The 56,403-nt window shown below is 73.5% G+C and carries 52 protein-coding genes (1 of these 52 running past the window's edge); 16 read left to right on the top strand and 36 right to left on the bottom strand.

Features of this window, described 5'->3' with window-relative positions; genetic code table 11:
• The 6 genes from AB0K51_RS01705 to AB0K51_RS01680 form a co-directional block, all read left to right on the top strand.
• A protein-coding gene (locus AB0K51_RS01705) for an immune inhibitor A domain-containing protein (protein WP_363449299.1) crosses the window boundary here: on the top strand, positions 1–1,519 show its 3' portion. The gene continues 737 nt to the left of window position 1, outside the view; only the last 1,519 of its 2,256 coding nucleotides appear in the window; its start codon lies beyond the left edge, outside the window; its stop codon occupies positions 1,517–1,519.
• Positions 1,520–1,590: 71 nt separating this feature from the next.
• A complete protein-coding gene (locus AB0K51_RS01700; protein WP_363449297.1) occupies positions 1,591–2,496 on the top strand; it encodes a hypothetical protein in 906 nt (301 codons plus the stop codon).
• On the top strand, positions 2,436–2,819 hold the full coding sequence (locus tag AB0K51_RS01695; protein ID WP_363449295.1) for a hypothetical protein: 384 nt from the start codon (positions 2,436–2,438) through the stop codon (positions 2,817–2,819). The genes AB0K51_RS01700 and AB0K51_RS01695 overlap by 61 nt, the downstream gene beginning before the upstream one ends.
• On the top strand, positions 2,819–3,766 hold the full coding sequence (locus AB0K51_RS01690; protein ID WP_363449293.1) for a transcriptional regulator: 948 nt from the start codon (positions 2,819–2,821) through the stop codon (positions 3,764–3,766). The genes AB0K51_RS01695 and AB0K51_RS01690 overlap by 1 nt, the downstream gene beginning before the upstream one ends.
• A gap of 79 nt (positions 3,767–3,845) precedes the next feature.
• A complete protein-coding gene (locus AB0K51_RS01685; protein ID WP_363449291.1) occupies positions 3,846–4,232 on the top strand; it encodes a roadblock/LC7 domain-containing protein in 387 nt (128 codons plus the stop codon).
• A 90-nt stretch (positions 4,233–4,322) separates the two neighbouring features.
• Positions 4,323–4,697: a hypothetical protein gene (locus tag AB0K51_RS01680; protein WP_363449289.1), complete on the top strand. Its 375-nt coding sequence runs from the start codon at positions 4,323–4,325 to the stop codon at positions 4,695–4,697.
• An 11-nt stretch (positions 4,698–4,708) separates the two neighbouring features.
• Here the strand turns inward: AB0K51_RS01680 and AB0K51_RS01675 are convergent, their stop codons facing one another.
• The 7 genes from AB0K51_RS01675 to AB0K51_RS01645 all read right to left on the bottom strand — a co-directional run bounded on the left by AB0K51_RS01675 (position 4,709) and on the right by AB0K51_RS01645 (position 14,912).
• A complete protein-coding gene (locus tag AB0K51_RS01675) occupies positions 4,709–6,478 on the bottom strand; it encodes a glycoside hydrolase family 36 protein (protein ID WP_363449287.1) in 1,770 nt (589 codons plus the stop codon).
• Positions 6,479–6,592: 114 nt separating this feature from the next.
• A complete protein-coding gene (locus tag AB0K51_RS01670) occupies positions 6,593–8,923 on the bottom strand; it encodes a collagenase (protein WP_363449285.1) in 2,331 nt (776 codons plus the stop codon).
• A 287-nt stretch (positions 8,924–9,210) separates the two neighbouring features.
• Positions 9,211–10,227 (bottom strand): ABC transporter ATP-binding protein, encoded by a 1,017-nt coding sequence (locus tag AB0K51_RS01665; RefSeq protein ID WP_363449283.1) that lies wholly within the window; start codon positions 10,225–10,227, stop codon positions 9,211–9,213.
• The gene (locus tag AB0K51_RS01660; RefSeq protein WP_363449281.1) at positions 10,224–11,213 is read right to left on the bottom strand and encodes an ABC transporter ATP-binding protein; all 990 of its coding nucleotides are present in this window, start codon (positions 11,211–11,213) and stop codon (positions 10,224–10,226) included. Before AB0K51_RS01660 ends, AB0K51_RS01665 begins: the two co-directional genes overlap by 4 nt.
• Entirely contained in the window at positions 11,210–12,199 is a 990-nt protein-coding gene (locus AB0K51_RS01655) for an ABC transporter permease (protein ID WP_363449279.1), read from the bottom strand. Before AB0K51_RS01655 ends, AB0K51_RS01660 begins: the two co-directional genes overlap by 4 nt.
• Positions 12,196–13,161, bottom strand: coding sequence for an ABC transporter permease (locus AB0K51_RS01650; protein ID WP_363449277.1), 966 nt, complete (start codon positions 13,159–13,161; stop codon positions 12,196–12,198). Before AB0K51_RS01650 ends, AB0K51_RS01655 begins: the two co-directional genes overlap by 4 nt.
• 14 nt (positions 13,162–13,175) lie before the next feature.
• On the bottom strand, positions 13,176–14,912 hold the full coding sequence (locus AB0K51_RS01645) for an ABC transporter substrate-binding protein (protein WP_363449275.1): 1,737 nt from the start codon (positions 14,910–14,912) through the stop codon (positions 13,176–13,178).
• A gap of 199 nt (positions 14,913–15,111) precedes the next feature.
• Here AB0K51_RS01645 and AB0K51_RS01640 point away from each other — a divergent pair, with 199 nt between their 5' ends.
• Positions 15,112–16,578: an aminopeptidase P family protein gene (locus AB0K51_RS01640; RefSeq protein ID WP_363449273.1), complete on the top strand. Its 1,467-nt coding sequence runs from the start codon at positions 15,112–15,114 to the stop codon at positions 16,576–16,578.
• 7 nt (positions 16,579–16,585) lie between these two features.
• Here the strand turns inward: AB0K51_RS01640 and AB0K51_RS01635 are convergent, their stop codons facing one another.
• Entirely contained in the window at positions 16,586–17,605 is a 1,020-nt protein-coding gene (locus AB0K51_RS01635; protein WP_363449271.1) for a nitronate monooxygenase, read from the bottom strand.
• Between the two features lie 226 nt (positions 17,606–17,831).
• Here AB0K51_RS01635 and AB0K51_RS01630 point away from each other — a divergent pair, with 226 nt between their 5' ends.
• From AB0K51_RS01630 to AB0K51_RS01620, 3 genes are all read left to right on the top strand, one after another.
• On the top strand, positions 17,832–18,332 hold the full coding sequence (locus tag AB0K51_RS01630) for a hypothetical protein (RefSeq protein ID WP_363449269.1): 501 nt from the start codon (positions 17,832–17,834) through the stop codon (positions 18,330–18,332).
• Positions 18,333–18,433: 101 nt separating this feature from the next.
• Positions 18,434–18,910: a carboxymuconolactone decarboxylase family protein gene (locus AB0K51_RS01625; protein WP_363449267.1), complete on the top strand. Its 477-nt coding sequence runs from the start codon at positions 18,434–18,436 to the stop codon at positions 18,908–18,910.
• Between the two features lie 178 nt (positions 18,911–19,088).
• Positions 19,089–20,582, top strand: coding sequence for an amino acid permease (locus AB0K51_RS01620; RefSeq protein ID WP_363449265.1), 1,494 nt, complete (start codon positions 19,089–19,091; stop codon positions 20,580–20,582).
• Between the two features lie 219 nt (positions 20,583–20,801).
• Here AB0K51_RS01620 and AB0K51_RS01615 read toward each other — a convergent pair whose 3' ends face one another.
• Positions 20,802–21,479, bottom strand: a complete 678-nt coding sequence (locus AB0K51_RS01615; RefSeq protein ID WP_363449263.1) for a helix-turn-helix domain-containing protein — start codon at positions 21,477–21,479, stop codon at positions 20,802–20,804.
• A 144-nt stretch (positions 21,480–21,623) separates the two neighbouring features.
• On the opposite strand from AB0K51_RS01615, the gene AB0K51_RS01610 reads away from it, so the two are divergent.
• From AB0K51_RS01610 to atzF, 4 genes are read left to right on the top strand one after another with little or no spacing between them, the layout of a single operon-like run.
• Positions 21,624–22,460 (top strand): urea amidolyase associated protein UAAP1, encoded by an 837-nt coding sequence (locus AB0K51_RS01610; RefSeq protein ID WP_363449261.1) that lies wholly within the window; start codon positions 21,624–21,626, stop codon positions 22,458–22,460.
• Positions 22,457–23,086 carry an urea amidolyase associated protein UAAP2 gene (locus AB0K51_RS01605; protein ID WP_363449259.1) on the top strand — a complete coding sequence of 210 codons (630 nt, stop codon included), beginning with the start codon at positions 22,457–22,459 and terminating at the stop codon, positions 23,084–23,086. The genes AB0K51_RS01610 and AB0K51_RS01605 overlap by 4 nt, the downstream gene beginning before the upstream one ends.
• On the top strand, positions 23,083–26,670 hold the full coding sequence (gene uca, locus AB0K51_RS01600; protein WP_363449257.1) for an urea carboxylase: 3,588 nt from the start codon (positions 23,083–23,085) through the stop codon (positions 26,668–26,670). The genes AB0K51_RS01605 and uca overlap by 4 nt, the downstream gene beginning before the upstream one ends.
• 48 nt (positions 26,671–26,718) lie before the next feature.
• Positions 26,719–28,353, top strand: coding sequence for an allophanate hydrolase (gene atzF, locus AB0K51_RS01595; protein WP_363449255.1), 1,635 nt, complete (start codon positions 26,719–26,721; stop codon positions 28,351–28,353).
• A gap of 7 nt (positions 28,354–28,360) precedes the next feature.
• Here the strand turns inward: atzF and AB0K51_RS01590 are convergent, their stop codons facing one another.
• The 3 genes from AB0K51_RS01590 to AB0K51_RS01580 all read right to left on the bottom strand — a co-directional run bounded on the left by AB0K51_RS01590 (position 28,361) and on the right by AB0K51_RS01580 (position 30,936).
• On the bottom strand, positions 28,361–28,822 hold the full coding sequence (locus AB0K51_RS01590) for a hypothetical protein (protein ID WP_363449253.1): 462 nt from the start codon (positions 28,820–28,822) through the stop codon (positions 28,361–28,363).
• A gap of 135 nt (positions 28,823–28,957) precedes the next feature.
• Positions 28,958–29,602, bottom strand: a complete 645-nt coding sequence (locus AB0K51_RS01585; protein ID WP_363449251.1) for a response regulator transcription factor — start codon at positions 29,600–29,602, stop codon at positions 28,958–28,960.
• Positions 29,599–30,936, bottom strand: coding sequence for a sensor histidine kinase (locus AB0K51_RS01580; RefSeq protein WP_363449249.1), 1,338 nt, complete (start codon positions 30,934–30,936; stop codon positions 29,599–29,601). The genes AB0K51_RS01585 and AB0K51_RS01580 overlap by 4 nt, the downstream gene beginning before the upstream one ends.
• Before the next feature lie 202 nt (positions 30,937–31,138).
• Here AB0K51_RS01580 and AB0K51_RS01575 point away from each other — a divergent pair, with 202 nt between their 5' ends.
• Positions 31,139–32,194: an ABC transporter permease gene (locus tag AB0K51_RS01575; protein WP_363449247.1), complete on the top strand. Its 1,056-nt coding sequence runs from the start codon at positions 31,139–31,141 to the stop codon at positions 32,192–32,194.
• A gap of 44 nt (positions 32,195–32,238) precedes the next feature.
• Positions 32,239–32,952 (top strand): ABC transporter ATP-binding protein, encoded by a 714-nt coding sequence (locus AB0K51_RS01570; protein WP_363449245.1) that lies wholly within the window; start codon positions 32,239–32,241, stop codon positions 32,950–32,952.
• A 116-nt stretch (positions 32,953–33,068) separates the two neighbouring features.
• Here the strand turns inward: AB0K51_RS01570 and AB0K51_RS01565 are convergent, their stop codons facing one another.
• The 24 genes from AB0K51_RS01565 to arc all read right to left on the bottom strand — a co-directional run bounded on the left by AB0K51_RS01565 (position 33,069) and on the right by arc (position 56,269).
• The gene (locus AB0K51_RS01565; protein ID WP_363449243.1) at positions 33,069–33,770 is read right to left on the bottom strand and encodes a GntR family transcriptional regulator; all 702 of its coding nucleotides are present in this window, start codon (positions 33,768–33,770) and stop codon (positions 33,069–33,071) included.
• Positions 33,771–33,811: 41 nt separating this feature from the next.
• Positions 33,812–34,726 carry an ornithine cyclodeaminase family protein gene (locus AB0K51_RS01560; protein ID WP_363449241.1) on the bottom strand — a complete coding sequence of 305 codons (915 nt, stop codon included), beginning with the start codon at positions 34,724–34,726 and terminating at the stop codon, positions 33,812–33,814.
• Entirely contained in the window at positions 34,723–35,730 is a 1,008-nt protein-coding gene (locus AB0K51_RS01555; protein WP_363449239.1) for a proline racemase family protein, read from the bottom strand. Before AB0K51_RS01555 ends, AB0K51_RS01560 begins: the two co-directional genes overlap by 4 nt.
• The gene (locus AB0K51_RS01550; protein ID WP_363449237.1) at positions 35,731–37,110 is read right to left on the bottom strand and encodes an aldehyde dehydrogenase family protein; all 1,380 of its coding nucleotides are present in this window, start codon (positions 37,108–37,110) and stop codon (positions 35,731–35,733) included. It abuts the gene before it with no gap.
• Between the two features lie 249 nt (positions 37,111–37,359).
• Positions 37,360–38,364, bottom strand: a complete 1,005-nt coding sequence (locus AB0K51_RS01545; RefSeq protein ID WP_363449235.1) for a proline racemase family protein — start codon at positions 38,362–38,364, stop codon at positions 37,360–37,362.
• Between the two features lie 150 nt (positions 38,365–38,514).
• Positions 38,515–39,453, bottom strand: coding sequence for a dihydrodipicolinate synthase family protein (locus AB0K51_RS01540; protein ID WP_363449233.1), 939 nt, complete (start codon positions 39,451–39,453; stop codon positions 38,515–38,517).
• A 77-nt stretch (positions 39,454–39,530) separates the two neighbouring features.
• Positions 39,531–40,922: an FAD-dependent oxidoreductase gene (locus tag AB0K51_RS01535; protein ID WP_363449231.1), complete on the bottom strand. Its 1,392-nt coding sequence runs from the start codon at positions 40,920–40,922 to the stop codon at positions 39,531–39,533.
• Complete coding sequence (locus tag AB0K51_RS01530; RefSeq protein ID WP_363449228.1) at positions 40,903–41,217, bottom strand: (2Fe-2S)-binding protein; 315 nt, start codon at positions 41,215–41,217, stop codon at positions 40,903–40,905. Before AB0K51_RS01530 ends, AB0K51_RS01535 begins: the two co-directional genes overlap by 20 nt.
• Positions 41,218–41,314: 97 nt before the next feature.
• Positions 41,315–42,487 (bottom strand): FAD-dependent oxidoreductase, encoded by a 1,173-nt coding sequence (locus AB0K51_RS01525; RefSeq protein WP_363449226.1) that lies wholly within the window; start codon positions 42,485–42,487, stop codon positions 41,315–41,317.
• Positions 42,488–42,623: 136 nt separating this feature from the next.
• The gene (gene tatC / locus AB0K51_RS01520) at positions 42,624–43,562 is read right to left on the bottom strand and encodes a twin-arginine translocase subunit TatC (protein ID WP_363449224.1); all 939 of its coding nucleotides are present in this window, start codon (positions 43,560–43,562) and stop codon (positions 42,624–42,626) included.
• A 52-nt stretch (positions 43,563–43,614) separates the two neighbouring features.
• Positions 43,615–43,869, bottom strand: a complete 255-nt coding sequence (locus tag AB0K51_RS01515; RefSeq protein WP_363449222.1) for a twin-arginine translocase TatA/TatE family subunit — start codon at positions 43,867–43,869, stop codon at positions 43,615–43,617.
• 116 nt (positions 43,870–43,985) lie between these two features.
• On the bottom strand, positions 43,986–44,138 hold the full coding sequence (locus AB0K51_RS01510) for a hypothetical protein (RefSeq protein ID WP_363449220.1): 153 nt from the start codon (positions 44,136–44,138) through the stop codon (positions 43,986–43,988).
• Positions 44,139–44,147: 9 nt separating this feature from the next.
• Positions 44,148–44,378, bottom strand: coding sequence for a hypothetical protein (locus AB0K51_RS01505; protein ID WP_363449218.1), 231 nt, complete (start codon positions 44,376–44,378; stop codon positions 44,148–44,150).
• Complete coding sequence (locus AB0K51_RS01500) at positions 44,375–45,310, bottom strand: WYL domain-containing protein (protein WP_363449350.1); 936 nt, start codon at positions 45,308–45,310, stop codon at positions 44,375–44,377. The genes AB0K51_RS01505 and AB0K51_RS01500 overlap by 4 nt, the downstream gene beginning before the upstream one ends.
• Positions 45,311–45,336: 26 nt before the next feature.
• The gene (locus tag AB0K51_RS01495; RefSeq protein WP_363449216.1) at positions 45,337–46,311 is read right to left on the bottom strand and encodes a WYL domain-containing protein; all 975 of its coding nucleotides are present in this window, start codon (positions 46,309–46,311) and stop codon (positions 45,337–45,339) included.
• A 116-nt stretch (positions 46,312–46,427) separates the two neighbouring features.
• Positions 46,428–46,799, bottom strand: a complete 372-nt coding sequence (locus tag AB0K51_RS01490; RefSeq protein WP_035868835.1) for an FKBP-type peptidyl-prolyl cis-trans isomerase — start codon at positions 46,797–46,799, stop codon at positions 46,428–46,430.
• A gap of 58 nt (positions 46,800–46,857) precedes the next feature.
• Positions 46,858–48,129 (bottom strand): FKBP-type peptidyl-prolyl cis-trans isomerase, encoded by a 1,272-nt coding sequence (locus AB0K51_RS01485; RefSeq protein WP_363449214.1) that lies wholly within the window; start codon positions 48,127–48,129, stop codon positions 46,858–46,860.
• A gap of 113 nt (positions 48,130–48,242) precedes the next feature.
• Positions 48,243–49,229 (bottom strand): FKBP-type peptidyl-prolyl cis-trans isomerase, encoded by a 987-nt coding sequence (locus tag AB0K51_RS01480; RefSeq protein WP_363449212.1) that lies wholly within the window; start codon positions 49,227–49,229, stop codon positions 48,243–48,245.
• Positions 49,230–49,307: 78 nt separating this feature from the next.
• On the bottom strand, positions 49,308–50,669 hold the full coding sequence (pafA, locus tag AB0K51_RS01475; protein WP_363449210.1) for a Pup--protein ligase: 1,362 nt from the start codon (positions 50,667–50,669) through the stop codon (positions 49,308–49,310).
• A gap of 108 nt (positions 50,670–50,777) precedes the next feature.
• On the bottom strand, positions 50,778–51,521 hold the full coding sequence (prcA, locus tag AB0K51_RS01470; RefSeq protein WP_363449208.1) for a proteasome subunit alpha: 744 nt from the start codon (positions 51,519–51,521) through the stop codon (positions 50,778–50,780).
• Positions 51,522–51,553: 32 nt separating this feature from the next.
• A complete protein-coding gene (gene prcB, locus AB0K51_RS01465; protein ID WP_363449206.1) occupies positions 51,554–52,396 on the bottom strand; it encodes a proteasome subunit beta in 843 nt (280 codons plus the stop codon).
• A 185-nt stretch (positions 52,397–52,581) separates the two neighbouring features.
• Complete coding sequence (locus AB0K51_RS01460) at positions 52,582–52,800, bottom strand: ubiquitin-like protein Pup (protein WP_363449204.1); 219 nt, start codon at positions 52,798–52,800, stop codon at positions 52,582–52,584.
• A 96-nt stretch (positions 52,801–52,896) separates the two neighbouring features.
• The gene (gene dop / locus AB0K51_RS01455) at positions 52,897–54,408 is read right to left on the bottom strand and encodes a depupylase/deamidase Dop (RefSeq protein WP_363449202.1); all 1,512 of its coding nucleotides are present in this window, start codon (positions 54,406–54,408) and stop codon (positions 52,897–52,899) included.
• Positions 54,409–54,502: 94 nt separating this feature from the next.
• Positions 54,503–56,269, bottom strand: a complete 1,767-nt coding sequence (gene arc, locus AB0K51_RS01450; protein ID WP_363449200.1) for a proteasome ATPase — start codon at positions 56,267–56,269, stop codon at positions 54,503–54,505.
• Between the last annotated feature and the right edge of the window lie 134 nt (positions 56,270–56,403).

Here is a 56,403-nt window from a genome sequence, read left to right as displayed (position 1 = left end):
CGTCGACGAGACCTGGGGCGGCGGCGCCCAGGGCGCGGACGCCCTGTGGGCGCACCGCAGTTGGGACTTCCCCGACCCGACCGGCCAGACCGGCCCGGCGGGCGACCGGATCGGCGGGGCGCCGGTCGGCGACTCGGGCCTGTACGTCTACGACTACGTGCAGGCGGGCGAGAACAGCGGCGTCGGCCTGTTCTCACACGAGTACGGCCACAACCTGGGCCTGCCGGACCTGTACCCGACCAACGGCGGCGACAACTCCGTCAACTTCTGGTCGCTGATGTCCTCCGCCTCCTACCTCGGCAAGGGCAGGAACAGCACCGGCGAGTACCCGGGCGACCTGGACGCCTGGAGCAAGCTGCAGCTCGGCTGGCTGAACTACGACGAGGCGCAGGCCGCGACCCGCTCCAGCCACGCCCTGGGCGTCAGCGGCTACAACACCGACCAGGCGCAGGCGCTGCTGGTCCACCTGCCGCCGGGCAGCACCACCACCACGCTGGCCGACCCGTACCAGGGCGGCGCGCAGTGGTGGAGCGACACCGGCGACAACATGGACGCCTCGCTCGCCCGCACCGTCGACCTGACCGGCGCCACCGGCTCGGCCTCGATGGACGCGGCCACCTGGTACGACGTCGAACAGGACTACGACTTCCTGTCGGTGGAGGCCTCCGCCGACGGCGGCAAGTCCTGGACGCCGCTGCACGGCACCGTCGACGGGCAGCCGATCGGCGACACCACCGCGCTCACCCCGGGCCTGACCGGCACCTCCAACGCCTGGCGGCAGCTGCACATCCCGCTCGACGCCTACCTCGGCAAGAGCGTGCAGGTCCGCTTCCACGTCACCTCGGACTCCAACACCCACGGCAAGGGCGTGCTGGTCGACGCGGTCTCGCTGACCTCGGACGGCGCGCAGCTCCTCGCCGACGGCGCGGAGAACGGCGCGGCGGGCTGGGCGGAGGTCGGCTTCTCGGTCATCCACGGCAAGGACGCGGTCAAGCAGCACCCGCGGGCGTACCTGGTGGAGAACCGCCGGTACGTGGGCTACGGCGCCTTCCTGAAGACCGGCCCGTACAACTTCGGGTACTGGGGCGTGCCGAACAAGAACGACGTGGTCGACACCTACCCGTACCAGGAGGGCGTGCTGGTGTGGCTGTGGGACACCTCCTACGGCGACAACAACACCAAGGACCACCTCGGCGGCGGCCTGATCCTGCCGGTGGACGCGCACCCGCAGGCGCTGCGGTTCGCCGACGGGACGACCACCAACGGGCGCTCGCAGTCCTACGACGCGACCTTCTCGCTCAAGCCGACCACCTCCTTCACCCTGCACAAGGCGGGCGTGGCCACGGTGGTCCCCGCGGAGCCCGCGGTGCCGGCCTTCAACGACCACACCGGGGTGTACACCGACCCGGCGATCCCGCAGCTGGGTGTGACGGTGCCCGACACCAACACCAAGATCGAGATCGTCCGGGAGACCCAGGGCGGCAAGCTGACCACCGTGAAGGTCGGTCCGGCGTCCTGACACCGCGAGGTGCGCGGGGCACCCACCCACACGCCCCGCGCACCGACGCCCATCCCACCCGGACACCCCTGGTGGACCTGCTCCGCCGCGAGGGACCGCCGACCAGTTGGGACGCCGCCCCCGCCGACCCGGAGCAGGCCGTGGCCGTCGACGCCCTGCAACGCGCCGCCCTGGACGGCTACTTCGAGCGCGCCGGCCGCTGGGTGGCGCACCGCGCCGAGGACTCCCCCGAATGGCGCGAGGCGGCCGGCACGGGCGACACCCTGCTCCACCCGACCGCCACCGAGCTCACCGAACTCACCTCCCGCATCGACGAGTTGACCAGGCCCTACCTGGCCGCCGCGGGCCGGCTGCCCTACCTGCTGCTGTCGCTGCACGCCGGCGGCCGGGCGGACCGCTACGGGCACCGCCGCCGGATGGTGATCGCCACCGACCCGGGTCGCGCCGCGCTGCTGCTGACCGTCCCGCTCGCGTTCGTCTCCGGGGTCGGCGTGATGGTCCTGGACATCACCGCGGGCGCCATCTTCGCCGCGTGCGTCCCCGACGCACTGCGCTCCCGGGTGTCCGGCGCCTACCAGGCCGTCAACTACGGGGTGCGGCCGCTGGTTCGCTGCTCGGCGGGGCGCTCGGCTCCACCCTCGGGCTGCGCCCGGCGCCGTGGATCGCCGCGGTCGGGGCGCCGGCCTCCTGCCCGTGGGTGGTGGCCTCGCCGATTCCGCTGCTGCGACGCCTTCCTGACGGAGCGTCAGCCGCCGGGGCACCCTAGCGCACTCGGGCATATGCCCGACGGATATGCGGGAAAGTCTCGCTCTCCCGTGTCGCCGCCGGTAGCGTTGCGTCCTGGTCAGACTACCGCAGGTGAAGGCGGTGGCAGCGACGCGCCGTGTTCCGCACGGTGGGGAGGGACAGCGGTTCAGTGCCCGGGATCGAGGAGTGCCTTGCGGAAGCCATGGGGATCACCGGCGCCCTGGGGGTGAGCCTGGTCGACTGGACCAACGGTCTGGCGATAGGCACCGCCGGCATCGGGCCCGACGGCGACCACGAGGTCGGCGCGGCGGACGCCACCGAGCTGGCCCGCGCCGTCACCCAGACCCCGTCCTTCGCCGACCCGGAGACCGGAGCCCCGCCCGCCGAGGACGTCATCGTCACCTCGGCGGACAACTACCACCTGATCCGCTTCGTACCGGTCCCGTTCGACGCCAACGTCTTCCTCTACCTGCGGCTCGACCGGGACCACGCCAACCTGGCGATGGCCCGGATCCGGCTCGCCGGGATCGCCGACCGGCTGGTGCTCAACTGATGCCCGCCGCCGACACCCTGACGCCGCTCACGGCGGCGGCCCCGGACGGGTTCCCCCCGCCGGCCGTTCCCGTGCAGCCCGTTCCGGCCGCCGCCGGCCGCTCGCGCACGCCGCTGCCCCGCCGCCGGCGCTCCACCTGCGCACCGGCCACCACCTTCGAGGCCGCGCTCACCGACCTGGCCGCCGAGGGCGCCACCGGCGCCCTGCACGGCCCGGACGGCGCGGTGCACCTGGTGGCGGGCGCCGCGGTGCACGCCGAGGCGCCGGCCGCCGCCACCGTCGGCCACCTGCTCACCGGGGCCGGCCGGATCAGCGTCCGGGACTGGGAGGACAGCCTGCTGCTGGGCGCCGACCGGCTCGCGGACTACCTGGTCGGCAGCCACCTCCTCGGCCCCGGCGAGCTCGAACTCGCCCGGCTCACCGCCACCTTGGACGCCGGCCACTTCGCCCTCGCCCAGCACGGCGGCGAGCTGCGCTTCGACCCGGCGGCCCGCCCGGTCTTCCGGCTCGCCCGGCCGCTGACGGTCCTGGAGCTGCGCGGCGCGGTCGGCCGCCGCCGCTCCCTGCTGGACGCCTGCTGGCCCACCGCCGAACTCGACCTGGTCCCGCTGCTGGCCACCGGCACCCCGCCGCAGCGCCGCACCGCGGTCCCGCGCCGCCGCCGGCAGGCGCTGCTGGCCGCCGCCGACGGCACCCGGACCGCAACCGAGCTGGCCCGGCTGCTGGGCCGCTCCACCTTCGGCACACTGCTGGACGTCCGGCAGTTGGCCGCCGCCGGGCTGCTGGGGGCCCGGCGGCCGGCCGCCGTCCCCGACCCGCCACCACCGGCCGCCGCGCAACCCGTGCCGCCGGACGTGCTGTTGCCGCCCGGTCCGCGCACCTACGACCCCTCGGATCCGGAGGTGGGGCTACTGCTCCGACTACGCGCCGCTCTGGAGGCCTTGTGACCGCCCTACCCGCCTGCCCCGTCCCGCCGACCGAGTCATGAAGCGGACCTTTCGACAACTGACCGCGAGGAGGACGACCGTGTTGCCGGAAGCCGAGGTGCAGGCCGAGCTGCGCGGCCTGCGGGCCAGGATCCCGCACCTGACCGGCGGTCTGGTCGCCACCACCGACGGCCTGGTGGTCGCCCACGACACCAGCGGACTGGAGGCGGAGAGCGTGGCCGCGCTGACCGCCGCCGCGCTCGGCGTCGGCGCCCGGCTGTCGGAGGCGACCGGGCAGGGCGGCTTCCGCGAGCTGATCACCCGCGGCGAGCGCGGCTACACCGCCACCTACGCGGCGGGCTCGTACACGGTGCTGACCCTGCTGGCCGGGGCGCAGGCCAACGTCGGCCGGCTGCACCTGGAGGCCCGGCGGGCCGGGGCGCGGATCGCCGCCCTCGCCGACGCCGACCTCGATCGCGCCTTCTGACCCCTCCCCACCCGCTCACGATCTCCGGATCTCCCCGTCAAGCAACCTGACGAACCGTCAATTCCCTGATGAGAAAAGGTATTTGAGAACATGGCTGCTGTGGAAACCTCGCTCAAGGACATCATGAGCACGATTGAGGGCACCATCGGTGTGGCCCTGGTCGACTACAACAGCGGGATGGCGCTGGGCACCATCGGCGGCGGTCCGGACCTGGACCTGAACGTGGCCGCGGCCGGCAACACCGACGTGGTGCGGGCCAAGCTGCGGGCGATGGAGCTGCTCAACCTGAACGAGGCGATCGAGGACATCCTGATCAGCCTCTCCACCCAGTACCACCTGATCCGCCCGCTGACCGCGCGCTCCGGCAAGGGCCTGTTCCTCTACCTGGCGCTGGACCGCAACCGGGCCAACCTGGCGATGGCCCGCCACCAGCTGAAGAAGGTCGAGGCCGACCTCGAGGTCTGAGCCTCCCCGGGCTACCGGCGCACGGTGAGCAGGCCCCCGGTGGGGACGCGGACGGACAGCTCCGCGGCACCGACCGGGGTCCGGGCCCGGGCGACGGTACCGCCCAGGCAGTCCTGCACCAGCAGCTCGACCGGGCCCGGAGCGCGGTCGAACTCCAGCCGCACCAGGGTGTCCTGGTCGGCGTTGGCGACCAGCAGCAGCTCCCACTCGCCGTCGACGCGCAGCGGCAGCGGCGCGTACCGGCCGAAGGCCCGCCGGGCGCCGTGCCGGGCCTCGATCACCGGGTAGGCCAACTCGGGTCGGTGCGGGCGCAGTTCGCCGCGCTGCAGGAGGTCGCGGTGCTCGCGCATGACGCTCAGCCAGAAGGCCAGCGCGGTGAGCTGGTCGGCGCTCTGCGCGGCCAGGTCGACCGAGACCTGGGCGGTGGCGAACAGCACCGACTGCAGCAGCACCGCGATCCGCTCCGGGCGCTCCGCCGGGTGCCAGGTCAGCGGGTCGGCGTGCACGGCGAGCGGCCCGGCGGTCAGCCGCAGGTCCGCGATCCGGACCCGGTTCTCCACCGCGCCCAGCGGGCAGTCGACGGCCCGCACCATCGTCGCGTACGGCCACAGCCCGGGGCCGGTGTAGCCCTGCCGGTGCTCGACCAGCACCTCGGGCCGGGTGGCGCGCAGCCGCGCGTCGAGGGCGGCGAGCAGCTTCTGCACGCCTTCGGCGACGGTCGCGCAGTCGGCGTCGGGTGAACCGGTGTCGGCCGGGCGGGCGAAGGTGTCGATGAAGTCGATCTTCAGCCCGTCCGCGCCGTGCCGCTCCACCGCCGCGGCGAGGCGCTCGACCTGGTACGCGCGCACGGCGGCGCTGCGCGGGTCGAGCACGTGGGTCTCCAGTTGCGGCAGGTGGGCCAGCGTGTGGCCGGCCAGCGCCTCGGCCGCGCGGCTGCGGTCGCCCGCGAACGGCAGCGCGTGCCACAGCAGGTAGTTCAGGCCCAGGGCCTGGATGCGCCGGACGTGGCCGGCGAAGTCGGGGAAGGCGCGCGGGGCGGGCTCCCAGTCGCCGGTGGTGGCGTACGAGCGGGTGCGCTCGTCGGTCTGCCAGCCGTCGTCGACGATCAGCGAGCCGAAGCCGAGCGGCGCGGCGAGTTCGGCGAGGCTCTCCACGTCGGCGGCGGTCATCGCCAGGTGCAGCGCGTACCAGGTGCAGAAGACCGGTTCGAACGCGGCGTCCGGGACGGCGCGCACCGGCACCAGGGTGGCCCACCAGTCGGCGGACTCCCTTACGGTGTCGGCGAAGTGACGGTTACTCAGGTCGAGGCGCAGGCTGAGCTTCGGCCCGTCGTGCTCGACCCACCAGCTGTAGCGGCCGGTCTCCTCGACGGCGCCTTCGCCGATGCTGACCGGGCGGACCGGTTCGCCCACCGCGAAGGTGCACAGCGCGGCGTCGCCCGGCCCGACCAGGCTGCCCACCGGCGCGCCCTTGGGCAGCGAGGCCTCCCGGGGCGCCGCCCAACTCGGCGGCAGCCAGCGCGCATTGGTGTTGGGCGTCCAGTACCCGGTGGCACCGGTGCAGGGCACCTGCCACTCGGCCCGCAGCCGGACGTCCTCCTCGCCGCTCTCCACCTCGATCAACACCACACCAGGCGTGCCCGGTTGGACGACCCGGACGACGGGTTCGGTCGCGCTGCCGATAGCGGTGATCCGCACCGCCAGCCCGGCAGCGTCGACGGTACGGGCGGCCTCGGTACGACCGGACGGCGGGGCGGAGCCGTCCCAGGACAGCGCGGTCACGCGGGAGTTCCTTTCGGAGGTGGGTCATTCAGGTGGTGCCCGCACGGGCCGGCCGCGGAAGCGCGGGCCTGCCCGGGAACGGCCGGCCCGTGCGGGGGCTGGTGGGTGCCGGGGTCAGCGGCGGAGGGGGCCTTCGCAGGTGTAGTCGGCGGTGCCGGCCTGGCCGGTGGGCCAGATGTCGACCTTGCCGAAGTAGCAGTTCATGTCGTCGAGGTTGTTGGCGACGCCCTTGGTGCGCTGCAGGATGAAGTAGTCCACGGTGGAGGACATGTCCTTGAACACCTGGTCGGCGCTGCCGGAGTTCGACAGGTTGGCGGTGATCCGGCCGGTGCAGACGAAGCGCATCGGCTTGTTGTCCCAGTCGCCGTTGTCCTTGCAGTCCGGCGTCATGTAGGCGTTCTTGGTGAACGCGGCCCGCACCTCGGACGGGTAGGCGTACGCCAGGTATCCGTTGGCGGTGAACTGCGTGCTGGGGACGTCCAGTTGGTCGATCTTCGCGATCTGCTGGTCGAGGAAGGCGAAGTACTCGCGCTGCAGGTTCTGGTCGGCCCCGAGCCGGCTGCGCCAGGCGTCGAAGCCGGCCGGGTCGTCGGCGCGCTGGTAGCCGTACATCTCGCGGATCAGCGAGGGGTGCGCGGTCCACAGGAACTCGAAGAAGGTGCCGGCGTAGTTGTAGAAGTGGAACGCCGGGGTGTCGTCGTAGCTCGCGTGCAGGAGCTGGTCGACCGTCATCCGCGGGATGCCCGCCGCCTCGTCCTGGGCGAGCTTGTTGACCAGCGCCTTGCGCACCAGGATGCCCTGGTCGCGGGTGGCGCCGTCGAAGAACTCCGCGGTGCCCTCGTCCATCGCGGTGGTCCGGTCGCCGCTGTACCAGCGCGGGTCGCCGAAGTAACCGGGCACCGCCCAGCGGCCGTTGAGGTAGTGGGTGTACTCGTGCCGGAACAGTTCCTCCAGCGTCAGGTACGACTCGGCGCTGGTGCGCTGGTAGGTGTAGAAGGTGGCGCCGTTCTCGATGTAGATGCCGCCGTTGTTGGTGCTCATCCCGGTCAGCAGCGGGTGGTAGACCTCGTAGTCGGACCGGGTCGCGTACAGGTGGATGTGCAGCGTGGTGTTGGTGTCCCCGGCGAGCGGGGCGTCGGTGCCGAGCACCCGGAAGAACTGGGTCTTCACCTGCTTGCTGGCGTAGTACATCTGGTCGACGGTGGCCTTGTCGAGGCCGGTGTGCACCTCGATCGCGCCGTTGTCGTACTTGTAGGTGTACGGGAACAGCTTGGCCTCGATCTGGTCGGCGCACACGTTGAACTGGGCGCAGACGCCGTAGGTGTTGGCCCAGCCGACCACCTTGATCCACGGCGCGGAGTACTCGCCGAAGGTGGCCCGGGTGTCGGCGAGCAGCCCGCCGATCTCGCCGGTGATCTGCGCCTTCAGCGCGTCGATCTGCCCGAACCGGCCGTACTCGCCGGTCGCGTCGCGGGCCAGCCACTCGTTCTGGGTGCCCTTCAGGTAGCCGGCGGTGGCGAACCCGCGGAACGCGGCGCGGTAGTCGGCGTCCGCGGCGACGGCGGCGGTGAACGCGGCGTCGCGGTTGGCGATGCCGAGGAAGTTGACGTTCAGCGCGGAGAGCGCGGCGCCGCCCCACTGCCAGGAGCCGGCCAGCGCGGTGCCCGGTCCGAAGTGCGCCAGGACCTGCTTCACCAGCGGCAGGTTGTGCTCGCGCAGGCCGGTGGCTCCGGCGACGATGCCGAGCTCGCGCATCACCAGGCCCGCGGTGTCGGTGGCGTCGAAGGCGTGCCCGGAGGCCAGGTAGGCGTCGATGGCCCGCTGGACGGCGGCGGTCACCGGTGCGGTGGTCAGGTCGATCTCGGCGTGACTGAAGTCGTGGAACACCGCGGCGTGCAGGAAGTACCACAGCTGGTACAGGCGGGGGTCGGCGGTCGCGGCGAGGGACTGCGCCTTGGCGGCCACCGCCTGGACGTGCTGGGCGTCCATGGTGGTGGCGAACCGGGCGTCCCACGTCCACACGATGCCGCCGAGGCAGCTCTCGGTGACGGCCGGATCGGCGAGGAAGTCCGCGAGCGCGGCCGGGCTCAGGCCGGTCATCGCGTCGAGCGTGCACGGGACTCCGGCGGCGGTCGTCGCGCTCACCGTGCCTGCGGCGGCGGCGAGTTCACCTGCGGCCGGGGCAGGCGCACCCACCCGCGCGGGCAGCGCCCCCGGGATGTGGTTGTCGACGCCGAGCGACCCGCCGCCCGGCGCGGGCGCCACGCCACCCGCTTTCGCGGTCGCACTCCCGAGGTGGTCCACCTCGTCGTACGCGGTCCGGTCGGGGCTCGGCGAGAGGTGCGACGCGGCGGCCGTGGGGGTGACCGCCAGCGCCTGGGTGCTCTGCAGCACGGGCATCGTGAGGGACGCGGCGAGTACGGCCGCGACAAGGGTCTTTCGCATGGTGGGGGCTCCATGGTTCGTGGGGGGAGGGATATCAACGCGCCCCGCGAGGGGCGCGGGGAACTGCGCGAGCAACCGATGACGACGAGTCACTGAGGGCTGGCCGCCCGGCCCCGTGCGCGCCAAGCGGGGGTACGGCGGACAGTGCAGCCGGCCGATGATCAGTCAACTGACGGATGGTGCATGGCTGACCGCGCAGCTCCCCGCGCCCCTGTCGGGGCGGGAACTGACGGAACGTCAGGATTCGGGGAAGTGGCAGGCCACCTCGCCCGGGAACTGACGGAACGTCAGGATTCGGGGAAGTGGCAGGCCACCTCGCGACCGAGGCCGTTCGGGGTCAGGGGCGGAGCCACGTCGCGGCAGATGGCCTGGGCTTTGGGGCAGCGGGGGTGGAAGGTGCAGCCGGGGGGCGGGCTCGCGGGGCTCGGGGGGTCGCCGAGGAGGACGATGCGTTCGCGGGCGCGTTCGGCCGCGGGGTCGGGGAGGGGCACCGCGGAGAGCAGGGCCTTGGTGTAGGGGTGGGCGGGGCGGTCGTAGACCTGGTGCTTCTCTCCGATCTCGACGATCCGGCCGAGGTACATCACGGCGACCCGGTGGCTGATGTGCTTGACCACGGCGAGGTCGTGCGCGATGAAGACGTACGCGACGCCGAGTTCGCGTTGCAGGCGTTCCATCAGGCCGACGATCTGGGCCTGGATGGAGACGTCGAGCGCGGAGACCGGCTCGTCGGCGACGACGAGTTCGGGGCGGGTGGCCAGGGCTCGGGCGATGCCGATGCGCTGGGCCTGGCCGCCGGAGAACTGGTGCGGGTAGCGCTCCAGGTGCTCGGGGGCGAGGCCCACCAGGTGGACCAGGTCGCGGACTTCGCGGCGGATCGCCTCGGCGGCCAGGCCCTGCGCGCGTAGCGGCGCCGCGATGATCTGCTGGACGGTCTGCCGCGGGTTGAGCGAGGCGAACGGGTCCTGGAAGATCATCTGGAACTTGCTGCGCAGCGGCCGCAGGCGGCCCTGCGGGAGGCGGGTGATGTCCTCGCCGCGGAAGGCGACGGTGCCGGCGGTGGGGTCGAGGAGGCGGACCAGCATCCGTCCGGTGGTGGACTTGCCGCAGCCGGACTCGCCGACCAGGCCGAGGGTCTCGCCGGGGCGGACGTCGAAGGTGACGCCGTCGACGGCCTTGACGCCGAGTCTGCGGCCCAGCAGGCCGGAGCGGACCGGGAAGGTCATGCCGAGGTCGCGGACGCTGAGCAGGGGTGACGGTTCGTCGGCGCCGGTCGCGTCGACGGCGGAGGCAACGGAGGTGGTCATGCGGTGGTCACCTCATCGAGGACGCAGGCGCTGCGGTGCCCGTCGGCGACCTGCCGCAGGGCGGGGCGGTCGCCGGTGCAGCGGGGGTCGCCCGCGGCGGCGTAGACGGGGCAGCGGGGGTGGAAGGCGCAGCCGGCGGGCGGGGTGAGCAGGGACGGCGGGGTGCCGGGGATGGAGCGCAGTGCGGCGCCGTCGGCGGCGTCGAGGCGGGGCAGCGAGTCGAGCAGGCCGCGGGTGTAGGGGTGCCGGGGGGCGGCGAACAGCGTGTCGGCGGGGGCCTGTTCGGCCGCGGATCCGCCGTACATGACGAGCACCTCGTCGGCGACCCGGGCGATCACGCCGAGGTCGTGGGTGATCATCACGATGCCGAGTCCGCGGTCCTGCTGGAGCTTCATCAGGAGTTCGAGCACCTGGGCCTGGACGGTGACGTCGAGGGCGGTGGTGGGCTCGTCGGCGATGATCAGGTCGGGTTCGCAGGAGAGCGCGAGGGCGATCATGGCGCGCTGGCGCATGCCGCCGGAGAACTGGTGCGGGTACTCGTCGGCGCGGCGGGCGGGTTCGGGGATGCCGACGTCGCCGAGGACGTCGACGGCCCGGGCGCGGGCCCGTTTGCGGCTGCCGCCGTGGTGTTCGCGGTAGGCCTCGGCGATCTGGTCGCCGATGGTGAAGTAGGGGTGCAGCGCGGTGAGGGCGTCCTGGAAGACCATCGCCATGGTCCGGCCGCGGAGCCGGCGGATCTCTTCCTCGGGGGCGCCGATCAGCTCCCGGCCGTGCAGTTTCGCGGAGCCGGTGACGGTGGCGCCGCGGTGCAGGCCCATGACGGCCAGTGAGGTGACGGACTTTCCGGAGCCGGATTCGCCGACGATGCCGAGGGTGCGGCCGGCTTCGACGGTGAAGTCGACGCCCTTGACGGCGTGCACGGTGCCTTCGGCGGTGGCGAAGTGGACGCTGAGGTCGTGGACGGCGAGCAGCGGTTGACCGGTCATGCGAGCCTCGCCCTCGGGTCGATCCAGGCGTAGACCAGGTCCACGACCAGGTTGGAGCTGACGATGAAGAAGGAGGCGAGCAGGGTGATGCCCATGATCACCGGCTGGTCGGCCTTGTTGAGGGAGTCGGCGAAGAGCTTGCCGACGCCGGGGAGGCTGAACAGCGACTCGGTGATCAGCGCGCCGGCCAGCAGTCCGCCGAGGTCCATGCCGAGCATGGTGGCGACGGGGGTGAGGGCGGGGCGCAGTCCGTGCTTGCCGACCACCCGGCGTTCGGGCAGTCCCTTGGCGCGGGCGGTGCGCACGTACGGTTCTGCCATCGTCTCGATGACGGAGTTGCGGGTCATCCGGGCGTACATGGCGGCGTACATCAGGGCGAGGGTGGTCCAGGGCAGGATCAGGTTGGCGATCCAGCTGCCGGGGTCCTCGGTGAAGGCGATGTAGCGCGGGTACGGGAGCAGTCCGCCGACCGTGACGACCAGGTAGAGCAGGATCATCGCGGTGAAGTAGACCGGCAGCGCGGCGATGCCGATGGTGCCGACCATCAGGGTGCGGTCGAGCCAGCTGCCGCGGCGCAGCGCGGAGAGCACGCCGACGCCGAGGCCGAGGACCAGCCACAGGACGGCCGCGCCGAGCGCGAGGGAGGCGCTGGTGGGCAGCCGGTCCATCATCAACGTCCAGACGGGCTGGGCGCTCTGGAAGGAGTAGCCGAAGCACGGGAAGTCGCAGCGGACGGCGTACGGGCCGGTGCCGAGGGTCTGGCCGGCGAAGATGCCGGCCACGTAGCGGCCGAACTGGACGATCAGGGGGTCGTTCAGTCCGAGCTGTTGGCGGACCAGTTCGATCCGGTCGGCGGAGCAGTCCTTGCCGCAGAACTGGGCGGCGGGGTCGGTGGGCAGCAGGTAGAAGACCGCGAAGGTGAGGGCGCAGATCACCAGCAGGGTGACGGCCATCGCCGCGAGGCGGCGCGCCAGGAATCCGATCACGTGCGGCTGCCCTTCGGGTCGAGGGCGTCCCGCAGGGCGTCGCCGAGCAGGGTGAAGGCCAGCACGACCAGGAACAGGCAGGCGCTGGGGAGGATGAAGAACATCGGGTCGACCTTGTAGTAGAGCACCGAGTCGGAGATCATCTGCCCCCACGAGGGCGTGGGCGGGCGGATCCCGACGCCGAGGAAGGTCAGCGCGGCCTCGGCCCCGATCAGGCCGGGGATGGCGAGGGTGACGTAGACGATGATCGTGCCGGTGAGGTTGGGCAGGATCTCGGTGAGCAGGATCCGCCGGTTGCCGGTGCCGCAGGCCCGGGCCGCCTCGACGTACTCGCGGTGGCGCAGCGAGAGGGTCTGGCCGCGGATGACCCGGGCGATGTAGGGCCAGCTGAACACCGAGAGCACGCCGATCAGGAGCACCACGCGGTTGACGTTCCGGGCCACCGAGAGCAGCGCGATCATGAAGATCAGGCTGGGGAAGGACATCATGACGTCCATGAAGCGGCTGATCACGGCGTCGACGCGGCCGCCGAAGTAGCCGGCGGTGATGCCGAGGACGGTGCCGATGACGGTGATCAGCAGGGCGGCGCTGAACGCCACCAGCAGGCTGATCTGGGCGCCGTAGACGAGCCGGGCGAAGACGTCGCGGCCGAGCAGCGGTTCGACGCCGAGCCAGTGGTCGGGGCTGATGCCGCCGAGGCTGCCGCGGGGCAGGCCGCCGAGGTAGGGGTCGACGGCCTTCTTGTCGATCTGGTCGGGGCCCTTGCCGCTGATCGCGGTGAGCACCGGGGCGAGCACGGCGATCAGGACGAAGAAGACGATGATGGCGAGGCCGACGACGGCGGCCTTCTGCCGGCGCAGCCGGTGCAGCGCGAGGGCCCAGGGGGAGGCGGGGGCGGCGGTGGCGGTGTCCTCCGCGGCCCCCGCTCCCCCGGCCGGCGCCGAGGTGAGCGGGGTGGTCATCTGCGGATCGCCCCTCAGTTCACGGACTTGAGGCCGATGACCGCGTAGTCGAGCTGTCCGGCCCAGACCGGGTGGGCGTAGGCGCCGGCGATGTTGGAGCCGACCAGCACCGGCTTCTTCTGCCACACCATCGGGACGGCCGGGGAGGCGTCCATCACCTTGGCGTCCAGGGCGAGCCAGGCCTGGTTGGCCTTCTGCAGGTCCTCCATGCCGGCGATCCGGTCGAGTTCGGCGTTGACCTCGGGGTCGTTGAACCGGGTGATGTCGCCCTGGTTGCCCTTGTCCTTGATCTGCCGGCCGTCGAAGATCATCGGCAGGAAGGTGGCGGCCGACGGGTAGTCAGGACACCAGCCCTGCGCGGCGAGTCCGGGCTGCTTGTCCTTGTCGCCGATGATGGAGTTGACGGCGGTCGGGTCGACGGTGGTGATGGTGACGTCCACGCCGACCCGCTTGAGGCCGGCCTGGATCGCCTCGGCCTGCGCCTTGCCGCCGGTGGAGGTGACCAGTTCGGTGGCGAAGCCGCCGCCGAGGCCCGCCTCGGTGAGCAGCGCCTTGGCCTTGTCCGGGTCGCCGGACGGCTTGATCATGAAGTGGTCGATCGGGTTGCCCGCGGTGAGCACCGGCGGCAGGTAGGTGGTGGCGATGTCGTTGAACGCCGGGCCGCCCATGGCGGCGGCGACGGCCTCCTTGTCGACCGCGTACTGGATCGCCAGGCGGACCTTGGGGTTGTCGAACGGCGCCTTGGTGGTGTTCATGTCCAGCTTGGTGGTGCAGCCGGCGTTCTCGCTGATCAGCCGCTTCTTGACGTCGGGGTTGGTGAGTACCTCGGAGATCTTCGAGGGCGTCAGGTCGACGTAGGAGATGGCGTTCTTGTCGTCGACCTGGTCGGCGATCAGGCGGTCGGCGATGCCGGTGCCCTTGAGGGTCTGGTCCACCACGATCTTGTCGGGGTAGGCCTTGCGCACCGGGTCGCTCGCCGCGTCCCAGTTGGTGTTGCGCACCAGCACCATGCGCTTGCCGCGGTCGTAGCTCTCGATCTTGTACGGGCCGGAGGAGACCGGGTGGTTGGAGTAGTTGGCGCCGGTCTCCTTGGCCTTCGGGACGGGCGAGAAGGTCGGCAGGGTGACGGTGTAGCCGAACTCGGCGACCGGGCGCTTGAGGTGGAAGACGATGGTCTTGGCGTCGGGGACCTCGATCGCCTCCTTGCCGAGCCGCTGGCCGGTGAGCGGGCCCTGGTAGCCGGCCGGGGCGTTGAGGTAGCGCACCGCGTAGTCGGGGCCGCCGGGCAGCTCCGGGGAGAAGGACCGCTCGACGTTGTACTTGATGTCGTCGGCGGTGATCGCCGTGCCGTCCTCGTACTTGAGGTTGTCCTTCAGGTGGAAGGTCCAGGTCTTGGCGCCGTCGCTGGGGGTGCCCAGGTCGGTGGCCAGGTCCGGCTCGATCTTCAGGCCCTCGGCGCCGGGGGCCGCCTTGAAGGTGGTGAGGGTGCGGTAGAGCATCCGGACGCCGACGTCCATCACCGGCATGGTCCAGTTGCGGGCCGGGTCGAGCTGGTCGAAGTCCTGGTTCGACAGGATGGTGAGGGTGCCGCCCTTCACCGGAGTGCCGCCGACGATGCCGTTGCCCTCGGTGGTCACGCCCTGCTGGCCGCCGTTGTCGCTGCTCCCGGCGCTGCTGCTGCACGCGCCGAGTCCGAGGGTGAGGGATGCCGCGATGGCCGCCGCGAGGGCGGCGTGGGTACGCCTGTTCATGTGCAACTCCGGAATGGGGGGCCGCTCAATCGGGGTCTGGCCCTGACTGAGGTGTGACCCGTAACATAGTAATGTGAAATTGCACAGCGCAATGAGGCGGACGGACCGTTATCGAGCCGTGTCCTCGGCCTTACCTGACGGTGTGCAACTCGATTCCCCCTCCCCGTAGTTGCCCCAGGTCAGAGGAGCCGACCCGAGCATGCTTCCAGAATCGTCCGCCGTGTCCACCCCGCCCGTGCTGAACACGGGCAGCCACGACCTCCCGGTCTCCCCCGCCCTGGACGCCTTCATGGGCACCCAGTGGGCCGCCACCCCGCTGCCCGCCGAGGACCGGGTGCCCGGCCACGCCCACTTCCCGGCCCGCCGCGCCCGGCTTGCCGCCGCCTTCCCGGGCGAGCGACTGCTCGTGCCCGCAGGGCAGTTGAAGGTCCGCAGCAACGACTGCGACTACCGTTTCCGCCCGCACAGCGCCTACGCCCACCTCACCGGCCTGACCGGCGAGGAGCAGGTCGGCCACGTCCTGGTGATCGAGCCGGACGGCGAGCCCGTGCTGTACCTGCGCCCGCGCTCACCGCGGGCCGGCGGCTCCGCCGAGTTCTACCGCGACCGCCGCTACGGCGAGTTCTGGGTCGGCCGGCGCGCCGACCTGGCCGAGGCCGCGCAGCTCACCGGGCTGCGCACCGCCCACCTCGACGACCTGCCGAAGCTCTTCACCGGCTCCGTGCCCACCCGGCTGCTCGCCGACGTCGACCCCGCGCTCGACGCGCTGGCCGGCCGCCCGTCCTCGGCCCTGACCGCCCTGGACGGGCAACTCGCGGGCGCGCTCGCCGAGTTGCGCCTGGTCAAGGACGCCTGGGAGGTCGAGCAGCTGCAGCTCTCGGTCGACCACACCACCGCGGGCTTCGAGGACGTGGTCCGCGCCCTGCCCGCCGCACTGCGCCACCACCGCGGCGAGCGCTGGCTGGAGGGCGCCTTCAACCGGCGCGCCCGCGCCGAGGGCAACGGCACCGGCTACGAGACCATCGTCGCCTCCGGCGCCCACGCCTGCGTGCTGCACTGGATCCGCAACGACGGCGCCCTCGACCCGTCCCAGCTGCTGCTGCTCGACGCCGGGGTGGAGACCGACACCCTCTACACCGCCGACGTCACCCGCACCCTGCCGCTCTCCGGCACCTTCTCCCCCGTCCAACGCGACGTCTACCAGCTGGTGCTGGCCGCCCAGGACGCCGCCATCGCCACCCTGCGGCCCGGGGCGTCCTTCCGCGACTTCCACCGCGCCGGCATGCGGGTCATCGCCGAGGGCCTCGCCGAGTGGGGCGTCCTCCCGGTCCCCGCCGAGGAGGCGCTGCGCGAAGACTCCGGCCTCTACCGCCGCTACACCCTCTGCAGCAGCGGCCACATGCTCGGCCTGGACGTCCACGACTGCGCGAAGGCCCGCGCCGAGACGTACCTGGACGGCGTCCTGGAGGAGGGCATGGTCCTCACCGTCGAGCCCGGCCTCTACCTCCAGCCCGACGACCTCACCCTCCCGCCCGAGCTGCGCGGCATCGGCGTCCGCATCGAGGACGACCTCGTCATCACCGCCGACGGCGCCCGGCTGATGTCCGGCGCCCTCCCGCGCACCGTCGACGGCATCGAGGAGTGGATGGGCACGCTGCTGTCCTGACGGAGCGTCAGCCGTCCGACGCCTCGCGCCACAGCGCCCGGGTCAGCTCGGCGGCGGGGCCCGGGCGGGTGCGGCGGTGGGCGGTGCCCGCCCAGAGGTGCATCGCCGTCAGGTCCTCGCGCTTCGCGGCGGCGGCGCGCAGCGGCTGGGTGAGGTGGTGCACCTCCGGGTACGCGGTGGGGGCGTACGCGTCGTGGCGGTCGATGAAGGCGTTGCGCAGGGCGCGGGCGGGGCGGCCGGTGAAGGCCCGGGTGACGGTCGTCGCGGCGAGTTCGGTGAGCGCCCGCCGGTGCGCGGCGGACGCCCCGGACTCGTCGGCGCGCAGGTAGGCGGTGCCGAGCTGGGCGCCGACCGCGCCGGCCCGCAGCGCCGCGGCGATCGCCCGGCCGTCGCCGAGGCCGCCCGCGGCGATCAGCGGAAGGTCCGTCACCTTCCGCACCTCGCCGAGGAGTTGCAGCAGCGGAAGCTCGTTCGGCCGGTCCTCCGCGCGGTGCGTGCCGCGGTGGCCGCCGGCCTCGGGACCTTGCACCACCAGCGCGTCCATGCCGCGGTCGGTGGCGGTGCGGGCCTCCTCCGGGCTGGTGACGGTGCCGAGTTGACGCATCCCGGCGGACCGGAACGCACGCACCTCGGCCCTGGTCGGCAGGCCGAAGGTGTAGGACACGTACGGGACGGGGTCGTTGAACAGCGCGACCAGCTTGGCGTCCCAGTCGTCGCGGTCCGGCGCGACCGCCGCGGGCAGCTCCACGCCCCACTGCATCGCTTCCGGCAGCAGCCGCTCCCGGTACGCGGCGACCGGCTCCGGCGCGGCGGGCGGCCCCGGCACGAACAGGTTCACGCCGAACTCGCGGCCGCCCGTCAACTCCCTGGTGCGGTGGACCTGTTCGACCATGGCGGCGGCACTCCGGTACCCGGCGGCGAGGAATCCCAGCCCGCCCGCCTCGGTGACGGCCGCCACCAGCTCCGGGGTGCTCGCGCCGCCTGCCATCGGCGCCGCGACCAGCGGAATCTCCCAGTCGAACTCCATGCCGTAGCTCCCTACGCCTGACCCGGGGCCCCCTGCGTCCACCCTACGTCGGGCCGCCGCGCTCCCGGCGGGTCTCCGTTCGCCTACGGCGGGTCGCCGCGATCCGGGCCGGCGCCGGATTCCGCTGCGCCGACCGGGTCCGGCCGCGGATTCCGCTCCGCCGACCGCTCTGCGGCTGGCAGAATGACGCGGCTGCGACCGGCGATCGGCAAGGGGGATGCCGCACATGACGATGACTCTCGGCGGGACGAGAGCGGTCGACCCGCTCGGCCGGGCCCTGCGCGGGGCTGCCGTGGGGGCCCTGCTCGGGGCACTGGTGGCGGGTGCGATCGCGGCGATCCAGGCCGTCTCCGAGGCGGGCCGCTGCGGCAAGGGCTGGGGCTGTCTGGGACTCTTCGTCCTGGTGGTGTTCTCGGCCCCGGTGGTGTGCGGCCTGCTCTCCTGGCCGCTGCTGCGGCTGGCGGGCGTCCGCCCGGCCTGGCAGGTCTCCGGCATGGCCGTGCTGGTCATCCTGATCGCCGCCCGCGTGTACGTGCTCGCCACCGCCCGACGGCCCTTCGAGTCCTGGCCCGAACTGGTCCTGTTCGTCGCCGGCTGCTTCGGCCTGACCGCCTTCCTGCTGACGCCCGGCCTGCCGCCCCGCGCCAGGCTCCGGGTCCTGCTCCCGGTGGTCCTGCTCCCCCTCGGCTACCTGCTCCTGACCGGCCGGATCGCCTACCTCCTCTGACCGGCCGAGTGACGGGGGTCACAGGCAGGGGTTGTCACATCGCCGCGGGCCGCGGGGTCAGTCCTTCGACAGCGCACACGAAGCGATCGAAGGAGCCCGACATGGACGCCCGTCTCCCCCACTACTACGGCAGCACGGCCGGTGCGAAGTTCGCCAAGTACATCAACTCGGCCGGGCAGGTGATCACGGCCTCCACCCTGCCGGCCGCCACGCAGGAGCTGGTGAAGATCCGCGCCAGCCAGATCAACGGCTGCGGGTTCTGCACCGACATGCACACCAAGGACGCGGCGCACGCCGGGGAGACCTCGGTGCGGCTGAACCTGGTGGCCGCCTGGCGGGAGGCCACGGTCTTCACCGAGGCGGAGCGCGCCGCACTGGAGCTGACCGAGCAGGGCACCCGGATCGCCGACGCCGCCACCGGGGTCTCCGACGAGGCCTGGGCCGACGCGGCGCGGCACTTCGACGAGGAGCAGCTCGCCGCCCTGGTGTCGCTGATCGCCCTGATCAACGCCTACAACCGGATGAACGTGATCATCCGTCAGCCCGCGGGTGACTACGTCCCGGGGCAGTACGCCTGACGGCCCCGCGATCCGGCGGCCCGGCGCCCGGGTTCGACACCCGGGCCCGGGCCGGACCCGGGTGAGCACAAGGCAACGTCGCGGCAACGGACGGGCAATGCCGTAGAAGCGCGCCTGCCCTATTTCTGTCGGTCGACAGAAAAACGTGCTCCACAGGCTCGTGGAAGGCCGGTGCCCGATGACCACCAGCGCTCCCCCCGTTCCCGTCCAGGCCGCCGAGGGCGTGCCGTATCCGCAGCAACTGCACCGCACGATGGGCCGGTTCGCCTCGTTCGCGGCGGGCTTCTCGTTCATCTCGGTGCTGACCACGGTGTTCCAGCTGTTCTCGTTCGGCTACGGCTTCGCCGGGCCGGCGTTCGTCTGGAGCTGGCCGCTCGTGCTGGGCGGCCAGCTGCTGGTGGCGGCCTGCTTCGCCGAACTGGCCGCCCGCTACCCGATCTCGGGGGCGATCTACCAGTGGGCCTCCCGGCTGGCCTCGCCCGGCTACGGCTGGTTCACGGGGTGGCTGATGGTGCTGGGGCAGGTGGTGGTGGTCGCCGCCGCGGCGCTGGCCCTCCAGGTGGTGCTGCCGGCGCTCTGGTCGGGGTTCCAACTGGTGGGCGGCGATCCCGCGTTGACGGCGCCCAGCGGTGCGGCCAACGCGGTGCTGCTGGGCGGTGCGCTGATCGCGTTCACCACGCTGGTCAACGTGCTGGACAACCGGGTGCTGTCGGCGGTCAACGGGGTGGGCGTGGCCGCCGAGCTGGCCGGGATCGTGCTGATCGCGGTCCTGCTGTTCACCCGCGCCGAGCGCTCCCCGGCGGTGGTGGCGGACACCGGGCACACCGGCGGCTCGGGCGGCTACCTGTGGGTGTTCCTGGTGGGCTCGTTCACGGCGGCCTACGTGCTGATCGGCTTCGACAGCGCGGGCGAGCTCTCCGAGGAGACCCGCGCCCCGCGCCGGACCGCGCCGCGCACCATCCTGCTCGCACTGACCGCGGCGGGCGTCGGCGGCGGACTGCTGCTGCTCGGCGGCCTGCTCGCCGCACCCAGCCTGACCGACGGGCGGCTCGCCACCGAGGGGCTGTCGTACGTGCTGACCGGCGCCCTCGGGGACGGGCTGGGCCGGGTGCTGCTCGCGGACGTCGCGGTGGCGGTGTGCGTGGGCACGCTGGCGATGCAGACGGCGGGCGCGCGGATGGTCTTCTCGATGGCCCGGGACGGCGCCCTCCCCGGCTCCCGGATCCTCGCGGCGGTCTCCCCGCGCACCGGCATGCCCGGCCCGGCGGCGCTGCTGGTCGGCGTGCTGGCGGCCGCCTTCCTGCTGCTCAACCTGGCCGCGCCGGCGGCCTTCGTCGCGCTGGTGGTCGGCGCCCTGCTGGTGCGCCGGCTGCGCGGGCTGCCGATCGGCCCGGACGACGCTCCGACCGCCGACGAGCAGGGCCGCCCGCTGTTCTCACTGGGCCGCTGGGCGCTGCCGGTGAACGCACTCGCGCTGCTGTACGGCGTGGCGATGACGGTCAACCTGGCCTGGCCGCGGGCCGCCGTCTACGACCCGCAGGGCGGCCACTGGTACCTGCGCTGGTTCACCGTGCTGGTCCTCGCGGCAGCGCTGGCAGCCGGCGCCCTCTACCGCACCGCGGTAGCCCGCCGGGAGCGGCGGACGACAGCCGTCCTCCCGTCGGCAGCCTGACACGCTGCCACCGCCCCGGCCCGCCGCCGGGCACCACATCGGCAGGGCCGCAGGCCGGGGCACTCGTCGGCTCCCCGACACTCCGTCGGCGCTCCGGAGTCGCCAGCCGCCCGACAGACCGTCAGCTCCCGGGTCTCTCCCCTCCGCCAGCGCCCCACAGGCGCCCCGCGCTCCGACGTACCGTCAGCCGCCCCTTCCCCCCGGGCGGCTGGTGGTGTTTCAGGGCAGCAGCGTCCGGCCCGCCGCGGCTGCGGCCTCGCGTGCGGCGCGGTCGCAGCCGGCCAGGCGGAGCGCGGCGTCGGCCACGGCGGGGCCGATCCGGTCGGCGGGGTGGGTGCTCCGGTCGCGGATCACGGCGATGCCGCCCTCGACCAGTCCGAGCAGCAGGTCGGTGCGCAGGCGGTGTTCGGCCGCGGGCTCGCCGGGTTCGATCAGGTACAGCAACTCGCCGTAGGCGGCCGTGAGTTCGGCGCGGGCGCGGCGGAAGCGGGCGAACCGCTCACCGCGCACCTCGGGGAGCTGGTAGAGCGCGCCGAGGTTGTACAGGCCGCGGTGCAGCAGGTCGGCGTCGGCGGCGGCGAGGGCCCACAGGCGGGCCGCCGGGTCGGCCGCGGGGAGGGCGAGCAGCCGTTCGGCGAGGGTGAGCGAGGGTTCGACGGTGGACTCCAGCAGGGTGGCGAGGATGTCCTCCTTGCGGGCGAAGTAGTGGTACATCGACGCCTGGCGCAGGCCGGCCCGCTCGGCGACGGCGCGGGTGGTGGTGGCGGTGTAGCCGTCCCGGGTGAACAGCTCGGCGGCGGCGGCCAGCACCTGGTCCCGGGGGCTGAGTCCGCTGTCGGAGGGCCCGCCGGCTCGGGGGCGTCCGACGCGCGCGGGGCGGGGGTTCACGGCGGCCATGATCCCGATCCTCGCACACCGGGGCACCGGTTCCGGCCCGTCCGCTGCTGCATCCGGTCGCCGGCCGGCCCGGTGAGGAGACGGTAACTGCCGTGTTACGCACGGGCAATGGCGCGGACGCCGGTGCTGCCTAATTTCTGTCGCATGACAGAAACCACCGCCGCCGCGAGCGGCACCGCCACCACCGGTGCGGCCCGGGAGCACGCCCGGGCGCAGGCCGGCGCGGTCGTCGACTGCATGCCGATGCTCCCGCCGCCGGACGGCGCCCTGTGGGCGGAGACGGTGCCCGGCGGCGGGTACGCCCACCTGCTGCTGCCGGCCGGCGCGGAGCTGGAGCTGGTCGACCGCGACGGCGACGCCTGCGCGCACCTGCTGCTGTACCTGACCGGGCGGACCTGGGAGCGGCTCAACCCGGCGGACACCGCGAAGGTCCAGTGGAACGCGTACCTGGGCGCGGGCAGCGTGCTGCTCTCCGACCAGGGCCGGGTGCTGGCGACCGTCCTCGCCGACGGCTCCGGCCGCCACGACCTGCTCACCGGCACCTCGGCCCGGGCCCGCAACGAGGCCCGCTACGGGGACGGTTCGGCGCACGGCCCGTCGCCCGCCGGGCGGGAGCTGTTCACCCTGGCCGCCGCCAAGCACGGCCTGGGGCCACGCGACCTGGCGCCGAGCGTCTCGCTCTTCCAGGGGGTGCGGGCGGCGGCCGACGGCTCGCTGCGCTTCACCGGCTCGGCCGGCCCGGGCTCCCGGGTCCTGCTGCGCGCCGAACTCCCGCTGACGGTGCTGGTCGCCAACACCGCGCACCCGCTGGACCCGCGCCCGGAGTACCGGTGCACGCCGCTGCTGCTGCGGTCCCGGCCCGGCCGTCCGACCGGCGCGGACGACCCGCTCGCCACCGCCACCCCGGAGCGGTTGCGCGCCTACCTGAACACCCTCGCCTTCGCCCGCTCCCTCGACTCCGGCCTCCGGGAGGAACGATGACGACCCGTCAGAGCGCCCCGCTGATCGACCGGGTGGTCCCGGCCCGCGCCCCGTGGTCGGCGGTGGTCGCCCGCGGGAACGTCCTCACCCTGACCGACCTCGGCGGCAACCAGGCGGTGGACTGCCTGCTGTACGACGCGCACGACCCGGCGGTGCGCTACAGCGCGCCCGACACCCTGCAGGCCGCCGGGACGCTGTTCCTGACCACCGGCCACACGCTGCTCTCCACCGAGCACACCCCGCTGATGACCGTGGTCGCCGACGACTGCGGCCGGCACGACACCGTCGGCGGGGCCTGCTCCCGCGAGTCGAACACCCTGCGCTACGGGCACCACACCTGGCCGCAGCACGCCTGCGTGGAGAACTTCCTCGCCGAGGGCGCCCGGTGGGGCCTGGGCAAGCGCGACCTGGTGTCCAACCTCAACTGGTACATGAACGTCCCCGTGGAGGCCGACGGCACCCTCGGCATCGTCGACGGCCGCTCCGCGCCGGGCCTGCGGGTGTCGCTGCGCGCCGAGACCGACGTGCTGGTGCTGGTCTCCAACTGCCCGCAGATCAACAACCCCTGCAACGGCTTCGACCCGACGCCGGTGCGGATGACCGTCACCGAGGGAGCCGCGCGATGACCGGCCACGCACCGGGGTTCGACACCCTGCTGATCGCCAACCGCGGCGAGATCGCGGTCCGGATCATCCGCACCGCCCGGGAGCTCGGACTGCGCACGGTCGCGGTCTTCGCCGACCCGGACCGCGCGGCCCCGCACGTCCGGCTGGCCGACCACGCGGTGCGGCTCGGCCCGGCGGCCGCCAAGGAGAGCTACCTGCGCGCCGACCTGGTGCTGGCCGCGGCGCTGGAGACCGGCGCGGGCGCGATCCACCCCGGCTACGGCTTCCTGTCCGAGGACGCGGCCTTCGCCCGCCGGGTGGAGGCCGCGGGCCTGGCCTTCGTCGGCCCGACGCCGGAACAGCTGGAGGTCTTCGGCGCCAAGCACACCGCGCGCGCGGCGGCCGAGGCCGCGGGGGTGCCGCTGCTCCCCGGCACCGGCCTGCTGACCGGCCTGGACGAGGCGCTGGCGGCGGCCGACGCGATCGGCTACCCGGTGATGCTGAAGGCCACCGGCGGCGGGGGCGGCATCGGGATGCGGGCCTGCCGCTCGCCCGCCGAACTGACCGCGGCCTGGGACGTGGTGCAGCGCACCGCCGCGGCCTCCTTCGCCACCGCCGGGGTGTTCCTGGAACGGCTGGTGGAGCACGCCCGGCACGTCGAGGTGCAGGTGTTCGGCGACGGCACGGGCCGGGTGGTCACCCTCGGGGACCGCGACTGCTCGCTCCAGCGCCGCAACCAGAAGGTCCTCGAGGAGGCCCCCGCGCCCGGTCTCCCCGACCTGGTGCGCAAGCAACTCGCCGTCTCCGCCCGGGACCTGTGCGCCTCGGTCGGCTACCGCTCGGCGGGCACGGTGGAGTACGTGTACGACGCGGCGCGCGAGCGGGCCTACTTCCTGGAGGTCAACACCCGCCTGCAGGTGGAGCACCCGGTCACCGAGGCGGTCTACGGGGTGGACCTGGTGGAGTGGATGCTGCGGCTGGCCCGCGGCGAGCGGGACGTGGTGCGCGAGGTCGGCGAGCCGCGCGGCCACGCCGTGGAGGCCCGGCTGTACGCGGAGGACCCGAGCCGTGAACACCGGCCCAGCGCCGGCCGGTTGACCGAGGTGGCGTTCCCGCCGGGGGTGCGGGTGGACACCTGGGTGGAGACCGGGACCGAGGTGACCGCAGCCTACGACCCGATGCTGGCCAAGGTGGTGGTGCACGGCGCGGACCGGGCCGAGACCCTGGACCGGCTCGGCGCGGCCCTGGACGGCACCCGGGTGGCCGGGATCGAGACCAACCTGGGCCTGCTGCGGGCGATCACCGGCCTGCCGCAGCTGCGCGCCGCCGAGCACCACACCGGGACGCTGGCCGCCGTCGCCGACCCGACGCCGCGGATCGAGGTGCTCCGGGCCGGCACCCTCACCACCGTCCAGGACTGGCCCGGCCGCACCGGCTACTGGCACGTCGGGGTGCCGCCGTGCGGGCCGATGGACGACCTGTCGTTCCGGCTCGGCAACCGGGCCCTCGGCAACCCGGAGGGCGCCCCCGGCCTGGAGTGCACCCTGCTCGGCCCGGCGCTCCGCTTCACCGCCCCGACCTGGGTGTGCGTCACCGGCGCGCCCGCCGAGGTGACGGTCGACGGCGCGCCCGTCCCGCAGTGGGAGCCGGTGCGCGTCCCGGCCGGCGGCGAGCTGGCCGTCGGCGCGCCGCCCGGCCCGGGCCTGCGCACCTACCTGCTGCTCGCGGGCGGACTCGACGTCCCGGACTTCCTCGGCAGCGCCGCGACCTTCACGCTCGGCGCGTTCGGTGGCCACGGCGGCCGCGAGCTGCGCGCCGGGGACGTGCTGCACGGCGGCACGGACCGGCTCGGCCCGGGCGCCGGACCGGTCGCCGAGCGGCCCGCGTTCACCTCCGACTGGGCCCTGCCGGTGGTCGAAGGTCCGCACGCCGCACCGGAGTTCTTCACCGCCGACGACATGGCCGAGTTCTACGCCGCCGACTGGTCGGTGCACTTCAACAGCGCCCGCACCGGCGTCCGGCTGGTCGGCCCGAAGCCGTCCTGGGCCCGCCCGGACGGCGGCGAGGCCGGCCTGCACCCGTCCAACATCCACGACACCCCGTACGCGGTCGGCGCGGTCGACTTCACCGGCGACATGCCGGTGCTGCTCGGCCCGGACGGCCCCTCGCTCGGCGGCTTCGTCTGCCCGGCGACCGTCGTCAGCGGCCAGCGCTGGAAGCTCGGCCAGCTGCGCCCCGGCGACCGGGTGCGCTTCGTCCCGGTCTCCGAGGACGCCGCCTCCCGGCTGCGCGCCCGCCCCGACGGCGACCCGGTGGCCGACCGCGCCCCGGTCACCGACGGCGGTGTGCTGGCCCGGCTGGCCGCCACCGCCGACCGGCCGGAGGTCACCTACCGGCGCAGCGGCGACGACAACCTGCTGGTGGAGTACGGCCCGATGCAGCTCGACCTGGCGCTGCGGATGCGCGTGAACGCCCTGGCGCAGCGCCTGGGCGAACTGGACCTGCCGGGCGTCGTCGACCTGACCCCGGGGATCCGCTCGCTCCAGGTGCACGTCGACCCGGACGCTTTGACGACAAATCAACTTCTCGACCTGGTGCGGGAGGTGGAGGCCGGACTGCCGGCCACCGACCGGCTCCGGGTGCCCAGCCGCACCGTCCACCTCCCGCTGTCCTGGGACGACCCGGCCACCCGGGAGGCGATCGAGCGCTACATGGCGGGCGTCCGCGACGACGCGCCGTGGTGCCCGTGGAACATCGAGTTCATCCGCCGGATCAACGGCCTCGCGAGCGTCGAGGAGGTGTACCGGACGGTGTTCGACGCCGAGTACCTGGTGCTGGGCCTCGGCGACGTGTACCTGGGCGCGCCGGTCGCCACCCCGCTCGACCCGCGGCACCGGCTGGTCACCACCAAGTACAACCCGGCACGGACCTGGACGGCGGAGAACTCGGTCGGCATCGGCGGGGCGTACCTGTGCGTCTACGGCATGGAGGGCCCGGGCGGCTACCAGTTCGTCGGGCGGACGGTGCAGATGTGGTCCGGCTGGCAGCAACGCGGCCCGTTCCGGGCGGGCGTGCCCTGGCTGCTGCGCTTCTTCGACCGGATCCGCTGGTACCCGGTGTCGGCGGCCGAACTGCTCGAGATGCGCGCCGACATGGCCGCCGGGCGGCTCGAACTGCGGATCGAGGAGGGTGAGTTCTCGCTGGCCGAGCACCTGGAGCTGCTCGACCGGCAGGCCGCGCCGATCGCCGCGTTCCGGGAGCGCCAGGCCGCGGCCTTCGCCGCCGAGCGCCATGCCTGGGAACTCGCGGGCGAGTTCGACCGGGCCGCGGACGCCGCCGCGGGCACCCCGCCGCCGGCCGGGCCGGTGGACGTGCCGGACGGCGGGGCGCTGGTCGCCGCGGAGTTCACCGCCGCGGTCTGGAAGGTCGACGTGGCGGTCGGCCAACCCGTGCGCGCCGGACAGCAGTTGCTGGCGGTGGAGGCAATGAAGATGGAGTCGTCGATCACCTCCCCGCAGGACGGCGTGGTCGTCGAGGTGCTGGTCACCCCGGGCGACCAGGTCGAGCCCGGCACCGCGCTGCTGGTGCTGGCCGCCGCGTCCTGAGACCGCCCCCCGCCTTTCCCCGTCCCGTCGCTGAGAGGACCTCCGCCGATGCTGATCCCCACCGCCCCCGCGCTCGCCCGGGTCCGGGACGCCTACCGCCGGATCGCGGCCGCCGACCGGCCCGAGGTGTGGATCGACCTACGGCCCCAGGACGGGCCGGAGGCGGAGGCCGCCGCGGTGGACGCCCGGGTGGCGGCGGGCGAGCACCTGCCGCTGGCCGGGCTGGTGCTCGCAGTCAAGGGCAACATCGACGTGGCGGGTCTGCCGACCACCGCCGGGTGCCCGTCCTACGCGTACCGGCCGGCGGCGGACGCCCCGGCGGTGGCCCGCCTGCGCGCGGCGGGCGCGGTGGTCCTCGGCACCACCAACCTGGACCAGTTCGCCACCGGCCTGGTCGGCACCCGCAGCCCGTACGGGGCGGTGCGGGGCGCCGTCGATCCCACCCGGATCTCGGGCGGGTCCAGCTCGGGTTCGGCAGTCGCGGTCGCGCTGGGCCTGGTCGACCTGGCGCTGGGCACCGACACCGCGGGCTCCGGCCGGGTGCCCGCCGCGCTCAACGGCGTCGTCGGTCTGAAGGGCGCCCCCGGGGCCGTCCCCACCGCCGGGGTGGTGCCCGCCTGCCGCAGCCTGGACTGCGTCTCGGTCTTCGCCCGCACCACCGAACTGGCCCTCGCCGCCCACCGGTTGATGGCCGACCCGGCGCCGCAACCGGCCCGCGCCCCCGGCCCGTGGCGAGTCGCCGTCCCCCGGCCCGAGCAGCTCGGCGAGCTGGCCGAGGGCTGGTCCGCCGCGTTCCGGCGGGCCGCCGCCGCCTTCCCGGCGGCGCGCGAGCTCGACCTGACCCCGTTCAGCACGGTCGCCGCGATGCTCTACGACGGCGCGTTCGCCGCCGAACGGTACGACGCGGTCGGCGAGTTCCTCGCCCGGGGCGGCCCCGACCTGGACCCGACGGTCCGTCGGATCGTGCTGGCCGCGGGCGAACTCCCGGCGCACCGGCTGTTCCGCGACCGCGCCCGGCTGGCCGACCTGCGCGAGGCGGCGCTCGCCGAACTCGGCGACGCGGACGCCCTGCTGCTCCCCACCACCACCGGCCACCCGACGCTCGCGGAGGTCGCCGCCGACCCCGTCGGCAGCAACGCCCGGCTCGGACGGTTCACCAACTCCGCCAACCTGCTGGGCCTGTGCGCGCTCGCGGTGCCGGCCGGCGAGGTCGACGGCCTGCCCTTCGGCGTCATGCTGGTCGGGCGGCCGCACACCGAGGACCGGCTCGCCGCGATCGCCGCCCAGCTGACCGACCCGCCGGTCCCGTTGGCGGTCTTCGGCGCCCACCTGACCGGGCAGCCCCTCAACGGCCACCTGCTGGCCCTCGGCGCCCACCTGGCCGGAGCGGTGTCCACCGCCGCGGAGTACCGGCTGTACGCCCTGCCGACCGACCCGCCCAAGCCCGGGCTGGTGGCGGTCGCGGACGGCGGCGCCGCGATCGGGGGCGAACTGTGGCTGCTCCCCCCGGCCGGCCTCGCCCGCCTGCTCGCCACCCTCCCCGCCCCGATGCTGCTCGGCCCGGTCCGCCTCGCCGACGGCAGGACCGTCCCCGGCTTCCGCTGCGACCCGGCCGGTGCGGCCGGAGCCCCGGACATCACCCACCACGGCTCCTGGCCCGCGTACCTCGCCGCCCGGAAGTGACGGCACGTCAGAGCTCGGCGGCGGCGGTCCGCAGGTCGGTCTCCCAGGCGGCGTACGCCTCGGGGTTGTACAGCTGGACGTCGGTGAGGCAGCGCGTGCAGCACTCTCCGCCGGCGACGCGCAGGAAACGCAGTTCGAGGTCGTCGGCGTCCTCCCCCTCCACCCCGGACACCGCGGCGGCCACCTCCAGCGCGGTGGCCGCACCGGACAGCAGGCGCAGGGCAAGATCCCGCAGCAGATACCGCTCGGCCCGGCCGACCGTCGGCAGGCCCACCCCGAGCTCGCCCACGGCCGCCTCCAGCAACGCCTGCAGCACCCCCGTCTCCTCCCGCCGCGCCCGCCCCGCCAGGTCACACAGCGCCGGCGAGTCATAGCCCGCAGCCAGCAACTCGGCAGCAGCCATCGGCAGTTCCTCGGGCATGACCTGCCAGGCGACATACCGCCAGGCCAGCGTGTGCACAGCATCCATCCCGCCATCCTGCCGCCCCGAACCCCGCCACCACCAGCGGTTATCCCCCGGCGGTCAGCGCTCCACAAGGCAGACCAACCCGCCCGCAAGGCCACAGGCACAGAAGTCGACCCATCCGACCCCCGCCGGAGGCGGTCAGCGTTCCACGGGGCGGATCAACCCGCTGGCGAGGCCGGAGGCGATGGCGGAGGTGCGGGAGTCGACGCCGAGCTTGTCGTAGATGTGGACCAGGTGGGTCTTGACGGTGGCTTCGCTGATGAACAGTCGCTTGGAGATCTGCCGGTTGGGCAGGCCCTCGGCGAGGAGTTGGAGGATCTCGGCCTCGCGCGGGGAGAGCGAGGGACGGCCGGCCCGGACCCGGCCGAGGAGGCGGGCGGCGACGGGCGGCGCGAGGACGGTCTCGCCGCGGGCGGTGGCCCGGATCGCGGCGGCCACCTCCTCGGGCGGGGCGTCCTTGAGCAGGTAGCCGGTGGCGCCCGCCTCGACCGCGGCGAGGATGTCCGCGTCGGTGGAGTAGGTGGTGAGGATCAGCACGGCCGGCGGCGCGGGCAGCGCGGTGATCCGCCGGGTCGCCTCGACCCCGTGCATGCCGGCACCCATCTGAAGGTCCATCAGCACGACGTCCGGCCGCCGCTCCGACGGCAGTTCGGCGATCAGCGCGAGGGCCGCCGCACCGTCCGCGGCCTCGCCGACCGCGGTGACGTCCGGCAGGTCGTCGACCATGGCGCGCAGTCCGCGCCGCACCACGGGGTGGTCGTCCACCACCAGCACCCGGATCACCGCCGCACCCCCGCGAGCACCAGGCGCCGCACCCGACCGACCCGCGCCGCCCCGGCCATCGCGCCCACGCGCAGCACACGCCCGTCGTCCGCGTCCTCCTCCGGGACGGCGCCGGCGCCGGCCGGAGCGCTCGGGCTCTCGATCGCCCGCAGCGGCAGCGACACCGCGACGGCGGTGCCTTCCCCGGGGGCGGATTCGACGGTGAGGCTGCCGCCGAGCGCGGCGATCCGTTCGCGCATGCCGTGCAGGCCGAACGAGCCGGGGCCGGGCGCGGTGCTGGGGTCGAAGCCGACGCCGTCGTCGTAGACGTCGAGGGTGACCGCGTCGTCGAGGTAGGCGAGAGTGACGGCGATGTGCCGGGCGGCGGCGTGCCGGACGGCGTTGGCGAGGGCCTCCTGGGTGAGGCGCAGCAGCGCGACCTCGGCTTCGACGGGGAGGGGGTAGGGGGCGCCGTCGAGGTGGAAGGCGGCGTCGGCGGCGGTGGCGAGCCGGCGCAGCGCATCGGTGAGGGTCGCGTCGTCGAGCGCGGGCGGGGTGAGGGCGTGGACGAAGCGGCGGGCTTCGGCGAGGTTCCCGGCGGCGGTCTGTTCGACCTCGCGCAGCAGGGCGCCCGCCGCCTGCGGGTCGGCGGGGAGTTCGGCGGCGGCCTCGCGGGCGAGCAGCACGATGCCGGCCAGGCCCTGGGCGAGGGTGTCGTGGATCTCCCGGGCCAGGCGCTGGCGTTCGGCGAGGCGGCCGGCTTCGCGCTGGCTGGCGGCGAGTTCGTCGCGGGTGCGGACCAGGTCGTCGATGAGCCGCTGGCGGGCCCGGCTCTCGCGGTAGAGCGCGGCGTAGCCGTACGCGGTGAGCAGCGCGACGGCGGCGCCGGCCAGCGGGCCGATGACCTTCGCGGTGGTCAGCCCGCCGGGCGTGGTGGCCTGCGCGGCGATCACCGCGGCGGTGAGCGCGCCGACCGCGGGCAGCGCCCAGCGCAGCGGCAGCACGTGCAGGCAGACGAAGTACAGCGGGAACGCCAGGTAGCTGAACTCGGGGTGCTGGAGCGTCAGTTCGATCCACAGCAGGGCGACGGCGAGCAGCCACAGGGTGCCCAGCGCGCGGGACTCGCGGATCTGCCGGACCACCCCGCCGGCCGCGTACGCGACGGCGAGCGCCCCGGCGGTGGCCCAGCCGGCCGGGCCCAGCCGGCCGTCGGCCGCGGCGCGGACCAGCAGCACGGCGAGCAGGGTGAAGAACAGGCCGTGCACGGCGAGGTTGGCCATCCGCAACGCGGGGGTGGACCGGGTGTGGTCGTCGTCGGCGCTGCTCGGGGCGGCTGCTGGTTCGGTACGGGGCACGCCTTCCGAGGGTACGGGGTGCACGCCGCCGTGCCGCGCGGCGCGGCATCAACCGTTCGATGGATTTTCGGGTGCACCTCTTGTGGGGTCCGCAGTCCCCTCCTCTCCCTGATGGCAGCGGTCGTCGCGGCGGCGAGGCTGGAGCGGTAGTCGAGTCCCGACTCCGCACGTCCTCGAAGTCCGAACTTCCCGGAAGGTTCCCGTGTTCGTCGCACTGCGTGACATCCGTTTTGCCAGGGGGCGGTTCGCCCTGATGGGCGCGGTCGTCACCCTGATCACGACCCTGGTGGTGTTCCTGTACGGCCTGACCGGCGGGCTGGCCTCGGCGGCCTCCTCTACGGTCGCCGAACTCCCCGTCGACAGCGTGGTGTTCGGCGCCGCGCCGGGTGCCGAGCCGGAGGTGTCGTTCGCCTCCAGCACGCTGACGCCGGATCAGCTCGCCCGGGTGGCGGCCGCGCCGGGCGCGGGCGCGGTCTCCCCGCTGGGGGTGGCGATGAGCCGGCTGACCACCGCCGACGGCGCGGCCTCGGTGAGCGTGCTGGGCACCGACGCCGCGCTGCTGCCGCCGCTGTCCGCGGGCGCCGCGCCGAAGGACGGCGAGCTGGCGGTCGGCGCGGACACCGCCGCGAAGTACCACCTCTCCCCCGGCACGCAGGTCACCGTCGGACCCGAGCACCTGACGGTCGTCGCGGTCACCGCCGAGCGTTCGCTCTCGCACGCGCCGAGCGTGTGGACCACCCCGGCGACCTGGCAGCGGGTCTCCGGCCAGAAGCAGCCCACCGCGGCGGCCGTCCGCGGCACCCCGCACGGCCTGCCCGCCGACCTCAAGGCGGTCGGCAAGGACGACGCGCTGGCCGGGATCAACGGCTACGCGGCCGAGCAGGGCAGCCTGCAGCTGATCCAGGGCTTCCTGTTCGCGGTGAGCGCGCTGGTCGTCGGCGCGTTCTTCACGGTGTGGACGGTGCAGCGCAAGCCGGACATCGCGGTGCTGAAGGCGGTCGGCGCGTCCAGCGGCTACCTGGTGCGCGACGCGCTGGCGCAGGCCGCGGCGGTCCTGCTGGCGGGTGCGCTGCTGGGCGGCGCGGTGGGCGCGGTCGGCGGGGCGTTCGCCTCGGCGGCGGTGCCGTTCGACGTCTCGGCGCTGACCGTGGCGGTGCCGGTCACCGCGATGGTGCTGCTGGGCCTGCTGGGCGCGGTGCTCGCGGTGCGCCGGATCACCGCCGTCGACCCGCTTGCGGCGCTGGGGGCGAACCGATGACGCCCCGTCAGCCCCTCACCTCACCGAGCCCCGGGAGCCCCCGCATGACCACCGCCCTCCAGGCCGTCCGCACCGGCCTCGCCCTGCGCGGGGTCACCCTCACCTACCCGGACGGCGACGCCCGGCTGACCGCCCTGGACGCCGTCGACCTGACCGTCGCCCCCGGCGAGTTCACCGCGGTGGCGGGCCCGTCCGGCTCCGGCAAGTCCAGCCTGCTCGCGGTCGCCGCGACGCTGCTGCGCCCGGACACCGGGCAGGTGCTGGTCGACGGCGTCGACGCGGGCGCCCTGGGCGAGCGGCAGCGCACCGCGCTGCGCCGCGAGCGGCTCGGCATCGTCTTCCAGCAGTCCAACCTGCTGGCCTCACTGACCGCCGTGGAGCAGCTGCTGGTCCTGGAGTCGGTCCGCGGCCGCCGGCCGTCCGCCGCCCGCCGCCGGGCCGAGGACCTGCTCGCCTCGGTCGGCCTGGACGGCGCCAAGCAGCGCCGCCGCCCGCACCAGCTGTCCGGCGGCGAGCGCCAGCGGGTGAACATCGCCCGTGCCCTCTTCGGCAGCCCCTCGGTGCTGCTGGTGGACGAACCCACCTCGGCCCTCGACCACGAACGCGGCGCGCAGATCGTCGACCTGCTGCGCGAGATCACCCGCACCCACGGGACCGCCACCGTCATGGTCACCCACGACCGCGACCTCCTCGGCCGGGTCGACCGCGTCCTGGAGATGCACGACGGCCGCCTCACCGAACCCGGCAGCGGCTGCTAGCCCGGAAGCCCCGAGCCCGGCCAGGCGGAGCGGAGCCTGCGACCGGGCGTCGGCGGCCGGGCATCCGGAGGCGCACGAAACCGGCCCCACGACTGGCGCGGGCCGGCCGCAGGCCGTCAGCGGCCGGGCAGGCGCAGAGCGGTGGGGGCGGGCTGCTCGTCGGCGGCCCAGAGGTGGCGGACGTGGCCGAGGTGGCGGGTCATGCACTCCTCGGCGGCCTTGGCGTCGCCGGTGAGCATGACGTCGAGGAGTTCCTGGTGCTCCTCGGCGGAGGAGACCAGTTCGCCGCGCTGGTCGAGCCGGTTGAGGCCGTAGAGGCGGGAGCGCTTGCGCAGGTCGCCGACGGTCTCCACCAGGCGGGCGTTGCCGGCCAGGGCGAGCAGGTCGAGGTGGAACTGGCGGTCGGCCTCCAGGTAGCCGATCAGGTCGTGCTTGCGCGCGGCGGCGACGATCGCCTCGGCCTGTGGGCGCAGCGCCTCCAGCTGCTCGGCGGTGGCGGTGCGGGTGACCTGGCCGACCGTGGGGACCTCGATCAGCGCGCGGATCTCGGTGAACTCGTCGAGGTCGCGCTCGCTCAGCTCGGTGACCCGGAAGCCCTTGTTGCGGACGGCCTCGACCAGGCCCTCGCGGGCCAGGTCGAGCATCGCCTCGCGGACGGGGGTGGCGGAGACACCGAAGTCGGCGGCCAGCGCCGGGGCGGAGTAGACCACGCCGGGGCGCAGCTCGCCGGAGATCAGCGCGGCGCGCAGGGCGTGGGCGACCTGGTCGCGCAGCCGCTCCTGGACGGAGATGAGGTTGCGGGGCTTCAGGTCGGCCATGGTGCTCCTCCGGAGGTTCAACAGAACCTCATTGTACAATGTCACGTTGCGGAGAGTGAATGCCCTGGATGCTGCGCCTCGAACTGGGCCGCCGCCACCGCCAGATCCTGCCAGGCCATGCCGACGCTCTTGAAGAACCTCGGCCGATCATGGCGGACAACTGCCCCGCCGGTCACCAGTTCTGACAGATTAGCAAGCCGCTCCGCCCCGACCCCCGCCTGCAGCAGGTCACCGGCCTCGCGCAGCGCCACCGCCCGGGCCTCGACGAACAGGCCGGCCCGGTGCACCAGGTGCTCGTCGACCTCCCGGGCGTCCGGCTCGTGCGAGCCGACCGCGGCCACCGCCGCGCGGTCCGGCACCAGTCGGCCGTCGAACAGCGGGGTGCGGGCGGTGGTGCAGCACACCACCAGGTCGGCCGCCGCCACCGCGTCGGGCCCGCCGCGCCCGGCGGCCAGGCCCAGCCCGGCGGCGTACCGCACCAGCTCCTCGGCCGGTGCGGGGCGGCGCGCCACCACGGTCAGCCGGCGCAGCGGCAGCACGGTGCGCAGCGCCTCAAGGTGGCCCCACGCCTGCGGTCCGGCGCCGAACAGCACCAGGTGCGCGGCGTCGGGGGCGGCCAGCGCCCGCAGTGCCAGCGCGGTCACGGCGGGGGTGCGCAGCGCGGTGAGCGCGGCGCCGTCCAGCAGGGCGAGCGGCTGCAGGGTGCGGCCGTCCAGCAGCAGGTAGCTGCCGGTGATCCTGGGCAGGCCGGCCGCCGGGTTGGCGGGCACCACCCCGGCGATCTTCACCCCGGCGAACTCCCCGTCGGCGGCGGGCATCAGCAGCAGCTCGCCGGCCGGGACGGCGACCGCCGAGCGCGGCGGGCAGGACTCCACGTCCAACCCGCCGCGCAGGGCGCGCTCCAGCGCGTCGATCGCCTCCGGGTGACCGAGCGTCAGCTCCAGCAGTGCGGTCACAGCAGGAACCCGGCGCCGAGGCTGTCGTCGGAGTCCAGCACGAAGCGGTGCTCACCGGTGCGGTGGGCGGTGCCGGTGACCTCGGTGACCACGCCGTCGGCGTGCTGCCCGCGCACCCGGCCGGTGAAGACCGTGCCGATGATCGAGTCGTGCCGCAGCTGGCGTCCGGGGCCCATCACCGCGTCCTCGGCGAGCAGCGCGAGCCGGGCGGAGGTGCCGGAGCCGCACGGGGAGCGGTCGATCTGGCCGTCGGCGAAGACCGTGACGTTGCGCTGGTGCGGACCTGACGGCGTGTCGGGCAGCTCGTCGTACAGGATGACCCCGTAGACGCCGTCGCGGTGCCCGGCCAGGGCCTCGTGGCCCTCCAGCGCGGCGCGGATCTCCCGCCCGGCGGCGGTCAGTTCGGGCAGCCGGTCCGGGACCACGGACAGGCCGAGCGCGGCGGCGGGCAGCGAGGCGTACACCGCCCCGGAGTCCGCCAGGTCCACCGCGACCACGCCTCGGGAGGTCGGCAGCTCGACCTTGCGGGCCAGCACCCGGGTCGGCACGTTGCGGAAGGTCACGCCGGTGGTGCGGCCGCCGGAGCGGTGCACGGTGGCGCTGACCCGCCCGGACGGGACGTCGATCCGCACCAGCGCGCTGCCGTCGTCCGGCGCGGCCACCAGTCCGGAGTCGACCGCCCACGCGCCGAGCGCCATGGTGCCGTGCCCGCAGGCGGTGGAGTAGCCGTCCTTGTGCCAGAACAGCACCCCGAAGTGCGCCTCGCCGTCGTCCGGCGGCACGATGAACCCGCCGTACATCCCGGCGTGCCCGCGCGGCTCCCGGGTGAGCAGCCGGCGGACGTCGTCCAGCGCGCTCGGCCGCGGCGAGGTGGCCGTGCCGCCCGCGCCGACGGCGAACCGCCGCCGCTCGGCGACGCTGTCCCCCGGGACCGGCGGCAGCCCGGCGATCACGATCCGGAACGGCTCCCCGGCGGTGTGGTAGTCGATGGTCGCGATGTTCACTCAGTTCACCTCGGCGGGAAGGACGCTGACGGTCCGTGACGCGGTGTAGAAGTCCAGCACCGCCTGGCCCTGCTCGCGCGACCCGTACGAGGCCGCCTTCGCCCCGCCGAACGGCAGGTGGAAGTCGACGCCGCTGGACGGCGCGTTGACCCTGATCATCCCCGCGTCCAGCCGGTCCGCGGCGGCCAGCGCCACGTCCAGGCTCCGCGAGTGCACCGAGGTCGACAGGCTGTGCCGGGTGTCGTTGGCCAGCGCGATCGCCTCGTCGAGGTCGGCGGCGTGCAGCAGCACCGCCACCGGCCCGAAGAACTCCTCGGTCAGCAGCGGGTCCCCCGCCGGGACGTTCTCCAGCAGCGTCGGCTCCAGGAACCACCCGGCCCGCTCCGGGCGCACCCCGCCGGTCAGCACGGTGGCGCCACCGGCCCGCGCGCCCTCGATCGCCCCGGTCAGCCGCTCCAGCGCCGGACGGTTGATCACCGGACCGCACACCGTCACCCCGTCGGCCGGGTCGCCGGCCGCGGTCCGCGCCAGCGCCTTGGCCAGCGCCTCCGCGAGCGGCTCGTACGCGTCGCCGACCGCGATCACCCGGCTGGTCGCGGTGCACTTCTGGCCCGCGTAGCCCGCGATGGCGTTCGCCAGGTGCGCGGCGGCCTGCGCCACGTCCGCGTCCGGCAGCACCAGCGCCGCGTTCAGCCCGCCCATCTCCGCCTGCACCGGCACCCCGCGGTCGGCGGTCGCCGCCACCACGGCCCGGCCGACGGCGGTCGAGCCCGTGAACGACACCACGTCGGTACCGGCCACCAGCGCCGTCCCCTCCTCGGCGCCGCCCGGCACCACCGTCAGCACGCCCTCGGGCAGGCCCGCGAGCTCGGCCAGCCGCAGGGCGCACGCGGTCGCCTCCGGGGCGGGCTTCAGCACCACGGTGTTGCCGACGGCCAGCGCCGGCGCGGCCTTCCAGGTCGGGATCGCCAGCGGGAAGTTCCACGGCGTGATCAGACCCGCCACACCGTACGGCCGACGACGCGTCAGCAGCAGCCCCTCCCCCGCGGCCGGCTCGTGCACGGCGCCCGCGGCGGCGAACGGCGCCTGCGCGTAGTAGCGCCAGATGGCCACCGTCCGCGCCACCTCCCCGCGTGCCTCGGCCACCGGCTTCCCCACCTCCCGCACCACCAGCCGCGCCAGCTCCTCCGCAGCCCCCTCCACCGCCGCCGCAGCCCGCGACAGGGCTGCCGCCCGCCCCGCGGCGCCCAACGCCACCCACGCCCGCTGCGCCCGGCGCGCCGCCACGATCGCCGCCTCCACACCGGCCGCCCCCACGGCCTCGGCGGCGACGACCAGATCCTCCGGATCGGCGGGGTTGTACGAGTTGATGAGGGTCATGGGAACGAAAACCTTTCGTGAACGACGCGCACCACCAGGCTGCGCCCCGACAGGGGCGCGGGGAACTGCGCGGGGCGGAAGGGAACTTGGGGAAGGTCGGGGCACGGACACCGGCCGGGTGCCACGTTCCGCCGCACCCGCCGAGGTGCAACTGACTCGCCATCCCCGGAACTGACTGTGCGTCTCTTCCGACTCGCGCAGTTCCCCGCCCCTGTCGGGGCGCAGCTCGGCGGGGCGCAGCCGATTGCCCTACAGCAGGAAACCGGCGGGGAAGGGGTCGGCGGGGTCGAGGAAGTACTGGGCGGTGCCGGTGAGCCAGGCGCGGCCGGTGACGGTGGGGATGACGGCGGGGTGGCCGGCGACGGTGGTCTCGGCGACCAGGCGGCCGGTGAAGGTGGTGCCGATGAAGGAGTCGTTGCGGAAGTCGGTGTCGAGGGCGAGCTCGCCGCGGGCGTGCAGCTGGGCCATCCGCGCGGAGGTGCCCGTCCCGCAGGGCGAGCGGTCGAACCAGCCGGGGTGGATGGCCATCGCGTGGCGGGAGTGCACCGCGTCGGAGCCGGGGGCCAGCAGCTGGACGTGGTGGCAGCTGTGGATGGAGGGGTCCTCGGGGTGCACGGGGCGGCCCTCGGAGGCGTTGATCACGTCCATCAGCGCCAGCCCGGCGGCCAGGATGTCGTCCTTGCGCCCGCGCTCGAACGGCAGCCCGAACTCGGCCAGCGGCAGGATCGCGTAGTAGTTGCCGCCGTACGCCAGGTCGTACCGCACGGTGCCGTACCCGGGGACCTCGGCCTTCAGGTCCAGCCCGACGGAGTACGACGGCACGTTGCGGATGGTCACCGCGACGGCCGCCCCGCCCTCGACCCGGACGTCGGCGACGACCAGGCCGGCGGGGGTGTCGAGGCGGACGGTGGTGACCGGTTCGACCACCGGGACCATGCCGGTCTCGACCAGGACGGTGGCGACGCCGATCGTGCCGTGGCCGCACATCGGGAGCAGTCCGGAGACCTCGATGTAGAGGACGCCGAAGTCGGCGTCGGGGCGGGTGGGCGGCTGCAGGATCGCGCCGCTCATCGCGGCGTGGCCGCGCGGCTCGTACATCAGCAGCGTCCGGAAGTGGTCCAGGTGCTGCTGGAAGTGGACGCGCCGCTCGGCCATGGTGGCGCCCGGAATGGTGCCGAACCCGCCGGTGATGACGCGGGTGGGCATGCCCTCGGTGTGCGAGTCGACGGCGTGGAAGACGTGGCGGGTACGCATGTCGGTGTTGTCTCCTGACGGCGGGTCAGCCGGGCCGGCTCCCCCCGGAGAGCCGGCCCGGCCGCTTGCGGGACCCGTGCCGGCGGCCTGGCGCGAAGCCCTGCCCGCGGCCCTGGTCGCGGCCCTACTGACGGCCCCTGCTGGTTGCCCCTACTTGTGGCCCTCGGCGAGGGCCTTCTCGGTGGCGGCGCGCACCGCGGCCTCGACCTCGCCGGTGAGCGGCAGTCGCGGGGCGCGGGTCGGACCGCCGCGGCGGCCGGCCAGGTCCATGGAGAGCTTGATGGCCTGGACGAACTCGGTCTTGGAGTCCCAGCGCAGCAGCGAGTGCAGCGACTTGTAGAGCGGCAGCGCGGTGGCCAGGTCGCCGGACACCGCGGCGTGGTACAGCTCGGCGCTGGCGGCGGGCAGCGCGTTGGGGTAGCCGGCGATCCAGCCGACCGCGCCGGCCACGGCGAGCTCCAGCAGGACGTCGTCGGCGCCGATCAGCAGGTCGAGCTCGGGGGCGAGCTCGGCGATCTCGTAGGCGCGGCGGACGTCGCCGGAGAACTCCTTCACGGCGACGATCGAGCCGGCCGCGTGGAGCGCGGCGAGCAGCGCGGGGACCAGGTCGACCTTGGTGTCGATCGGGTTGTTGTAGGCGACGATCGGCACTCCGGCCTTGGCGACCTCGGCGTAGTGGGCGCGGACCGCGGCGTGGTCGGCGCGGTACGCGTTCGGCGGGAGCAGCAGCACGGAGCCGGCGCCGGCCTCGGCGGCCTGCTCGGCGAGGCGGCGGGACTCGGCGCTGCCGTAGGCGGCGACGCCGGGCATCACGCGGGCGCCGTCGCCGGCCGCCTCGACGGCGGTGGTGACGACCTTGGCGCGCTCCTCGGGGGTGAGGGTCTGGTACTCGCCCAGCGAGCCGTTCGGGACGACGCCGTCGCAGCCGTTGTCGATCAGCCAGCGGACGTGCTCGGCGTAGGCGTCGTAGTCCACCGTGAGGTCGTCACGGAAGGGCAGCGTGGTGGCGACCATGATGCCGCGCCAGGGACGGGCGGGGTCGTGGGGGGTGCGGGTCACGGGGGTCTCCCTCGATATGATGTGTGACATTTTATAAACGGGCGACGGTGAACCACAAGGGCCCGGGCCGTCGGCCGTCGCGAGCAGGGGAGCCCGGCGGGGCGGGCTCAGGGGGAAAGTTCGGTGCCGTCGGCGAGTTGGGCCAGCGGGACGGGGCAGGAGAGCGGCCGGCTGTCGGCGCGTCCGGTGGGGCCGCCGGACAGGCGGGCCACCGCGGGGCCGCACATCCGGCCCTGGCACCAGCCCATGCCGGCCCGGGTGAGCAGCTTGACGGTCCGCGGGTCCGCCGCACCGAGTTCGTCGACGGCGGCGCGGATCCGCCCGGCGGGGACCTCCTCGCAGCGGCAGACGTCGGTGTCGTCGGTGACCCAGCCGGTCCACTCCGGTCCGGGCGCGTGCGCGGCGGCCATCAGCTCGGCGAACCGGCGGCGGCGCGCACGGCGGCGGCGCACCGGCTCGGGGGCGGGCCGTCCCGCGATCGCGTGCGCGGCCAGTACGCCCTCGGCGAGCGCGAGGTCGGCGCCGCCGACGCCGCAGGTCTCCCCCGCCGCGTACAGGCCGGGCAGGCTGGTGCGCTGCTCGGCGTCGACCCGCAGGGCGACCGTGCCGTCGGGCAGGGTGCGGGTGGCCGCGCCGAGTTCGGTGGCCAGTTCGATCTGCGGGACCAGGCCGTGGCCGATCGCCAGCGCGTCGCAGGCGATCCGGCGCTCGGTGCCGGGCACCGGCCGCCAGCGGGCGTCCAGGCGGGCCACGGTGACGCCGGTGACGCGGTCGTCGCCGTGCGCCTCGACGACCGCGCTGGAGCGGCGCAGCCGGACCCGGTGGCGCAGCAGCGCGGCCCCGTGCTCGGCGCCCTCGACCAGCTTGGCGGGGTTGGCCAGCAGGGTGGGCAGGCCGCGGGCGTAGCCGAGGTAGTCGGTGGCCTCGACCACGGCGGGGACCTCGGCGCCGGCGGCGACCAGCGAGGAGGCGGCGGCGAGCAGCAGGGGTCCGCTGCCGGCCAGCACGATCCGGCGGCCGGGCAGGACCAGGCCGGACTTGAGCATCGCCTGCGCGCCGCCCGCGGTGACCACGCCGGGCAGCGTCCACCCGGGGAAGGGCAGTTGCCGCTCGTAGGCGCCGGTGGCCAGCAGGACGGTGCGGGCCAGGACGGTGGCCCGGTCGCCGGCCTGGGGGCCGCGGGTGGCGTGCAGGCGCCAGGGCTCGCCGGCTTCGGCGGCCCAGACGTGGTGGCCGGCCAGGTGGTCGACCAGGTGATGGCCCGTCAGCCGCGCCCGCAGCCGGGCGAAGGCGGCCCAGCCGTGGTGCAGCTTCTCGGGGCGGGCGGCGCCGAGTTCGGGGGCGGGGTGCCGGTAGTACTGGCCGCCGAGGCGCGGGCCGGAGTCCAGCAGCGCGACCCGCAGGCCGAGGTCGGCGGCGGTGGCGGCGGCGGCCAGCCCGGCCGGTCCGGCGCCGATCACGGCGAGGTCGTGGGGCCGCTCAGACGGCGAGGTCGGCATGGCCGTGGCCCTCCTGGGTGGTGACGGTGTCGCCGTGCTCGGCGGGCAGCAGGCACAGGCGCTGGTTGGGGCGGCCGTTGACGGTGGCCAGGCAGTCGAAGCACTGGCCGATGCCGCAGAACGCGCCGCGCGGCCGACCGCCGGTGCGGGTGGTGCGCCAGGCGAGCACGCCGTCCGCCCACAGCGCGGCGGCGATGGTCTGGCCGGGCAGCGCGGGGACGGGCCGGCCGTCGAACAGGACGGTCCGGGCCGGGCCGGGCTCGGCGCCGACCAGGTCGATCGGGTCCACGGTCACTCCTCGCTCTCGAACGGTTCGGACGGGCGGCCACTCCCGGCACGTGCTCCGGCGGGCCCGGACGGCTCGAGCCCGACCGGTCGGGTCCGGTGCGCGCTCATCCGTCCTCTCCCTCCGCGCTCTCCCCGCCGGAGGCGAACCGCTCGGGCCGGAACGGGGTGAGGTCGAGATCGGGGGTGTGGCCGGTGAGCTGACGGCTGATCAGCAGCCCGGTCGCGGGGGCCAGGCCGATGCCGGCGCCCTCGTGGCCGCAGGCCTGGTAGAGGCCGGGCACCCGGGCGTCCGCGCCGATCGCGGGCAGGTGGTCGGGCAGGTAGGGGCGGAAGCCCCGGTAGGCGCGCTGCACCTGGACGGTGCGCAGCACCGGGAAGAGCGCGGCGGCCTGCCGGGCGAGCCGGTGCAGCACCTCGGCGCGGAGGGTGCGGTCGAAGCCGACCCGTTCGCGGCTGGCACCGATCAGCACCGGCCCGGCGGGGGTGCCCTCGACCACGGCGGAGGACTGCAGGTCGGCGGAGCCGGAGGCGACGTCGGCGACGTAGTCGGCGGCGTACACCTTGTGCCGGACGATCCGCGGCAGCGGCTCGGTGACCAGCACGAAGCCGCGCCGCGGCAGCACCGGCAGCCGGACCCCGGCCAGCGCGGCGACCTCGCCGCCCCAGGTGCCGGCGGCGTTGACCACGGCGGGGGCGGCCAGTTCGCGGCGTTCGGTGACCACGCCGGTGAGGGCGCCGTCGGGGCCGCGGCGCAGCGCGGTGACGGCCTCGCCGAGGTAGCGGTCGGCGCCGGAGGCGCGCAGCAGGTGGGCGGCGGCCAGCGCGGGCTGCACCTGGGCGTCCTGCGGGTACAGGTAGCCGCCGGGCAGGCCGTCGGCGAGGTGCGGCTCCAGCGCGTGCAGGTCGTCGGCGGCGACCGGGCGGGCCTCCACGCCGGCCGCGCGCTGCCGCTCGGCGAAGGCGTGCAGGGCGTCCAGGCCGGCCGGGGCGGAGGCGACCACCAGGCCGCCCTTGGCCTCGTACTCGACCCGGTCGCCGAACTCCTCGGCGAGTTCGCGCCACAGGGTGGTGGAGTAGAGGGCCAGGTCGAGTTCCGGTCCGGGTTCCTTGTCGGAGACCAGCAGGTTGCCCTCGCCCGCGCCGGTGGTGCCGCCGGCCACCGGGCCGCGGTCCACCACGGCGACCCGCAGTCCGGCGCGCGCGGCGTAGTAGGCGCAGGCGGCGCCGACCACGCCGGCGCCGATCACCACGACGTCGTAGGAGGTTGGCTTCAACACGTCAGTAATATGTCACATGGCTTCAGCGCGGGCAAGCCCCCCACCAGCGCATCTGCACCCACCGGCCCGCGCCGGGCATGCGGAAGGCCCCGGACCGCACCGGTCCGGGGCCTTCCGATCACTCAGCGGATCACGCTCAGGTGATGTCGTCGATCTGCTCGCCGCGCGCCGCGGGCACCGGCGCGGACGACGCCTCGACCCGCTCGGCCGCGCCCACCGCCTCGGCGTCCTCGACGTCCTCCACGGTCAGGTCGACGTGCGAGGCCTCCTCGTCGCTCAGCCCGTTGTCCGGGTTGCGCTCGGCCTTGCGCTTGTCGTTGAGCAGCGAGATGCCGACGGCCAGGAAGTACAGCGCCCAGATCGGCGCGGCCAGCGCCAGCATCGACAGCGGGTCGGCGGACGGGGTGGCGAAGGCCGCGAAGACGGTGATGCCCATCACCATCGCCCGCCACCAGCCGAGCAGCCGCTTGCCGGTGACCACGCCGACCAGGTTGAGCATCACCAGGAACAGCGGCAGCTCGAACCCGGCGCCGAAGACCAGCACCATCCGGGTCACCAGGTCGAGGTAGTCCTCGACCGGCACGATCGAGGTCACGCCGTCCGCGACGAAGCTGATCAGCACCTGCGCGGTCATCGGCATGACCAGGTACGCGAAGGCCGCGCCGGCCAGGAACAGCGGGGTGCCGGCCGTCAGGAAGCCGACGGTGTAGCGCTTCTCGTGCTTGTGCAGGCCCGGCGAGACGAACTTCCACAGCTGGTACAGCCAGACCGGGGTGGCGGCGACCACACCGGCGGTGAGGCTGACCTTGAGCACCAGGGTGAACGGCGTCAGCAGGCCGATGTTGGAGACCTGCGCGCAGTGCTGGTCCCCGGCCACCGGATGCCCGTCCGGCCCGCAGGCGGGCAGCGGGGCGATCAGGAAGTCCAGCAGCTTCTTGTTGTACAGCGCCGCGATGACCGTGAACGCGAGGATCGCGAGCAACGACTTGACCAGCCGGTTGCGCAGTTCGCGCAGGTGGTCGGCGAGCGCCATCCGCCCTTCGGGGTCCTTCGGCGCTTTGGGGTTCTTGCTCAACCCGGGTCCTCGAATCGTGCGGCTCGGTCGACGGTGGTGGAGGCGCTGCCGGTCAGGCGGCGCGGTCGGCGCGCGAGGCGCCGGGGGCGGTCTTGACCACCCGTTCCGGTTCGGCGGCGGGCCGCGCGGCCGGAGTGGCGGGCGTCTCGGCGCCGGCGGCGAACTCGCGACGCAGCGCCTTGCCCTCGCTCTTGAGGATGCGCAGCGAGCGTCCGAGGGCGCGGGCCGCGTCGGGCAGTCGCTTGCCGCCGAACAGCAGCACGGCGAAGGCCGCGAGCAGCAGCAGCGCGGCCGGTGAGATCCGCATCGGGCACCGCCTTCCGTTCCGGGAGGCAGGTCTCCCCCACTGCGGGCGATGGTAGCCGCTCGGGGTGTCGCGGCGGGAACCCGGTCCCTAACGATCGGGTTCCCACCGGCGCCGGGCTACGACCGGGCGGCGCGCTCCAGCGCGGTGACCGCGCCCTCCACCTCGCGGGCCAGCGCCCGGACGTCCAGCCAGAGCCGGGCGGCGAGGCCGCCGAGCAGCAGCAGGCCGGCGGTGGACAGGAGGACGGCGGCGACCAGGGTCCAGGACATGCGCCGACCCTATCCGTCCACCGGCAGCAGCCGCATGGTCCGCACCCCGGCCTCGGTCAGCGCGGCGACGATCTTCTCCCCGGCGACCTTGCGCACGGGGGCGCCGCAGGCCGGGCAGGTGAAGCTGTAGAAGGTGCGCTCCCGGCTGGCGCCCAGCGCCAGCCGGAACTCGCCGACCGGGAGTTCGACCTTCTCCCGGCACTGCGAGCAGTACACCTTGAATCTGGTGCCGTCGCTCACGTGGTGCTGTCCTGCCCGTCCCGGTAGTGCTGCAGGGCGGCGAGCGCGGCGGTGCGGGCCTGTTCGGCGAGCTGCGGCGGGGAGACGATCCGCCCGTCCCGGCCGAGCCGCAGCGCCAGCGGGCGCAGGCCCGACGGGTCGGTGCTGCGCAGGGTGATCCGCAGGCCCCCGTCGGGGAGCTCCTCGGCGCTGTCGTGGGTGTAGTACTCGGCGACCCAGCGGCCGCCGGGTCCGACCTCGACCACCACCTGGGGGTCGTCGGCGGCGGGGGCGACCAGGCCGGCGGACAGGTCGCGGGGCTGCAGGCGCGGCGGGTTGGCGGGCTCGTCGAGGACCTTGATCTCGGCGATCCGGTCGAGCCGGAAGGTCCGCCGGTCCTCGGAGGTGCGGCACCAGCCCTCGAGGTAGGTGTGGCCCTCGGTCACCAGGCGGATCGGGTCGACCTCACGCTCCGTCAGCTCGCCGCGGCCGTGCGACCAGTAGCGCAGCCAGATCAGTCGGCCCTCGCTGAGCGCGCGGTCGATGTCGGCGAAGACGGTGCCCTCGGCCTCGAAGGTGACGCCGACCCGGGCGGCCGACTCGGCGCTCTCCCCCGCGGCGTCCTCGATCTTGGCGACGGCCCGGGTGAGCGCCTGCCGGTCGCGCTCGCGCAGCCCGGGCAGGCCGGCCACCGCGCGGGCGGCGACCAGCAGCGCGGTGGCCTCGTCGGCGGCCAGCCTCAGCGGCTGGGCGACGTCGTCCACGTTGTGCCACCAGATCCGCTCGCCGTCGGTGTCGATGTCGAGCAGGTCGCCGCCGCGGAAGCTGGTGCCGCACATCGGCAGCACGTCGAGGTCGCCGATCAGCTCGCGCTCGGTGATCCCGAAGGCGCGGGCCACCTCGGCCACCTCGGCGCCGGGCCGCTCGCGCAGGTAGGTGACCAGCGACAGCATCCGCCGCGTCTGGTCGATGGCGTTACTCACTGTGCAACCTCCGCGAGACCGGCGACCGCGCGCAGCCGGTCGATGACGTCGGCCCGCAGTTCCTCGGGGCCGACCACGATGACGTCCGGCCCGTACTCGGCGAGGTCCGCGCCGAGCCCGTTGCCGTGCGGGATGTCCAGCTCGTCCCAGTCGGCGTCCACCGGCCGGGTCTCCAGCGCGCGCTGGCGCAGCGGGTACGCGGCGCCACGGCGCAGCCGCACCACGGCCACCGCCGTCGCGCCCTCGCCGGCGAAGCGGGCGACCACGGCGCGCACGTCGACGTGCTGCGGGACCTCACCGGTGAACGAGCCGGCCCGGGAGCGCACCTTGCCGGTGATCCGGGACAGCCGGAACACCCGGGCGCTGCCCCGGTCGCGGTCGTAGCCCGCCAGGTACCAGTGGCCGCGCCAGCACTCCAGCGCCCACGGCTCGACCGAGCGCGGCTCGGTCGCGGCCGCGCCGGCCTTGCGGTACTCGAAGGTGACGGGGCGTCGGTCGCGGGCGGCGGTGAGCAGTGGCTCGAACGCGGCCTCGCGGGCCGGGATGCGGGGCTCCAGGGCGCCGTGCTCGCGGTCCTCGGCGAACGGGACGCCGGCCGCGCGCAGCTTCTGCAGCGCGCCGCTGGCGGCGCCGGACATCTTGGCCTGCTGCCACACCCGGGCGGCCAGGGTGAGCGCGGCGGCCTCCTCGGCGTCCAGCGCGATCTCGGGGAGGCGGTTGCGGTCGCGACGGGCCAGGTAGCCGACCTCGCCGTCGAGCGCGTTCTCGTCCACGTCGATGACCAGGCCGAGTTCGCGCAGGTCGTCCTTGTCGCGCTCGAACATCCGGTTGAAGGCGTCCTCGGAGCCTTGTTGCCAGGCTTCCCGGTACGCCTCGACGGATTCGCGCAGCTCCTTCTTGGAGAGCGGACGCCGGGTGTTCATCAGGCACAGGGCGAGGTTCATCAGCCGCTCTGCCTTGGCGATCGCCATCGCTGACCCTTCCTCCGATCGGGGGTGACCGCCTGACCGTACCGGTCCGGACACGCTCGGCGAAAGCCGAACCCCCGGCTCCAGGCGGAACCGGGGGTTCGAAGCTGCGTCCGAGGTCAGACGCCCAGCAGGTCCACCACGAAGATCAGGGTGGAGCCGGCCGGGATCAGCGGGCTCGGGGACTGGTTCCCGTAGGCCAGGTGCGGCGGGATGATCAGCTCGCGGCGACCGCCGACGCGCATGCCCTCGACACCCTGGTCCCAGCCCTTGATGACCCGGCCGCCGCCCAGCGGGAAGCGGAAGGTCTGGCCGCGGTTCCAGGAGGCGTCGAACTCCTCGCCGGACGCGAAGGTGACGCCGACGTAGTGGACCTCGACGACCGCTCCGGCCTTGGCCTCGGCGCCGTCACCGACCACGATGTCGCGGATCTGGAGTTCGGTCGGGGCGTCGCCGCCCGGGAAGTCGATCTCCGGCTTGGTCAGGCTCACGGTTGCTCTTCTCTTTCGATTGCGTGAACGTCCCTCATCCTAGGCCGCCGACGAGGCGTCAGTCCGCGCCGCCGACGCCCGCGTCCAGGATGTCGATCACGAAGACCAGCGTGGAGTTGGCCGGAATCCCGTTGTTCGCCTGGTCCTTGTAGGCCAGCGAGGCGGGGATGACCAGCTCGATCCGGCTGCCCACGGTCTGCCCGGTGACGCCCTTGTCCCAGCCCTCGATGACGCCGCCGCCACCGGTGACGAAGCTGAACGCCTGGCCGCGGTCGAGCGAGGAGTCGAACTTCTTGCCGTCCTTGTACAGCGCGCCGGTGTACTGGACGACGACCTTCTCACCGGAGGCGATCTTGCGGCCCTTGCCCTGGATCAGGACGTGGCTCTTCAGCTCGGTCGGGTCGGCCGCGCCGGCGACCGGGGTGATGTCGAACGGCTTCTTGCCGTTGTCCTTCACCTTCGGGAAGTCGGCCGGCGGCGGGGTCATGTCGCCGGAGAGCACCGCGTCGGGCGCGGTGGAGTTGCGGATGTCGAGCACGAAGACCAGGTTGTCGGTCCCGCCGACGCCCATGCCGCTGCTGCCGGCGCTGCCGAACGCGGCGGCCGGCGGGGCCACCACCAGCAGCCGGCTGCCGGCCTTGTGGCCGGTGACGGCCTTGTCGAGGGCGGCGATCAGCTTTCCGGAGTCGGCCTGGTACAGCTGCGGCTTGCCGTCCTGGTCGTACGAGCCCTGGATCTCCTTGCCGGTGTTCCAGTCCATCGCGGTGAAGTCGACGCTGACCCAGTGGCCCTTCTCGACCTTCGCGCCGTTGCCCGCGGACAGCTCCTTGACCACGAAGCTGCCGTCGGCGGCCTCCTTGGGCACGGTGATGGTGGCCTTGCTGCCGAAGTCGCCGGCCACCGTGGGCAGCACCTTGGCGTTGTCCTTGATCGGCGGGACCGGGTCCTCGGTCGGGGTCGGCGCCGCGCTGGAGGCCGTCGCCGCGTCCGCCTTGGAGGTGGACTTCCCGTTGTCCTTGTTCACCATGTACAGGGTGATGCCGCTGCCGACCAGCAGCACCGCCAGGATGGTGCCGAGCACCACGCCGAGGCGGCCCACGCTCGGCGGGTTCTCGTCGTAGCCGGCCTCGGAGACGTCCTGCTTGCGGACGGTGGAGGCGAAGACCTGCGGGGTCTCGTCCTCCTTGGCGGTGCCGTTCGCCCGCAGGTCGCCCGAGCCCCAGCCGGCCTGGCCCAACAGCTCGGCCGGGACGACGATCGACTCGCGATCCGCGGCCCCCGGCTTCCCGGTGGTGTCGGCCTCGTCCGGGCTCGACGCTTTCTCAGACATGACTCCCCATTCATCTCGCCCGACGACGCGTGTACCTCATGGTGCGGGGCAGCAGTATGTCAGGTCGCTATGAGAGCCGTTCCGCCGGTCCGTGCCCCGTTACCAGGCAGTTGTCAGACGGCTTCCAGGATGTCGATCACGAACACCAGGGTGGAGTTCGCCGGGATCGACCCGGACGCCTTGTCGCCGTAGCCCAGCGACGGCGGGACCACCAGCATCACCCGGCTGCCCACGGTCTGGCCGACCAGGCCCTGGTCCCAGCCCTTGATCAGGCTGCCGGTGCCGACCTGCAGCGCCTGCGCGCCGCCGTGGTTCCACGAGGAGTCGAACTGCTTGCCGTCGGCCCAGGTGACGCCGGTGTACTGGACCACCAGGGTCTGCCCGGACTTCACCTCCGCGCCGGTGCCCTTGACCAGCACGTACTGCTGGAGCTCGGTCGGCGGGGCCTGCCCGGCCGGGATGGTGATGGTCGGCGCGGCCTTGCCGTTGTCCTTCACCTGCGGGGCGGTGGCCGGGGGCTCGGTCATCTGCCCGGAGATGGTCGAGTCCTGCGGGACGGATTCCACCACGTCCAGCACGAAGACCACCGTGTCGTCCTTGCCGACGCCCAGCGCCGAGGATCCCTGCGAGCCGAACCCGGCGGCCGGCGGGGCCACCACCAGCAGCCGGCTGCCGACCTTCTTGCCGACCACGCTCTGGTCGAAGGCGGGCACCAGCTGCCCGCTGCCGGCCTGGTACAGCTGCGGCTTGCCGCCGCTGTCGTAGGAGCTGGCCAGGTCCTTGCCGGTGGTCCAGTCCTTGGCGGTGTAGTTGACCGTCACCCAGTCGCCCTTGTTGACCGTGGCACCCGTGCCCTCGGTCACGACGCTCACCACGAACTGCCCGCTGGGCTGCTCGGACGGGAGCGTGATGGTCGCCTTCGAGCCGAAGTCCCCGCTGACCGTCGGCATCGGCGAGGCCGAGGCCACCGGGCTCGGCACCTCCGCGGCCGAGGCGGTGGCCGAGGGCGTCGCCCCCGCGGATTTGCCGCCGCCGCTGCTGCACCCGGCGAGCAGCACGGCGGCGAGGGGGACGGTGAGCAGGGAGGCGATTCGACGCATGGGGTCAGCGTATGACCCGTTTCGCCCGGTCCGTCGGAGGCGCGGTGGCGCGCCCCCGACGGGCCGTCAGGCCGGGCGCTACATCCCGGCGATCAGCTTCTCCACCCGCTCGTCGACCGCGCGGAACGGGTCCTTGCACAGCACGGTGCGCTGCGCCTGGTCGTTCAGCTTCAGGTGCACCCAGTCGACGGTGAAGTCGCGGCGCTGCTCCTGGGCGCGGCGGATGAAGTCGCCGCGCAGCCGGGCCCGGGTGGTCTGCGGGGGCACCGACTTGGCCTGGAAGGTGAGCAGGTCGGTGCTGACCCGGGCCGCCTTGCCGTTCTTCTGCAGCAGGTAGAACAGGCCGCGGCGGCGGTGGATGTCGTGGTAGGCGAGGTCGATCTGCGCGATCCGCGGGTTCGACATCGTCATCTGGTGCTTCTCGCGGTACTTCTCGATCAGCTGGTACTTCATGATCCAGTCGATCTCGGTGCCGACCTTGGCCAGGTCCTCGGTGCGGACCGCCTCCAGGGTGCGGCCCCACAGCTCCAGGACGCGGGCCACCGTGCCCTCGTTGAGGCCCTTGCGGTCGGCGAACTCCAGCGCCTTGGAGTAGTACTCCTCCTGGATCTCCAGCGCGCTGGCCTCCCGGCCGTTGGCGAGCCGGACCTGGTGGGTGCCGGTGAGGTCGTGGCTGACCTCGCGGATCGCCCGGATCGGGTTCTCCAGCGTCAGGTCGCGCATCACCACCCCGGCCTCGATCAGCCGCAGCACCAGGTCGGTCGCGCCGACCTTGAGCAGCGTGGTGGTCTCCGACATGTTGGAGTCGCCGACGATGACGTGCAGCCGCCGGTAGCGCTCGGCGTCGGCGTGCGGCTCGTCGCGGGTGTTGATGATCGGCCGGGAGCGGGTGGTGGCGGAGCTGACGCCCTCCCAGATGTGCTCGGCGCGCTGGCTGACGCAGTACACCGCGCCGCGCGGGGTCTGCAGCACCTTGCCGGCGCCGCAGATCAGCTGACGGGTCACCAGGAACGGGATCAGCACGTCCGCCAGCCGGGAGAACTCGCCGTGTCGGGCCACCAGGTAGTTCTCGTGGCAGCCGTAGGAGTTGCCGGCCGAGTCGGTGTTGTTCTTGAACAGGTAGACGTCGCCGGCGATGCCCTCCTCGTGCAGCCGCCGCTCGGCGTCGACCAGCAGGCCCTCGAGGATCCGCTCGCCGGCCTTGTCGTGGGTGACCAGCTCGGTCACGTCGTCGCACTCGGGGGTCGCGTACTCGGGGTGGGAGCCGACGTCGAGGTAGAGGCGGGCGCCGTTCTTCAGGAAGACATTGCTGCTGCGGCCCCAGGAGACAACGCGGCGGAAGAGGTACCGGGCGACCTCGTCCGGCGACAGCCGACGCTGTCCCCGGAACGTGCAGGTGACGCCGTACTCGTTCTCCAGCCCGAAAATTCGGCGGTCCATATGGCGACTCTTCTCTGTGTGAAGCTCCGTGAAACCCCTTGGTGAAGGTGAGGTGTCGTCAGGCGGTCCGCCGCGCGCCGGAACCGGCGCGCGGCGGGCGGCTCGGCGTCAGTCGCCGTCGGTCGCGTCGTCGTCGGTCTCGGCCGACACGTCGCCGCTGAGCAGCCGGCCGAGCTGGCCGCCCAGGATACGCTTGAACTTGCGCTTCTGGATCCGCTTGCGGTCCAGCACCGCGACCTCCAGCTGCTCCGGCGTCATGGTGCGCGGGGAGCCGCCGTTGGGGTCGCGGGCCAGCCCGTCCACGGCCAGCTTGAGCGCCTCCGTCAGGCTCATCCCGGCGCGGTGGCGCTGGCCGAGGTAGTTGCCGATCGAGTCGGCGTTGCCGCCGACCACCACGGCGTTCTTCTCGTCCACCACCGAGCCGTCGGGGGTGAGCCGGTAGATCTGGTCGTCCTCGGTGCTGCGGCCCACCTCGGCGACGATCAGCTCGACCTCGTAGGGCTTCTCGCCGACCGAGGAGAAGATGGTGCCCAGGGTCTGGGCGTAGACGTTGGCCAGGCCCCGGGCGGTGACGTCGGCCCGGTCGTAGGAGTAGCCGCGCAGGTCGGCGTAGCGCACGCCGCCGATCCGCAGGTTCTCGAACTCGTTGTAGCGGCCGACCGCCGCGAAGGCGATCTTGTCGTAGATCTCGGAGACCTTGTGCAGGGCCCGGGAGGTGTTCTCCGCGACGAAGACGATGCCGTCGGTGTAGGTGAGCACGACCACGCTGCGGCCGCGGGCGATGCCCTTGCGGGCGTACTCCGCGCGGTCCGCCATGGCCTGCTGGGGCGAGACGTAGAACGGCGTGGACACCGCCGGTCTCCCTTCGGATGGTTGAGGCGGACTCAGAGAAGCGGGGCCTGCGGGCCGTTGGGGTGCTCGCGCCGCTGGTCGGTGATGGAGACCGCGATCGCGGAGACCTCGTCCTCGTCGAGCCGGCGGAAGCCGTCCTCGGTGATCACCGAGACGATCGGGAAGATCTTCCGGGCCAGGTCCGGCCCGCCGGTCGCGGAGTCGTCGTCGGCGGCGTCGTAGAGCGCCTGGACGGACAGCATGGCGGCCTGCTCGGCCGTCAGGTCGTCCCGGTAGAGCTTCTTCATCGAGCCGCGGGCGAACACCGAGCCCGAGCCGGTGGCGGCGAAGCCCCGCTCCTCGGAGCGGCCGCCGGTGACGTCGTAGGTGAAGATCCGGCCGCGGCCGAGGTCGAGGTCGTAGCCGGCGAAGACCGGGACCACGGCGAGGCCCTGCATGGCCATCGCAAGGTTGGACCGGATCATCGTGGTGAGCCGGTTGGCCTTGCCCTCGAAGGAGAGCACGGCGCCCTCGATCTTCTCGTAGTGCTCCAGCTCCAGCTGGAACAGCCGCACCATCTCCACCGCCAGGCCGGCCGTGCCGGCGATGCCGACCGCGCTGTACTCGTCGGCCGGGAAGACCTTCTCGATGTCGCGCTGGGCGATCACGTTGCCCATCGTGGCGCGGCGGTCGCCGGCGATCACCACACCGCCGTCGAAGACCGCGGCGACGATGGTGGTGCCGTGCGGCGCCTCGACGGTCAGGCCCTCGGGCAGTGCGCGGCGGCCGGGGAGCAGCTGCGGCGCGTGGCTGTCGAGGAAGTCGAGGAACGACGAGGAACCGGGGGTGAGGAAGGCAGCCGGTAGACGCCCGGTGCCACTGAGGTTGGCTTCCACACGTGTCCTTCCGGATCGAAGATCCAATTTGGGTCGTGCCCCGGACCATACCCGCTCCGCGGCCTTGATCCACCTACGTGGGGGAATCCGTCCCCGCGGGCGAGAAGACGACGCCGCAGGCGTGCGCGTGGCACGCCTGCGGCGCTCGACGGCGCTGCTCTCGGGGAAAGGGGACTGCCCCCCTCCTACTGGCCGCCCTTCTGCACGAATCCGCGGACGAAATCCTCCGCGTTCGATTCCAGGACCTCGTCGATTTCGTCGAGGACCGCGTCGACGTCGTCGCTCAGCTTTTCCTGACGCTCCTTGAGCTCGTCGGATGCCTGCGTTTCCGCGGCCTGCTCCTCGACCTCCTCGGAGGAGCGGTTGGCCCGCTGCTGGCCGCCACCGGTGTCCTTGCCTGCCATTTCCTCACCCCGCTCGCTCGGTGTTCTGCTTCAACGCTCGCTGCTCACCTGGATGATTCCCCTTTCGGGAAATGTTCACCCCCGGTGATCGAAAAGTTACCCGCCGGAGAGGATCCGCACCAGGTCCTCCGCGGTGCGGCACCGGTCGAGCAGTTCCTTGACGTGCGCCCGGGTGCCGCGCAGCGGCTCCATGGTGGGCACCCGCTGCAGGCTGTCCCGGCCCGGCAGGTCGAAGATCACGCTGTCCCAGGAGGCCGCGGCGACGTGGTCGGCGTACTGCTCCAGGCAGCGGCCGCGGAAGTACGCCCGGGTGTCCTCGGGGGGCTGCGAGACCGCCCGCTCGACCTGTTCCTCGGTGACCAGCCGCTCGAACCGGCCGCGCGCCACCAGGCGGTTGTAGAGGCCCTTGTCGGCGCGCACGTCGCTGTACTGCAGGTCGACCAGCTGCAGCCGGGAGCTATCCCAGTCCAGGCCGTCGCGCTGCCGGTAGCCCTCCAGCAGTTCCTTCTTGGCGATCCAGTCGAGCTGCCTGGACAGGCTCATCGGGTCGCGCTCCAGCCGGCCCAGCACGTCCTCCCAGCGGGCCAGCACGTCCAGCGTCTGGTCGTCGGCGTCCTGTCCGTACCGGTCCTCGACGTACTTGCGGGCCAGTTCGCAGTACTCCATCTGGAGCTGGACGGCGGTCAGCTTGCGGCCGGAGCGCAGCGACACCAGGTGGGCCAGCGACGGGTCGTGGGAGACCCGGTGCAGGGTCCGCACCGGCTGGTCGACGGCGAGGTCGACGGCGATGAAGCCGTCCTCGATCATCGACAGCACCAGCGCGGTGGTGCCGAGCTTGAGGTAGGTGGAGATCTCCGACAGGTTGGCGTCGCCGATGATCACGTGCAGTCGGCGGTACTTCTCGGCGTCCGCGTGCGGCTCGTCGCGGGTGTTGATGATGGGGCGCTTGAGGGTGGTCTCCAGGCCGACCTCGACCTCGAAGTAGTCGGCGCGCTGGCTGATCTGGAAGCCGTGCCCGCCGCCCTCCTGGCCGAGGCCCACCCGGCCGGCGCCGCACACCACCTGGCGCGAGACGAAGAACGGGGTGAGGTGGCGGACGATGTCGGCGAACGGCGTCGCCCGCTTCATCAGGTAGTTCTCGTGGGTGCCGTAGGAGGCGCCCTTGTTGTCCGTGTTGTTCTTGTAGAGCAGGATCCGGTTGCCGTTGGGCAGTTCGAGGGCGCGCTCGGCCGCCTGCGCCATGATCCGCTCGCCGGCCTTGTCCCAGAGCACCGCGTCGCGCGGGTTGGTGACCTCGGGCGAGGAGTACTCGGGGTGGGCGTGGTCGACGTAGAACCGGGCGCCGTTGGTCAGGATGACGTTGGCCAGGCCGATGTCCTCGTCCGTGAGCTGGCTGGCGTCCGCCACTTCCCGGGCCAGGTCGAAGCCCCGGGCGTCGCGCAGCGGATTCTCCTCCTCGAAGTCCCAGCGGGCGCGGCGCGCCCGGTGCATCGCCGCCGCGTAGGCGTTGACGATCTGGGACGAGGTGAGCATGGCGTTGGCGTTGGGGTGGCCGGGCACGGAGATCCCGTACTCGGTCTCGATCCCCATCACGCGCCGTACGGTCATGCGGCCCTCCTAACCCGTCGGTACTGCCGGTGCAGACGCGCCGTCCGGCTGCGGAGCCCTGCCGAGCGCCGCAGCCGGACGGGGTGGTCGCGTACTACAGGTACTGCCCCGTGTTGGCGACAGTGTCGATGGAGCGTCCGGACTCGGCGCCCTGCTTCCCGGTCACCAGGGTGCGGATGAACACGATCCGCTCGCCCTTCTTGCCGGAGATCCGGGCCCAGTCGTCCGGGTTGGTGGTGTTCGGCAGGTCCTCGTTCTCCTTGAACTCGTCGACGCAGGCGGCGAGCAGGTGGGACACGCGCAGGCCCCGCTGGCCGTGGTCGAGGTAGTCCTTGATGGCCATCTTCTTCGCCCGGTCGACGATGTTCTGGATCATCGCGCCGGAGTTGAAGTCCTTGAAGTAGAGCACTTCCTTGTCACCGTTGGCGTAGGTGACCTCCAGGAAGCGGTTGTCCTCGGTCTCCGAGTACATCCGCTCGACCACCGACTGGATCATGGCGGCGACGGTGGCGGGCACCGAGCCGTCGTGCTCCTTCACGTCGTCCGGGTGGAACGGCAGGCTGTCCTTGAGGTACTTGGAGAAGATGTCCTTCGCCGCCTCGGCGTCCGGCCGCTCGATCTTGATCTTGACGTCCAGGCGGCCGGGCCGCAGGATCGCCGGGTCGATCATGTCCTCGCGGTTGGAGGCGCCGATGACGATGACGTTCTCGAGTCCCTCCACGCCGTCGATCTCGGCCAGCAGCTGCGGGACGATGGTGTTCTCCACGTCCGAGCTGACGCCGGACCCGCGGGTGCGGAACAGCGACTCCATCTCGTCGAAGAAGACGATGACGGGCGTGCCCTCGCTCGCCTTCTCCCGGGCCCGCTGGAAGACCAGGCGGATCTGCCGCTCGGTCTCGCCCACGTACTTGTTGAGCAGCTCGGGGCCCTTGATGTTCAGGAAGTAGCTCTTGCCGGCCTCGCGTCCGGTCACCTCGGCGACCTTCTTGGCCAGCGAGTTGGCCACCGCCTTGGCGATCAGCGTCTTGCCGCAGCCGGGCGGGCCGTAGAGCAGCACGCCCTTGGGCGGACGCAGCTCGTACTCCTTGAACAGGTCGGCGTGCAGGTACGGGAGTTCGACGGCGTCCCGGATCTGCTCGATCTGGTTGGAGAGGCCGCCGATCTGCCGGTAGTCGATGTCCGGGACCTCCTCGAGGACCAGCTCCTCGACCTCGGCCTTCGGCACCACCTCGTAGACGTAGCCGGAGCGGGGCTCCAGCAGCAGCGCGTCCCCCGCCCGCAGGGTCAGGCCGTGCAGCGGCTCGGCGAGGCGCACCACCCGCTCCTCGTCGGTGTGCCCGATGACCAGGGCGCGGTCGCCGCCCTCCAGCACTTCCTTGAGGGTGACGATGTCGCCGATGCGCTCGAAGGCCATCGCCTCGACGATGTTCAGCGCCTCGTTGAGCATCACCTCCTGGCCGCGGCGCACGTCGTCCAGCTCGACGCCGGGGCTGACGTTGACCCGGAGCTTGCGGCCACCGGTGAAGATGTCGGCCGTGCCGTCCTCGTTCTGCTCGAGGAAGATGCCGAACCCGGCGGGCGGCTGGGCGAGCCGGTCCACCTCCTCCTTGAGGGCCACGATCTGGTCGCGGGCCTCGCGCAGGGTGCCGACGAGCCTCTCGTTCTGGGCGGTCACACCGGCCAGGTTGGTCTGGAGCTCGACGATGCGCTCCTCAAGAACCCTTGAGCTTCGGGGCGAATCGGCGAGCTTGCGCCGCAGGACGGCGATCTCCTGCTCGAGGTAGGAGACCTGCGCGGCCTCGTCGGACCCCCGTGCGGGCCTGCCGGCGCTGCGGTCGTAGTCGTCATCGTGGGCTGCCACGGTCCTCACCTCCTCCTGGGGGAGCTGGACGACCCAAACCTACCTGGGACCAGGGTCATGTAAACCCCTAGATCAGAAAGATGGATCGGGCGTGTCCGATCTTCGCCCTTGCGTGCTTCCCCTCTGGTACAGGA

The sequence above is a fragment of the Kitasatospora sp. NPDC049285 genome (assembly GCF_040678815.1).
Taxonomy (GTDB): Bacteria; Actinomycetota; Actinomycetes; order Streptomycetales; family Streptomycetaceae; genus Kitasatospora.
The sequence above is the reverse complement of the archived record's forward strand: the minus strand, read 5'-3'. Positions and strand labels throughout refer to the sequence as shown.

What these genes read in the sequence shown, in the direction of transcription:
- AB0K51_RS01690 (WP_363449293.1), top strand. Translation starts at nt 2,819, where the DNA reads ATGCCCGCCGCCGACACCCTGACGCCGCTCACGGCGGCGGCCCCGGAC.
- AB0K51_RS01680 (WP_363449289.1), top strand. Translation starts at nt 4,323, where the DNA reads ATGGCTGCTGTGGAAACCTCGCTCAAGGACATCATGAGCACGATTGAG.
- AB0K51_RS01670 (WP_363449285.1), bottom strand. Translation starts at nt 8,923, where the DNA reads ATGCGAAAGACCCTTGTCGCGGCCGTACTCGCCGCGTCCCTCACGATG.
- AB0K51_RS01665 (WP_363449283.1), bottom strand. Translation starts at nt 10,227, where the DNA reads ATGACCACCTCCGTTGCCTCCGCCGTCGACGCGACCGGCGCCGACGAA.
- AB0K51_RS01660 (WP_363449281.1), bottom strand. Translation starts at nt 11,213, where the DNA reads ATGACCGGTCAACCGCTGCTCGCCGTCCACGACCTCAGCGTCCACTTC.
- AB0K51_RS01650 (WP_363449277.1), bottom strand. Translation starts at nt 13,161, where the DNA reads ATGACCACCCCGCTCACCTCGGCGCCGGCCGGGGGAGCGGGGGCCGCG.
- AB0K51_RS01645 (WP_363449275.1), bottom strand. Translation starts at nt 14,912, where the DNA reads ATGAACAGGCGTACCCACGCCGCCCTCGCGGCGGCCATCGCGGCATCC.
- AB0K51_RS01640 (WP_363449273.1), top strand. Translation starts at nt 15,112, where the DNA reads ATGCTTCCAGAATCGTCCGCCGTGTCCACCCCGCCCGTGCTGAACACG.
- AB0K51_RS01635 (WP_363449271.1), bottom strand. Translation starts at nt 17,605, where the DNA reads ATGGAGTTCGACTGGGAGATTCCGCTGGTCGCGGCGCCGATGGCAGGC.
- AB0K51_RS01630 (WP_363449269.1), top strand. Translation starts at nt 17,832, where the DNA reads ATGACGATGACTCTCGGCGGGACGAGAGCGGTCGACCCGCTCGGCCGG.
- AB0K51_RS01625 (WP_363449267.1), top strand. Translation starts at nt 18,434, where the DNA reads ATGGACGCCCGTCTCCCCCACTACTACGGCAGCACGGCCGGTGCGAAG.
- AB0K51_RS01620 (WP_363449265.1), top strand. Translation starts at nt 19,089, where the DNA reads ATGACCACCAGCGCTCCCCCCGTTCCCGTCCAGGCCGCCGAGGGCGTG.
- AB0K51_RS01615 (WP_363449263.1), bottom strand. Translation starts at nt 21,479, where the DNA reads ATGGCCGCCGTGAACCCCCGCCCCGCGCGCGTCGGACGCCCCCGAGCC.
- AB0K51_RS01610 (WP_363449261.1), top strand. Translation starts at nt 21,624, where the DNA reads ATGACAGAAACCACCGCCGCCGCGAGCGGCACCGCCACCACCGGTGCG.
- AB0K51_RS01605 (WP_363449259.1), top strand. Translation starts at nt 22,457, where the DNA reads ATGACGACCCGTCAGAGCGCCCCGCTGATCGACCGGGTGGTCCCGGCC.
- uca (WP_363449257.1), top strand. Translation starts at nt 23,083, where the DNA reads ATGACCGGCCACGCACCGGGGTTCGACACCCTGCTGATCGCCAACCGC.
- atzF (WP_363449255.1), top strand. Translation starts at nt 26,719, where the DNA reads ATGCTGATCCCCACCGCCCCCGCGCTCGCCCGGGTCCGGGACGCCTAC.
- AB0K51_RS01590 (WP_363449253.1), bottom strand. Translation starts at nt 28,822, where the DNA reads ATGGATGCTGTGCACACGCTGGCCTGGCGGTATGTCGCCTGGCAGGTC.
- AB0K51_RS01570 (WP_363449245.1), top strand. Translation starts at nt 32,239, where the DNA reads ATGACCACCGCCCTCCAGGCCGTCCGCACCGGCCTCGCCCTGCGCGGG.
- AB0K51_RS01565 (WP_363449243.1), bottom strand. Translation starts at nt 33,770, where the DNA reads ATGGCCGACCTGAAGCCCCGCAACCTCATCTCCGTCCAGGAGCGGCTG.
- AB0K51_RS01550 (WP_363449237.1), bottom strand. Translation starts at nt 37,110, where the DNA reads ATGACCCTCATCAACTCGTACAACCCCGCCGATCCGGAGGATCTGGTC.
- AB0K51_RS01545 (WP_363449235.1), bottom strand. Translation starts at nt 38,364, where the DNA reads ATGCGTACCCGCCACGTCTTCCACGCCGTCGACTCGCACACCGAGGGC.
- AB0K51_RS01540 (WP_363449233.1), bottom strand. Translation starts at nt 39,453, where the DNA reads ATGTCACACATCATATCGAGGGAGACCCCCGTGACCCGCACCCCCCAC.
- AB0K51_RS01535 (WP_363449231.1), bottom strand. Translation starts at nt 40,922, where the DNA reads ATGCCGACCTCGCCGTCTGAGCGGCCCCACGACCTCGCCGTGATCGGC.
- AB0K51_RS01515 (WP_363449222.1), bottom strand. Translation starts at nt 43,869, where the DNA reads ATGCGGATCTCACCGGCCGCGCTGCTGCTGCTCGCGGCCTTCGCCGTG.
- AB0K51_RS01510 (WP_363449220.1), bottom strand. Translation starts at nt 44,138, where the DNA reads ATGTCCTGGACCCTGGTCGCCGCCGTCCTCCTGTCCACCGCCGGCCTG.
- AB0K51_RS01500 (WP_363449350.1), bottom strand. Translation starts at nt 45,310, where the DNA reads ATGCTGTCGCTGGTCACCTACCTGCGCGAGCGGCCCGGCGCCGAGGTG.
- AB0K51_RS01495 (WP_363449216.1), bottom strand. Translation starts at nt 46,311, where the DNA reads ATGGCGATCGCCAAGGCAGAGCGGCTGATGAACCTCGCCCTGTGCCTG.
- AB0K51_RS01485 (WP_363449214.1), bottom strand. Translation starts at nt 48,129, where the DNA reads ATGTCTGAGAAAGCGTCGAGCCCGGACGAGGCCGACACCACCGGGAAG.
- AB0K51_RS01480 (WP_363449212.1), bottom strand. Translation starts at nt 49,229, where the DNA reads ATGCGTCGAATCGCCTCCCTGCTCACCGTCCCCCTCGCCGCCGTGCTG.
- pafA (WP_363449210.1), bottom strand. Translation starts at nt 50,669, where the DNA reads ATGGACCGCCGAATTTTCGGGCTGGAGAACGAGTACGGCGTCACCTGC.
- AB0K51_RS01460 (WP_363449204.1), bottom strand. Translation starts at nt 52,800, where the DNA reads ATGGCAGGCAAGGACACCGGTGGCGGCCAGCAGCGGGCCAACCGCTCC.
- dop (WP_363449202.1), bottom strand. Translation starts at nt 54,408, where the DNA reads ATGACCGTACGGCGCGTGATGGGGATCGAGACCGAGTACGGGATCTCC.